The sequence below is a fragment of the Micromonospora sp. NPDC049175 genome, from assembly GCF_043197345.1.
Taxonomy (GTDB): domain Bacteria; phylum Actinomycetota; class Actinomycetes; order Mycobacteriales; family Micromonosporaceae; genus Micromonospora.
In genome coordinates, this window is the sequence record NZ_JBICSY010000016.1 from 334 (window position 1) to 57,760 (window position 57,427).

Sequence of the window (57,427 nt, forward strand, 5' to 3'; positions counted from 1 at the left end):
CGCCGGTCGCGCGGCTTCGCCGGTCGCGCGGCTTCGCCGGTCGCGCGGCTTCGCCGGTCGCGCGGCTTCGCCGGTCGCGCGGCTTCGCCGGTCGCGCGGCTTCGCCGGTCGCACGGCTTCCTCGGCCGCACGGCTTCCTCGGCCGCACGGCTTCGCCGGCCGCGATCGGTGGGCGGGGGTCGGTGCCGACAGCAGTGCGGCTTCGTCCGCGGTTCTACAGGCACTCGCCGCACCGGGCCACCGCCGTACGGCGCGGGACCTGACCTGCTCCGGTTGGTCGACCCGCCACCGGTGTGCCCGCCCCGGCGACTAGCGTGGATCACGCCCGTGGCGTTGCCACGGGGTGGGGAAACAGCGGAGGTACACGTGCTGCGGTTCGGATTGTTCGGCACCGGTCACTGGGCGATCGAGACGCACGGGAAGGCGTTGCACGCCCATCCGGACGCCGAGTTGGTCGGGGTGTGGGGGCGTAACCCGGAGCGTGCCTCCGCGCTCGCCGAGCGGTACGGGGTGCCGGCGTACGGCGACGTCGACGCCCTGATCGAGCAGTGCGAAGCGGTCGCCGTCGCGCTGCCACCGGACGTCCAGGCCGACATCGCGGTCCGGGCTGCCTCCGCCGGGCGGCACCTGCTGCTGGACAAGCCGCTGGCGCTGAGCGTGGCCGACGCCGACCGGGTCGTGGCCGCCGCCGAGGAGTCCGGGGTCGCCTCGGTCGTCTTCTTCACCCAGCGGTTCCAGCCGAACGTGACAGCCTTCCTCGCCGCCACCGCCGCCGTCGGGGGTTGGCAGCACGGTCGGACGACCGCGTTCGCCTCGATCTTCCAGGACGGCAGCCCGTACGGCGGTTCGTTGTGGCGCCGCGAGCACGGTGCGCTCTGGGACATCGCCCCGCACGCGCTGTCCATCCTCCTGCCGGTGCTGGGCCGGGTGACCCAGGTGGCGGCGATGGACGGGCCGAGCGGGATGGTGCACCTGCTGCTCACCCACGAGGGCGGTGCCACGAGCAGCGCGTCGCTCTCCCTGGACGCCCCGACGGAGTCGATGGCTCGGGAGTTCGTCTTCTACGGCGAGAACGGCATCGAGAACGTCCCGTTCGGCGAGAACGACGCCGCCACGGCGTTCGGCGTCGCGATCGACCAGCTCGTCGAGCAGGTGCGGACCGGCACCCGCGACCACCGCTGCGACGTGCGCTTCGGCCGCGAGGTCGTCGGCATCCTCGCCGCCGCCGAAACCGCCCGCACCGAATCCCGCACAGTCCTGCTCCCCTAAACCCCCACCCCACCCCACGACCCCACCCCACCCCACCCTCGACCCCACCCCACCTCGACCCCACCCCACCTCGACCCCACCCCACCTCGACCCCACCCCACCCCACCCGTCAGACCCGGTGATCATGAGGTTATTGCCACGACACGCCGCGCCGGACGGCAATAACCTCATGATCACCGGGTCTGACGGGGCCGGCGGGTCTGACGGGGCCGGCGGGTCTGACGGGGCCGGCGGGTCTGACGGGGCCGGCGGGTCTGACGGGGCCGGCGGGTCTGACGGGGCCGGCGGGGCCGGCGGGGCCGGCGGGCTGGGTGGGCGCGTGGCCGGTAGGCGGGTGGTGGGCGGTGGGCGGGCGGTGGGCGGGCGGTGGGGCGAAAGGGGGGTGGGTGGTTAGGAGAGTGTGGTTAGGGCGGCGGCTAGCTCGTCGGGTGAGGCGAACTGTTCGGGTGGCAACGCCTGCAACATCTGCAACATTGCCGTACTGGCCCCGTTCTCCTGTCCCCAGCGGACCAGGTCCTCCCGGGAGACCGGGTAGTCGAGTCCGGCCAGGTACTCCTGCAACTGCACGCCGGTGACGGTCATGTCGGCCGGCTACCCGCTCGCGGTGGGCGTACACCGTCGGGGTTGGCACGCACGGCGGCCCGGCCGGCGGTCGGCGTGTCGGCCCTCGACGCGCCCACGGTTTGTCCCATCGGCCGCCGGGTAGCCGCTGGCATGCTGGTTCAGCGGCTCGGCGCGCCGAGCGACTTCGACCCGTTGCTGGAACGCGTGCGAGACGCCCGGGTGGTGATGATCGGCGAGTCCACCCACGGCACCTACGACTACTACCGGTTGCGGGAGCAGCTCACCCGTCGGTTGATCGCGGAGTGCGGCTTCTCCTTCGTCGCCGTGGAGGGCGACTGGCCGGACTGTGACCGGGTGCACCGCTCGGTGACCGTCGCGCCGGGTGGCGCCCTCGAACCGCAGCTCGCCCTGGAGCAGTTCGAGCGGTGGCCGACCTGGATGTGGGCCAACGCCGAGGTGGCCCGGTTCGCCACCTGGTTGCGGGCCTGGAACGTGGAGCGGCCGGAGGATCGACGCGCCGGGTTCCACGGGCTCGACGTGTACAGCCTCTGGGAGTCGATGCAGGCGATCTTCGACTACCTGGGGGAGGAGGACCCGACGTCGCTGGAGGCGGCGCAGGACGCGTACCGCTGCTTCGAGCCGTACGGCAAGCGGGTCGAGGAGTACGGCGCGGCCAGCCGGTTCGTCTCCGCCCGCTGTGAGGAGGAGGTGGTCCGGCTGCTGGCCCGTACCCGTGAGCATGCCCTCTCCGACGGCCCGGACCGCTTCTCGGCCTGGCAGAACGCGGAGGTGGTGGCCGGTGCGGAGCGGTACTACCGGGCGATGGTGGCCGGCGGGCCGGACTCGTGGAACATCCGAGACACCCACATGCAGGACACCCTGGACCGGCTGCTGGACCGGTACGGCCCGGACGCCCGGGGCATCGTCTGGGCGCACAACACGCACGTCGGGGATGCGCGGGCCACCGACATGGCTGCCGACGGGATGGTCAACATTGGTCAGTTGGCCCGGGAACGGCACGGCGACGATGCCGTGGCGCTGGTCGGCTTCGGCAGCTACCGGGGCACGGTGATCGCCGCTCCCCGGTGGGGTTCGCCCCCGGAGCCGATGGTGGTGCCGCCGGCCCGGGAGGGGTCGGTCGAGCGGCGGCTGCACGAGCTGATGCCGGACCGGGCTGTGCTGATCTTCGGCGGGGACGACCAACCGGGCTGGGTAACCGACACCGTGGACCACCGGGCGATCGGCGTCGTCTACGACCCGTCCTTCGAGTCCTGGGGCAACTACGTGCCGACCAGGCTGGGCGACCGCTACGACGCCTTCATCTGGTGCGACGACACCACGGCCCTGCACCCGCTGCCGGTGCCGGCGGCCCCCGGCGAGATGGAGACGTACCCGGCGGGCGTCTGACTGCGGTGCCCGATCGCTTCGATCATGGAGTTGTGGTGCGGGACGAAGGCCTCGGATCGGGGCGCGACGGGCACCACAACTCCATGGTCGACCGGGTGGGGCGGGGGCGGGGTTAGACCCGGGCTGGGGTTTGCTCTTCCAGGTGGGTCCGGAGGCCTTCGCCTTCTATGTCGACGTTCGGGAGGGCGCGGTTGAGCCACTTCGGCAGCCACCAGGCGCGGTCACCGAGGAGCGACATCACCGCGGGGACGATTGTCATCCGGACCACGAACGCGTCGATGGCGACGCCGACCGCGAGCGCGAAGCCCATCGACTTGATCACCGGGTCCTCCAGGAAGACGAAGCCCCCGAAGACCGACATCATGATCAGCGCGGCGGCGGTGACCACCCGGGCGCCGTGCCCCATGCCGCTGATGGTGGCCTGTCGGGCGGACTTGCCGTGGACGAAGTCCTCCCGCATCCGGGACACCAGGAACACCTCGTAGTCCATGGCGAGCCCGAACAGGATGCCGATGAGCAGGATCGGCAGGAAGCTGATCAGCGGGCCGGGCGTGTCCAGTCCGACGAGGTCGGCGAGGTGCCCCTGCTGGAAGACCGCCACCGTGATGCCGAACGTGGCGGCCACGGTGAGCAGGAAGCCCAGCGCCGCCTTGATCGGCACCAGCATCGAGCGGAACACGAGCATCAGCAGCAGCACCGAGAGCCCGACCACGAGCAGCAGGTAGATCGGTAGCGCGTCGGAGAGCTTCTCGGAGACGTCGATGCCGATGGCGGTGACGCCGGTGAGCAGAACGTCCGCGTCCCGGATCCCGCTCACCGAGCGGCGGATGTCGTGCACCAGGGTTTCGGTGGCCTCGTCGGTCGGGCCGGTCTTCGGCACCACGCCGAGCAGCGCGGTCCGGCCGTCCGGGCTGAGCTGGGGCGGCGCCACCGCGAGGACGTTCTCGGTGCGCTGCAACAGGGCGGTCACCTGCGGCACGGCGGCCGAGGTGGCCTGCGGGCTGTCACCGGCGATCACCACCGCGAGGCGGCCGGTGAAACCCGCGCCGAAACCCTCGACGGTCAGGTCGTTCGCCACCCGGGCGGGTGAGCCGACGGCGGCCGTCGCGGCGCCCGGCAGGGCCAGCCGCATGTCCGGCGTGGGCAGCGCGAGCAGCCCCAGGCCGAGCAGACCGACCAGGATGACAGGTACGCGGAACCGCGTGATCAGTCGCGCCCAGCGGAACCCGAACCGGGACTCGTCCTCGGCGGGGGCGGTCTGGGCGGCCGGCCGGTCGAGGTGGCCCGAGTGGTCGACGGCCGCGCCGGGGTCAGCGGTCGTGTCGTCGGTGACCGCTGCCCGCAGCCGGCGGGGGAGTACCCGGCGACCGGCGAAGCCGAGCAGCGCCGGCTGGAGGGTGATCGCGACGAGCACCGCGACGGTGACCGTGCCGGCGGCGGCGAGACCCATCACGGTGAGGAAGGGGATGTTCACCACGGCCAGTCCGGCCAGCGCGATGACCACCGTCGCGCCCGCGAAGACCACCGCGGACCCGGCGGTGCCGACCGCTCGGCCGACCGCCTCCTCCGGGGACAGGCCGTCGAGCAGGTTCTGCCGGTGCCGCGAGGTGATGAACAGCGAGTAGTCGATGCCGACGGCGAGGCCGAGCATCAGCGCCAGGATCGGCGCGGTGCTCGTCAACTCGATGACGCCGCTGAGCGCGAACAGGCCGGCCATGCCGACGCCCACGCCGATCAGCGCGTTGAGCATCGTCATTCCGGCGGCGACCAGGGAGCCGAACGTGATGATCAGGACGATCGCGGCGACCAGGACGCCGAGCGCCTCGGTGGAGCCGATCTCCGGCTCACCACCCAGCACCTCGCCGCCCGGGGCCACCTGCCAACCCTTTGCCTCGGCGGCGGCGCCGACCTCCTCGTACGCGGTGCGCTGCTCGTCGGTCACGTCGTCGCCGCCGCTGGCGAACTGGACCTGGACCAGCGCGTACCGGCCGTTGGGCGAGACCGCGCCGACCTGGAGCGGGTTGACCGCGCCGACCACGCCGGGCAGGGCCGAGGCCTCCTGGACCAGTTCCTGCACCACGGCCTGGCCCTCGGGGGTGGCCAGTTGGCCGTCGGCGGGCGCCTTGACCGCGATGGCGCCGGTCGCGCCACTGGCCGCGGGGAACTGCTCCGCGAGCAGGTCGAGCGCGCGCTGGCTCTCGGTGCCGGGCATCGTGAAGTTGCTCGCCGTCGGGCCGCGCAGGGTCGCCGCGGCCAGGCCGGCGACGACGAGTACGACGAGCCAGAGCGCGACGACGAGCCGTCGCCGGCGCAACGCGCCCCGGCCGAGCCGGTAGAGCAGGGTGGCCATCAGGAGTCCTTGTCCTCGGTCGTGGGTGGTTGGGGCAGGGGTGCGTCGACGGGTTCGACGGCCCGCCGGACGAGGGTGAGCAGGGCGGAGCGCAGGTCGTCGTCGGGGATGTCGCTGAACTCGCCGCACGCCTCGGAGATGCCGGCGAGCAGCACCAGCGCGGCGATCCGGGCGCCCGGCTTGTCGGAGTGGCCGGCCAACGCGTCACGCAGCCGGTCGGAGATCTGCTGGATGTGCGCGAAGGCGGGCTGGCACAGCAGTTCCGGGAACTCGCCGCGCAGCACCGCGATCTCCCGCCGGAACCGGACCGCGAGGTCGACGAAGCCCTTCGCGGCGACCTCCTGCGCGGCCGAACCGGTCTGGCCGGTGAGTCGGTCGTCGAGGTCGCGCAGCACGCCGATCGCCGGGGCCATCAGCTCGGCGAGCAGGGCTTCCTTGTTGGCGAAGTGATAGAGCACAGTGGCCTTGGAGCAGCCGACCTCGCGGGCGATGTCCTGCAGGGAAGTGCCCCGGTAGCCGCTCACCGTGAACTGCCGAGCCGCCGCGGCGAGGATCTCGCCGTGCGTGTCGGACACCGCTCTGATCATGGTCGGTCCACCTCCCGCAAACCAGCATGCCTGACCGATCGGTCAGACCCTGACCGATCGGTCAGAGGAAGGCGGTGGCGTTCACCACACCTCGGCCGGGTTTCATCAGGCGTGTTCGGCGTCGTACCTGGTCCGCGCCTCGGCGATGGCGCGGCGGTGCCGTTCGGCCCAGGCGGTCAGTGCCACGAGCGACTCGTACAGCTCCAGGGCCATCGGGGTGGCGGTGTACTCGACCTTTGGCGGAACTGTCGGATAGACCGTGCGGCGCAGCAGGCCGTCACGTTCCAGGTTGCGCAGCGTCAGGGTGAGCATCCGGCGGCTGATCCCCTCGATGTGCCGCTCCAGCTCGGTGAAGCGCACCGGCCCGTTCGAGGCGGCCACCAGGATGCCGATGCTCCACTTGCCGCCGACCCGGTCGAGCACCTGGCGGACGGTGCACGCCCGAGCCTGCCCCGGTGCGAACGGCACGTTCTCGGCCGTGCAGGTCAGCTCGGTGACCAGCGCGGACACATCGCTGTTCCTCTGGGACATCAGAGTGCCTCCTTCCGCTCCGGTTCATGGTCACAGACGATGACCTCGGTAACAAACCGTGCACCAAGGAGGAGTTTTCATGGACCGCGTCGTTCCGTCGCGCTGGCCGGCGCTGCTCGTGCTCTGCGCCGGCAGCCTGATGATCATCCTGGACGGCACGGTCGTGGCGGTGGCGTTGCCCGCCGTACAACGCGATCTGGGCTTCACCGCCGCAGGCCTGGCGTGGGTGGTCAACGCGTACCTGGTCGCGTTCGGCGGGCTGCTGCTGCTCGCCGGCCGACTCGGCGACCTGCTCGGCCGGCGGGGGATCTTCCTGGCCGGTGTCGCGCTGTTCACCCTGGCCTCGCTGGCCTGCGCGGTCGCCACCGGCCCGACGCTGCTGGTCGCCGCGCGCTTCGGCCAGGGCGTCGGCGGGGCGTTGGCCATGGCGGTCAGCCTCGGCATGATCGTCCGGCTCTATCCCGAACCCGCCGAACGGGCCCGCGCGATCGCCGTGTTCAGCTTCACCGGCGCGGCCGGCGCGTCGGTCGGCACCGTCGCCGGTGGCGTGCTCACCGAGGTGGCCGGGTGGCGGGCGATCTTCCTGGTCAACCTGCCGATCGGGGCGGCCATCCTGCTCACGGCCGTCCGCCGGCTCCCCGCCGAACGGGGCATCGGCCTGCGGGCTGGCCTGGACCTGCCCGGCGCGCTGCTCGTCACCGCCGGGCTGATGGCCGCCGTGCTGGGCATCGTGGGGACCGGCGAACACGGCTGGACCAGCCCGCGGACCCTCGGCGCGGTCGCCCTCGCGGCGCTGCTGCTCGGCGCGTTCGTGCTCCGCCAACGGGCGGCGGCGACCCCGCTGGTGCCGGGCCGGGTGCTGCGCGTTCCGGGTCTGGTGGCGGCGAACGCCGTGCAGTTCCTCATGGTCTGCGCGTACTTCGGCTTCCAGTTCCTGCTCGCCGTGGAGCTGCAACTGGTGCTCGGACTGGACGCCGCCGCGACCGGTTGGGCCTTCCTGCCCACCCCGGTGGTGATCGCGGTGGTGTCACTCGGGCTGGCCGGTCGGTTGATCGCCCGCTGGGGCGCACGGACCGTGCTGGTGGCCGGGCTCGGCCTGGCCACCGTCGGCTTCCTGCTGCTCGCCCGGCTGCCCGCCGACGGGGCCTACGTCGTCGACGCACTCCCGGCGATGCTGATCTTCGGAGTGGCCGGCGGTCTGACCCTGCCGGCCGTCACGACCCTGGCCATGGCCGGCGCGACCGACGCGGACGCCGGGCTCGCGTCCGGCCTGGCCAACACCACCCAGCAGGTCGGTGGGGCGGTCGGCCTGGCCGCGCTTGCCACCCTGGCCGCCGCCCGCGCCGACGGACTACGGGCCGCCGGCTGGGCCGAGACGGCCGCGTTGGCCGCCGGCTACCGGACCGCGTTCGCCGTGGCCGCCGCCCTGGTGGTCGCCGCGCTGCTGGTAGCGGTGACGACACTGCCCCGACGCCCCGCCGGGCTCGGACCGGACGCCGATCCGTCGGGGCCGGCCACGCTGGGGGCCGGAACCGATCCGTTCCCGAGCGCCGCGTCCGGTTGACCGACGGCACCCGGGCCGCGAAGGTGGTCGGGTGAGCGAGGCTGACGAGACCCGGGACGGCGTGGCCCTGACAAACCTGGACCAGCCGCTGTCCGACCGCGACGACGCGACAAAGCGAGACCTGGTCGACTACCTCGACGCCGTCAGTGGGCGGATCCTTCCGCAGCTCCGGGACCGCCCGCTGTCAGTGATCCGGGTCCGCCCCGGCCAGCCGCCCTTCATGCAGAAGAACCTGCCCCGCTACACCCCGGACTGGGTCCGCCGGGTACCGGTCTGGGCGGAGGCGTCACACCGGGAGATCTCGTACGCCCTCTGCGACGACCGCCGCACCCTGCTCTGGTTCGCCAACCAGCGGGCGGTGGAGTACCACCCGACACTTGCCACCACGGCGGATCCGCACCGCCCGACGCACCTGGTGCTCGACCTCGACCCGCCGGAGGGCGACGGCTTCCGGGCGGCCGTCGCCGCGGCCCTGCTGGTCCGGCAGGCGCTCGCCGACGCCGGCCTGGCCGGTGCGGTCAAGACCAGCGGCGCCAAGGGCGTGCACGTGTTCGTCCCGGTGGCCGGCGACCCCACGGCGGAGGAGTTGGCCGCGGCCACCCGGGCGCTCGCCGTCCGCGCCGAGCGGCTCGACCCGGCGCTGGCCACCACCGCGTACATCAAGGAGGACCGGGGCGGTCGGGTCTTCGTGGACGCGACCCGCGCGGGCGGCGCGACGGTGGTGGCCACGTACAGCCCCCGACTGCGCCCCGGGATGCCGGTCTCCTTCCCGGTCGACTGGGCCGACCTGACCGAGGTGACCCCCGCCGACTTCACCATCCGGACCGCGCCGGCACTGCTCGGCGACGGTGATCCGTGGGCCGCGCTGATGCCGGCCCCGCAGGCGCTCCCCGCCGACCTGGTCGCCGAGGGCCGGATGATCCCGGTGGCCCGGGTGCAGGCCATGCACGAGGGAAAGCGTCGGGCTCGCGTCCGCCGCGAGGCCGGCTGACCAGGATCGCCGGCCCCCACCCGCGCCCGGCGGACGGCCCGTTGTCGGTGGGTTGTGGCACGATTTCCCAGGTGAGCAGCAAACCCGACGCGACCCAGCGACTGGGCGACCTCGCGCGGCTGCGCCGGGTCCGCGACCGGATCGACAGGGAGTACGCGCAGCCCCTCGACGTCGAGGCGCTCGCCCGTGGGGCGCACATGTCGGCGGGGCACCTCAGCCGCGAGTTCCGGCTCGCCTACGGCGAATCTCCGTACAGCTATCTCATGACGCGGCGCATCGAGCGCGCGATGGCGTTGCTGCGTCGTGGCGACCTCAGCGTCACCGATGTCTGTTTCGCGGTCGGCTGTTCGTCGTTGGGCACCTTCAGCACCCGCTTCACCGAGCTGGTCGGTGTGCCGCCGAGCGTCTACCGGCGGCAGGCGGCACAGGCGACGGCGGGGCTGCCGTCGTGCGTGGTGAAGCAGGTGACCAGACCGGTCAGGAATCGAGAAGCGCGGGTCACCGTGCCGCAACTAGCGTGACCAGCATGGACATCACCATTCACTCGAGCTTCCTGCCGCACACCGACCCGGACGCCTCCCTGGCCTTCTACCGCGACATCCTCGGTTTCGAGGTCCGCCTCGACGTCGGCTACGAGGGGATGCGCTGGATCACCGTCGGCCCCCCCGGCCAGCCCAGCACGGCCATCGTCCTGCACCCGCCGGCCGCCAACCCGGGCATCACCGACGACGAGCGGCAGACCATCCTCGAACTTGTGGCGAAGGGCAGCTACTTCGGCGTCAACCTGGCCACCACCGACCTCGACGCCACCTTCGCCAAGTTGGAGGCCACCGACGCCGAGGTCGTCCAGGAGCCCACCGAGCAGCCGTACGGCGTGCGGGACTGCGCCTTCCGCGATCCCGCCGGCAATCTGATCCGCATCCAGGAAGCGCGCTGACCCGTCCGACCTCGGACAGATGGAGACCTGATGAGCACGGCCACCCCGCCGTCCACGCCGCACGTCGCGGACAGCCACGATCTGATCCGTGTGCAGGGCGCGCGCGTCAACAATCTCCGGGACGTCAGCGTCGAGATCCCGAAGCGCCGGCTGACCGTGTTCACAGGTGTCTCCGGCTCCGGCAAGAGCTCGTTGGTGTTCGGCACCATCGCCGCCGAGTCGCAGCGGATGATCAACGAGACCTACAGCGCGTTCCTGCAGGGCTTCATGCCGACGCTGGCGCGGCCCGAGGTCGACCTGCTGGACGGCCTGACCACGGCGATCATCGTGGACCAGGAGCGGATGGGCGCCAACTCCCGGTCCACCGTCGGCACCGCCACCGACGCCAACGCGATGCTGCGCATCCTGTTCAGCCGCCTCGGGCAGCCGCACATCGGCTCGCCAAACGCGTACTCCTTCAACGTCCCCTCGGTGAAGGCCAGCGGTGCGATCACCGTCGACCGTGGCGTGGGCAAGACGAAGACCGAGAAGGCGACCTTCACCCGGCTCGGCGGGATGTGCCCGCGCTGCGAGGGCATGGGGTCGATCAACGACATCGACCTGTCGGCGCTGTACGACGACACCCTCTCGCTCAACGAGGGCGCGATCACGATCCCGGGCTACAGCATGGAGGGCTGGTACGGCCGGATCTTCCGCGGCTGCGGCTACTTCGACCCGGACAAGCCGATCGGCAAGTTCACCAAGCGGGAGCAGCACGACCTGCTCCACCGGGAGCCCACCAAGATCAAGATCGACGGGATCAACCTGACGTACTCGGGTCTGATCCCGTCGATCCAGAAGTCCTTCCTGGCCAAGGACATCGACGCCTTGCAGCCGCACATCCGCGCCTTCGTGGAGCGGGCGGTGACCTTCACGACCTGTCCCGAGTGCGCCGGCACCCGCCTCAGCAAGGAGGCCCGGTCGTCGAAGATCAGGGGAAAGAACATCGCCGACGCCTGCGCGATGCAGATCAGTGACCTCGCCGCCTGGGTCCGGGGGATCGAGGAGCCGTCGGTGGCCCCGTTGCTGGCGGGGCTGCAACACCTCCTCGACTCGTTCGAGGAGATCGGCCTGGGTTACCTCTCGCTCGACCGGCCGTCGGGCACCCTCTCCGGCGGCGAGGCCCAGCGCACCAAGATGATCCGCCACCTCGGCTCGTCGCTCACCGACGTCACGTACGTCTTCGACGAGCCGACGATCGGGCTGCACCCGCACGACATCCAGCGGATGAACAAGCTGCTGCTCCAACTGCGCGACAAGGGCAACACCGTCCTGGTCGTGGAGCACAAGCCGGAGGCCATCGCCATCGCCGACCACGTCGTCGACCTCGGTCCCGGCGCCGGCACGGACGGCGGCACCGTCTGCTACGAGGGCACCCTGGACGGCCTGCGCGCCAGCGGCACCAGCACCGGCCGCCACCTCGACGACCGGGCCGCCGTCAAGGAGACGGTACGCACGCCCACCGGCACACTGGAGATCCGCGGCGCGACGGCCAACAACCTCCAGGACGTCGACGTCGACGTGCCGCTCGGGGTGCTCGTCGTCGTCACCGGCGTCGCCGGCTCCGGCAAGAGTTCGCTCGTGCGTTCCTCGATCCCCGCCGGCGCCGGCGTGGTCTCGATCGACCAGGGCGCGATCCGTGGCTCGCGGCGCAGCAACCCGGCCACGTACACCGGGTTGCTCGACCCGATCCGCAAGGCGTTCGCGAAGGCCAACGGCGTGAAGCCGGCGCTGTTCAGCGCCAACTCCGAGGGCGCCTGCCCGAGCTGCAACGGCGCCGGCGTCATCTACACCGACCTGGGGATGATGGCCGGTGTCGCCGCACCCTGCGAGGACTGCGAGGGCAAGCGGTTCCAGGCCTCGGTGCTGGAATACCGCTTCGGCGGACGCGACATCAGCGAGGTGCTCGCGATGTCGGTGACCGAGGCCGAGAAGTTCTTCGGCACCGGCGAGGCACGTACGCCTGCCGCGCACGCCATCCTCGACCGGCTCGCCGACGTCGGGCTCGGCTACCTCAGCCTGGGCCAGCCGCTCACCACGCTGTCCGGCGGCGAGCGGCAGCGCCTCAAGCTGGCCACCCACATGGCTGAGAAGGGCGGTGTCTACGTCCTCGACGAGCCGACCACCGGCCTGCACCTGGCCGACGTCGAGCAACTGCTCGGCCTGCTCGACCGCCTCGTCGACGCCGGCAAGTCGGTGATCGTCATCGAGCACCACCAGGCGGTCATGGCGCACGCCGACTGGATCATCGACCTCGGTCCCGGGGCCGGCCACGACGGTGGTCGGATCGTCTTCGAGGGCACCCCCGCCGACCTCGTCGCCGGTCGCGCCACCCTCACCGGTGAGCACCTGGCGGCGTACGTCGCCGGCTGACCGAGGCCTGCCTGTCGATCGTTACGCCACCGGCGGTCGGACCCGCTGTGCCGTCGTGCTGGCGAGGATTCCGCAGGTGGCGGTGAGCAGGCCGAGGACGACCGTGCCCGGGTTGACGTACCCGGGCACGGTCGAGGTGACATAGGCGCCCCCACCGCTCAGGTGGCACTCGAAGCGCAGCGGTAGGTAGCTGACGTCGTACCCGTCGACCTGGCTTGCCCGCTGCGGCCCGGCCTCGCGGCAGGGTGCGATCGGGAACGAGCCGGCTCCACCGTCCTCTGCCTGCAGCACCGCGTAGCCGAGGTGGAGCAGGCCCCAGGCGTACACGCCGACCGTGGCCGCACCGGCGAGGAGCGCCGCCGCCCGGAGCCGTTCGTTGTTCCGGAACACCGCGCGGAGCCCGCGAACGGTGAGGACCGTCGCGATGGCGGCCCCGGCCAGCGCGGCGAGCAGCAACCCGAGAAACAGCATGACGCCATTGTTGATCATTTACGTCCGCAGGGCGTCGCTGGGTGCGGGTGGCGGCGGCGCACCCGGGCTTGACCTCCGTAAGCTAATGCTGATAGCTTTTGGCTAACGCGGTTAGCCAACGCGCTAACGGGCCACCTGGAGGTAGTCATGACTGAGTTCTTGAACGTCGACGGCGGGACCATCGCCTACGAGGTGACCGGCGCCACCGGCCCGCTGGTGGTGCTTGCCCACGGCATGGGTGACAGCCGCGAGGCCTACCGGTTCCTCGCCCCCGCCCTGGTGCAGGCCGGCTACCGGGTCGCCGCGATGGACCTGCGCGGCCACGGGGAGTCCAGCGTCGGGTGGGCCTCCTACACCCGCACCGCCCTCGCCGGTGACCTGATCGCCCTGGTCAAGCACCTCGGCGGGCCGGCCGTGCTCATCGGGCACTCCATCGCCGGCGGCGCGGCCACGATCGCCGGGGCGTTGGCCCCGGAGCTGATCACCGCGCTTGTCGAACTCGCGCCCTTCACCCGCAAGCAGCAGGTCAAGCTCGGCGACATGCGCGTGGCGGCCTACCGTCGCGGCGCGACCGCCCTGATGGGAACGACGATCCTCGGCAGCACCAAGCAGTGGTCCAGGTACCTCGACCTCGCCTACCCCGGCACCAAGCCCGTGGACTGGGACTCCCGCCTGGGGCAGATCATCTCGATGCTGCGGGAGCCGGGCCGGATGAAGGTCCTGCAGAAGATGGGCACCATCTCTCCCGTCGACGCCGGCGAGCAGCTCGGCAACGTCACCTGCCCGACGCTGATCGTGCAGGGCGCCCTCGACCCCGACTGGGTCTCACCGCGGGCCGAGGGCGAGGCGATCGTCGCCGACCTGCCGAGCGGACTGGGTCGGTTGGCGATGATCGACGGCGCCGGTCACTACCCGCACGTCCAGTACCCCGAGCAGACCCTCGCCGTGGTCCTGCCCTTCCTGGCCGGCGTCCGTGCCTAGGGCGGGCCTGGACCCGGCCACGGTCGTCGCGGCCGGCGCCGCGCTCGCCGACGAGGTCGGTTTCGCCGAGCTGACCATGGCCCGGCTGGCCGAACGGGTCGGGGTGCGCACCCCGTCGCTGTACAAGCACATCGCCAGCCAGGACGACCTCAACCGACGCATCGCCGCCCTCGCCATCGCCGAGGCCGCCGACGCGATCGGCGCGGCCACCCAGGGCCGCTCCGGGCGGGACGCGCTGGCCGCCGCCGCCCGTGCGCTCCGCGACTTCGTGGTCGCACACCCAGGCCGGTACGCGGCCACCATCGGCATCGCCCCCACCGGTCCGGACGACCCCATCGTGATCGCGGAAAGGCGAGGGCTCGGACCCTTCGAGGCGGTCCTACGGGGATACGACATCGCCCCGCAGGACATGACCCACGCCCTGCGGGCGTTGCGCAGCATCTTCCACGGCTTCGCCACCCTGCAGGCCACCAACGGATTCCAGTGGTCCACGGACATCGACGAAAGCTTCGAGTGGCTCATCGCCTTCGTCGACCGCGGGCTGCGCCCCACCTCGGCCGCCGGTCCCACGCCGGCGCCCGGCCTTCCCGATCAGCGGTAGGTCGTTGTCCGGCCGTTCGCCGGTCACGTCGCAGTGGTGCACAGACGGCACACCGTCTGCGTGATCGCCGCCTCCACCATGTCGGCCGAGCCCGGAAACGTGAGCTGGTGGAAGATGAGACCGTCCAGGTAGTCGAGGATCGCCGCGCATTCGCTCTCCGGGTCGGCGGAGCCAATCGCGCGCAGCCACTCCGTGCCCCACGTCCGGATGGAGAGGGCCGCCTCGGCAAGTCGCCCCTGTAGTTCCGGGCGCAGCGCCGCCTCGACGAACAGGCCATATCGGGCGATGGTCAGGGCGCGCTCCGGGCCGAGCGCACGGTGCACGTACGCGGCGAGCGCAGCCGCCAACTCGACCGCGGTGGTGGGGCGGACGAAGCCCGCGATCGCCTGCCAGGTGGCGCGGTCACGGTCGGCGAATCGATCGGCCACGGCGCTGATCAGCATGTCGCGGGTCTTGAAGTAGTTCGCCGTGGAACCGGTGGGCACCGCGGCGGCCGCGTCGACCGCGCGATGTGTCAACGCCCGTACGCCGTGGCGTCCGAGGATGCCGATGGCGGCATCGAGCAGGGTTTCTTCGCGGGATGGCACGCCCTCACCCTATTCGATCCACAACATCCGTAGTCTGAAAACAACAGGTGTTGTAGCGTGGTGAGAATGGAGAGACGTGCGGTGATCATCGGCGGGGGCATCGGTGGGCTGACGGCGGCGATCGCGCTGCGACGCGCGGGCTGGACGATCACCGTCCGGGAGCGGGACAGGGAGTTGCCGAGCACGGGCACGGCGCTCGGCATGTGGCCCGTGGCGCTGCGCGCGCTGGACGCGATCGGCGTCGGCGACCCGGTCCGCCAGGCCGGGCGACGACAGCAGGCCGGCGTCTTCCTGCGTCCGGACGGCTCCCGCATCGCGACGATCGACGTCGAACGGCTGCACCGGCGCACCGGCGACCATGTCTACCTGTTGTCCCGGCCGGGACTGCTCGCCATCCTGCACGACACGGCGATGGAAGCGGGGGTGGAGCTGCGGACCGGCGATCCGGTGGACGACGTCACCGAGGTGGGCGATGTCGAGCTGGTCGTGGTGGCCGACGGCGTGTTCAGCCAGGCCCGCGAGAAGGTGTTCGGCCCGGCGTACCGAGCACGGTTTTCCGGCAGCACGGCGTGGCGCGGCGTGGTGGAGGACATGCCCACCGACATGTTCGTGGAAGTGTGGGGCCGGGGCCTCAAGTTCGGCGTGACCCCGCAGGAGGGCGGTCGCACCAACTGGTACGCGTCCGCGGCGGCACCGGAGGGCCGGTTCCGCCCGGGCGAGGAGCTCGCCGAACTGCGGGGCATGTTCGGCCGTTGGGCGCCGCCGGTCCGTACCGTCCTGGACGCGATCGACGAACCCGCGGTGCTGCGCCACGACGTGTACGTGACGCCGCCGCTGCCGTCCTTCACGCGCGGCACGGTGGCTTTCCTCGGCGACGCCGCCCACGCCATGACACCCGACCTGGGGCGCGGCGCGTGCGAGGCGATGATCGACGCGGTGGCGCTGGCCTCCCACCTGCGCGAGACGCCCACTGTCGAGCAGGCCCTGCACGAATACGATCGCCGGCGTCGGCCGGCCACCCAGAGGCTGGCCCGCATGGCTGGCCTGGCCGCACGGATGACCCACCTGCGGTACGCGATACCGGTCCGCGACCAACTCCTGCGCGCGAGCATGGTGGCCGGCCCGCCCGGCGCGTAGGCGCCAACGACAACCGGTGCTCGGCAGCCGCGGTCGCCACGGGCCGGACACATAGCTAAGGCCTCTGACCGGGATTTACCTGGTCAGAGGCCTTTTGGTGCAATCAGAGATTTCTTGGCAAGTGTGCCCCCGGCAGGATTCGAACCTGCGCCCCCGCCTCCGGAGGGCGGTGCTCTATCCCCTGAGCTACGGGGGCTCAGCGACTGGAGAAGACTAGCAAACCTCCTCCGCGTACGCCGAATCGGTATCGGGCGAGCCGATCGTGTCGGCGACCGACCCGCCCGGTGCTCAGGCGGCCGCGACGGCCCGCCCGCAGCTCGGCAGCGGGTGCAGGACGATTCGCCGGGGGAGCCGGCGTGGCCACTCGTTGCGCGGCCAGGAGCCGTCCACGATCAGGTGCACGGTGCGCTGCTCCTCGCCGCTGAGTCGCAGCACGAAGTCTCGGGGGAGCGGCGGGTCGACCGTCGGCGTGGTGATCATGAAGCGCACCCGGCCTCGGGACGAGACGGCGGAGATCACGTCCGCTGCCGGCATGGTGCCGCGCAGTCGGATCCGACCGATCCAGTAGACCTCCGCCAGGTGCTCCTGGGCGGCCCTGGTGATCGTCGGGTAGTCGCTGCGGACCCAGCGCTCGACCGCGCTGACGCAGAGCCCGCAGGCCCGCTCGCGCGGCTCGCGCGGACCCAACCCCCAGGCCCGCAGGTACGCCCCGACCGCCCCGACGTCCAACGGCATGTCGAATCGGCGCTGGATGAGCGTGGTGAGGCTCTGCCGCGTCCACAGCTCCTCGTCCAGGCCGAACTCGTCCGGGTGGACGCCCCGCAGTGTGTCGATCAGTTCGAGTTCCTGTTCGCGGCTGAGCATTCCCGGCTCGCCCTGCCGCTGTCCGCGACGGACGGCTGCCACCGCCCCGTCACCGCCGATGGTGTGGCGTCGGCACCAACTGGTGACCGAACGCCGTGCGTCTCTGAGTGCAACCCCCACGTCTTGGGCAACGAGCACGAATCGCAACTGGTCACGATATGTGGGGAGAAAAGTCTCGAAGCTACGTAATCGCCTGTGCCTCGCTAACCGGGCATAGGCCCCAAACCGGTACACAGGCGGCGCAAGCGGGCAGGTCGCAGCGTTGATCGACTCGGATTCCGTGCGGCGGGGGGTGTCCTGGTCGCGCAACAGCCCGACTTCCTTGAACCCAAGTCGATGAAAGCGGGCAGGCCCGCGTTCCGCCGGTGTGCGGCGGGACGCGGGCCCGATGTGCCCGGCGGGTCGGTCAGCCCTTGGCCGCCTGCGCCTGGAGCTGCCGGAGGTTGTTGAGTTCGGTCTGCTGGGTGTTCTTCATGGTCTGTGCCACCCGCACGACCTCGGCGTTGTCGGTCTCGTCGAGCGCCGCGTCGATCATGTGGATGCCGCCCAGGTGGTGGTCGTACATCAAGGTCAGGAACTGCCTGTCGACCTCGATGCCCTTGGCGTCGCGCAGGGCGGTCATCTGCTGCGGCGTGGCCATGCCCGGCATCAGGCCGTCCTTGACGGTGGCCCCGTCGGACATCCACGACATCGGTGGCTTCGACCCGGTGGGGCTGAGGTCCCACTCGCGCAGCCAGGTCTGCATGGCGCCGATCTCACCCTGCTGCCCGGTGGCGATGTCGACGGCGATCTGCCGCACCTCGGGGAGGGTCGCCGACCGGTACGCGATCAGGCTCATCTCCACCGCCTGCGCGTGGTGGGTCGTCATGTCCCGGGCGAAGCCCGCCTCGACGGAGGCGTCACCGGGTCGGGTGAGCCGCGGGGTGAGCAGGCCGCCCGCATAGCCGAGGAGCAACCCCACCACCACCATGACGGCGAGCGCCAGCACGCCGTAACGCGACGCCGGAGCCCGGCCGTCCTCGTCCGGGGCGGCCGGGGTGTCGTCGTACTCGCTGTCGGTGGTGGTGGGGGCGGTCATCGGCGTCCTTACTGCTGGGGCTGCTGCTGCTGCGGAAGCTCACGCGGCGTGGTGCCGGTGGCGGTGATGCCGGTGTTGCAGAGCGCCGTCGGGCCCTCGGCGGAGGCGTTCACCCGCAGGTCCTTGATGAACTCGTCGATCCGCGAGTCGTCGGCGTTGTCGAGCTTGAGCTGGTAGCCCCAGGCCTGCAGCGAGATCGGCTTGTCCAGGCCCTCGTAGGGGCTCATCAGCATCTTCTCCTTGCCGCGCACCTTGCCGGCGAGCTTGTCGACCTGGTCCTTGGGCAGGTCGGGGCGGTAGGTGATCCACACCGCGCCGTGCTCCAGGCTGTGCACCGCGTGCTCGTTGGCGATCGGGGCGTCGTAGACGTCGCCCATGCAGTTCTGCCAGGCGGCGTTGTGCACGCCACCCACCGGCGGCGAGTATTTCCAGGTCAGCGGGCCCGACTTGTGCGACTCGTACTTCAGGCTCTCGCCGTCGCTCTTGCGGATGTTGGCGATGCCGTCGATGGCGTTGGCCCGCTTGTCCCACGGCTTGGAGCCCTGGAACGAGGCGTAGGCGCCCCAACCGATGATGCCGACGGCGAGCACGCCCACGGCCACGAAGAGCGCGATCGGGCCCCAGGCGCGACCCTGGCTCACCTTGACCGGCGTGACCGGCTTGCGCGGGCCCTTGCCGCCGGCCCGCGGGGTGCCCGCCGGCTTACCGGAACCGGCCTTGGCGCCGGACGCCGGCCGGCCGGCCGCCGGCTTCTTGCCGGTGCTGACCACGGTCGGGCGGCGCTCAGGGCCACCGGGGGTGCTGATGCTCATCGTGCCTCGTCAAGTCGGTCGGGCAGGGGAGTGGCGGGCCGGATGACGCGCAGGGTAGCCGCCGAGTGCCCGAGTCTACCCCCGATAACATGGCTGGGTGACTCCTGCAGAACTCGCCTCGGTCGTCCTTGCCGCCGCCCACGCCGTCTTCGTCGAGCGTGGGCTGGACCGCGCCGCCCTGCCGGAGCACACGGTGGTGGAGCGACCGCGCAATCCCGAGCACGGCGACTACGCCTCGACCCTGGCCCTGCAGTTGAGCAAGAAGGTGGGTGTTCCGCCCCGGGAGTTGGCCGCTGCCCTGGCCGACGCGCTGGGCCGGTCAGCCGGCATCAAATCGGTCGAGATCGCCGGTCCGGGCTTCCTGAACATCCGGCTCGACGCGGCCGCCGCGGGTCAGCTCGCCCGGGTGATCGTCGAGGCCGGCGCGGAGTACGGCCGCAGCGACCGGCTCGCCGGTGAGCGGATCAACCTGGAGTTCGTCTCGGCCAACCCGACCGGGCCGGTGCACATCGGTGGGGTCCGCTGGGCGGCCGTCGGCGACGCGTTGAGCCGGCTGCTGCGGGCCACCGGCGCCGACGTCGGCACGGAGTACTACTTCAACGACGCGGGTTCGCAGATCGACAGGTTCGCCCGTTCGCTGCTGGCCGCCGCCAAGGGCGAGCCGGCCCCGGAGGACGGCTACGGCGGGGCGTACATCGCCGAGATCGCCGCCGAGGTGCAGTCCCGCCGGCCGGAGGTGCGCTCGCTCGACGACGACGCCGCCCAGGAGGTCTTCCGGGTCGAGGGCGTCGCGCTGATGTTCGACGAGATCCGCTCCTCGCTGCGCGACTTCGGGGTGGAGTTCGACACCTACTTCAACGAGAAGGACCTGCACGACCGGGGCGAGTTGGACCTCGCGTTGAACCGGCTGCGTGAGCAGGGGCACCTCTACGAGTCCGAGGGCGCGACCTGGTTGCGCACCACCGACTTCGGTGACGACAAGGACCGGGTGCTGCGCAAGTCCAACGGCGAGTGGACGTACTTCGCCGCGGACTGCGCCTACTACCTGGACAAGCGCGAGCGCGGCTTCGAGCGGGTCGTGATCATGTTGGGTGCCGACCACCACGGCTACATCGGCCGGATGAAGGCGATGGCTGCCTGCTTCGGCGACGACCCGGAGCGCAACCTGGAGATCCTCATCGGGCAGCTGGTAAACCTGCTGCGCGACGGTGCCCCGATGCGGATGAGCAAGCGGGCCGGCACCGTGATCACCCTGGAGGACCTGGTCGAGGCGATCGGCGTGGACGCCTCCCGGTACGCGCTGGCCCGCTACTCCAGCGACTCCCCGATCGACATCGACATCGAGCTGTGGACCCGGGCCAAGAACGACAACCCGGTCTACAAGGTGCAGTACGTGGCGGCCCGGACGGCGGGCGTGGGCCGCAACGCCGCCGAGGTGGGGCTGGTCGCGGGTGCCGCCGACGCGTTCCGCCCCGAACTGCTCGATCACGAGAAGGAGAACGAGCTGCTCAAGGCGCTCGCCGAGTTCCCGGCGGTGGTCGCCACCGCCGCCGAGCGGCGCGAGCCGCACCGGTTGGCCCACTACCTGGAGGAGGACGTCGCGCAGTCCTACCACCGGTTCTACGACAACTGCCGGATCCTGCCGCGCGGCGACGAGGAGATCACCGACCTGCACCGGGCCCGGCTCTGGCTCAACGACGCCACCCGCACGGTGGTCGCCAACGGCCTGTACCTGCTTGGCGTCTCCGCACCCGAGAGGATGTGACATGAGGGCTCATGAGGCTGGTGCGCTGCACGCGGACATCAGCGACCGGGGGCCGGCCTGGCTGCGTGCCCCGGCCGACGTCAACGCCCTCGTGCCGGCGCTGTGGCCGCGCAGCGTGACGCGTGGCGCGGACGGCGCGGTCGCCGTCGCGGGCCTGAGCGTCCGCGACATCGCGGCCGAGTTCGGCACCCCGGTGTACGTCCTGGACGAGGCCGACCTGCGCTCGCGCTGCCGCGACTTCCGGGCGGCCTTCCCCACCGAGGACGTGTTCTACGCGGGCAAGGCGTTCCTCTGCCGGGCGGTGGTCCGGATGATCGCCGAGGAGGGGCTGCACCTGGACGTCTGCACCGGGGGTGAGCTGGCCACCGCGTTGTCGGCCGGGATGCCGCCGGAGCGGATCGGCTTCCACGGCAACAACAAGTCGGTGGCCGAGCTGGGCCGGGCGCTGGACGCCGGGATCGGCCGGATCATCGTCGACTCGTTCACCGAGATCGACCGGCTCACCGCGCTGGCCCGCGAGCGCGGGGTCCGGCCCCGGGTGCTGGTCCGGGTGACCGTCGGCGTGGAGGCGCACACCCACGAGTTCATCGCCACCGCCCACGAGGACCAGAAGTTCGGCTTCTCGCTGGCCGGCGGCGCCGCCGCGAACGCCGCCTTCAAGATCCTCGACGAGGGCGTGCTGGAGCTGCGCGGGCTGCACTCGCACATCGGCTCGCAGATCTTCGACGCCAGCGGCTTCGAGGTCTCGGCCCGCCGGGTGCTCGCCCTCCAGGCGCAGATCCGCGACGCGCGCGGGGTGGAGTTGCCCGAGCTGGACCTGGGTGGCGGCTTCGGCATCGCGTACACCACCCAGGACGACCCGGCCACCCCCCAGGACCTGGCCAAGCGGCTGCGCAAGATCGTCGACTCGGAGTGCGCGGCGGAGAACCTGGCCGTGCCGCACCTGTCGATCGAGCCGGGCCGGGCCATCGTCGGGCCGGCCGTGTTCACCCTCTACGAGGTCGGCACCGTCAAGGCGCTCGACGGCCTGCGGACGTACGTCAGCGTCGACGGCGGGATGAGCGACAACATCCGCACCGCCCTCTACGACGCGTCCTACTCGGCGACGCTGGCCTCGCGGGCCTCGACCGCGCAGCCGTTGCTCGCCCGCGTGGTGGGAAAGCACTGTGAGTCCGGGGACATCGTGGTGAAGGATGAATTCCTGCCCGCCGACGTGCAGCCCGGAGATCTTGTCGCGGTGCCCGGCACCGGTGCGTACTGCCGGAGCATGGCCAGCAACTACAACCACGTGCCGCGGCCACCTGTGGTGGCGGTGCGCGACGGCCAGGCGCGCCTGATCGTCCGGCGGGAAACCGAAGAGGACCTGCTCGCTTTGGATGTGGGATGACGTCACCTGTGCGCTTGGCACTGCTCGGCTGCGGCACGGTCGGCCAGGAGGTGGTCCGGCTGCTGCACGAGCAGTCGGCCGACCTGGCCGCGCGGATCGGCGCTCCGCTGGAGATCGCCGGCATCGCCGTCCGTCGGCTCGGCCGCGACCGGGGAGACCTGCCTGTCGACGAGGCGCTGTTCACCACCGACGCGCTCGGCCTGATCAAGCGCGACGACGTGGACGTCGTGATCGAGGTCGTCGGCGGCATCGAACCGGCCCGGGGCTGGTTGGTCGAGGCGCTGCGGGCCGGCAAGAGCGTGGTCACCGCCAACAAGGCGCTGCTCGCCGAGGACGGGGTGGCCCTGCACGAGGCGGCGGCCGAGGGCGGTGGCGACCTCTACTACGAGGCGTCCGTGGCCGGGGCGATCCCGCTGCTGCGCCCGCTGCGCGAGTCGCTGCACGGCGACCGGATCAACCGGGTCACCGGCATCGTCAACGGCACCACGAACTTCATCCTCTCCGCGATGGACGCGACCGGTGCCGGGTTCGCCGAGGCCCTGGAGGAGGCCACCGCCCTGGGCTACGCGGAGGCCGACCCGACCGCCGACGTCGAGGGCTTCGACGCGGCGGCGAAGGCGGCGATCCTCGCCTCGCTGGCGTTCCACACCCGGGTCGGCGCGGCCGACGTGCACCGGGAGGGCATCACCGAGGTGACCGCCGCGGACATGGCCAGCGCCCAGGCGATGGGCTGCACGATCAAGCTGCTCTGCATCGCGGCCCGGGGCGTCGACGCGAGCGGCCGGGAGACGGTAAGTGTCCGGGTGCACCCGGCGATGATCCCGCGCAGCCACCCGCTGGCCAGCGTCGGCGACGCGTTCAACGCGGTCTTCGTGGAGGCGGACGCGGCCGGTCAGCTGATGTTCTACGGTCGGGGCGCCGGGGGCGCGCCGACCGCCAGCGCCGTGCTCGGTGACGTGGTCGCGGTGTCCCGCAACCGGCTCGCCGGGGTGCGCGCGGCCAGCGAGAGCGCGTACGCGGACCTGGCGGTCCGGCCGATGGGCGAGGCGCTGACCCGCTACCACGTCAGCCTCGACGTGGCCGACCGCCCGGGTGTGCTGGCCGCCGTGGCGGGTGTGTTCGCCCGGCACGACGTGTCGATCGCGACGGTGCGGCAGGGCTCGGCGAGTGGGTCGCCCGGCCGCGACGGCGACGCCGAGTTGGTCATCGTCACCCATGTGGCACCGGACGCCGCGCTCGCCGCCACCGTCGGCGAGCTGCGCGGTCTGGACATTGTCCGGTCCGTGACCAGTGTGCTGCGGGTCGAGGGCGGCGCCTGACTCGTTGTCACCTTCGACGGGGCGGCTCGCGCGTCCCGTCAGGTGGGTAAGCCGGGGTGTGCCATCGACAGCTCCGGCAGGCTGGTCCAAGGTGACCCTGATGCTCGGGTCAGCGCGACGGTAGAAGCGAGGAGAACGACATGTGGCGGGGTCTGATCGAGGCGTACCGGGATCGGCTGCCGGTCACCGCGGCCACGCCGGTCGTCACGCTGCACGAGGGGAACACCCCGCTGTTGCCGGCGCCGGTGCTGTCCGCCCGGCTCGGTTGCGACGTGCACCTCAAGGTGGAGGGTGCCAACCCGACCGGCTCGTTCAAGGACCGGGGGATGACCCTCGCGGTGTCGAAGGCGGTCGAGGCCGGCAACAAGGCCATCATCTGCGCCTCCACCGGCAATACCAGCGCCTCCGCGGCGGCGTACGCGGCGCGGGCCGGGCTCACCTGCGCGGTGCTGGTGCCGCAGGGCAAGATCGCGTTGGGCAAGCTGGCCCAGGCGCTTGTGCACGGCGCGAAGCTGCTCCAGGTCAGTGGCAACTTCGACGACTGCCTGTCGCTCGCCGCGAAGCTGGCCCAGGACCACCCGGTCGCGTTGGTCAACTCGGTGAACATCGACCGGTTGCACGGCCAGAAGACCGCCGCCTTCGAGATCGTCGAGGCGCTCGGTGACGCGCCCGACATCCACTGCCTGCCGGTCGGCAACGCTGGCAACATCTCCGCGTACTGGATGGGCTACGCGGAGGAGCGGGACGCCGGCACCACCACCCGCACGCCGAAGATGTACGGCTTCCAGGCCTCCGGCGCCGCCCCGATCGTGACCGGCCGGGTGGTGCCGGAGCCGTCGACGATCGCCACGGCGATCCGGATCGGCAACCCGGCGAGCTGGACCAAGGCGATGGACGCCCGGGACGCCTCCGGTGGCCTGATCGCCGCGGTGACCGACCGGGAGATCCTCTCCGCATACCGGCTCCTCGCCCGCGAGGTGGGGGTCTTCGTCGAGTTGGGCAGCGCGGCAAGCGTGGCCGGCCTGCTCCAGCAGGCCGCGGCGGGCGCGGTGCCGCCCGGGTCGACAGTGGTCTGCACGGTGACCGGCCACGGTCTGAAAGACCCGGAGTGGGCGATCTCCACCGCGCCGGCGCCGCTGACCATCGGCAACGATCCGATGGCCGCTGCCCGCGCCCTCGACCTCGCCTGAGGCGGGCCGCCGGCGTCCACGCGGACGCGACGGCGGTCGGACGGTGGGACTGCGCCGGGGGCGGCGGGGGTTGCGGTGATCGAATCCGGCACACTTTCACGTATCCCCCCGCCCGCAGACTCGTTCAGGAGTGAACCAGGCCGATGTCGCTGCTCGCCAGATTCAGCCTCGCCAACCGAGGGCTGATCGCCCTCATCGCGGTGGTGACCACGGTGTTCGGAGTGTTCGCCGTGCCGTCGCTGAAGCAGCAACTGCTGCCGTCGCTCGAGTTCCCGGCCGCGTTCATCGTGGCTCCCTTCCCCGGTGCCGGCCCCGAGATCGTCGAGTCGCAGGTCACCGAGCCGATCGAGAACGCCCTCCAGGGCATCCCGGGGCTGGACAAGGTCACCTCCACGTCCCGTGAGGGCTCGGCCACCGTCCAGGTGACGTACGAGTTCGGCACCGACCTGGACGACGTGGTCAACAAGATGCAGACCGCGCTGAGCCGGATCGACGCCCAGTTGCCGGACAGCGTCGACCCCCAGGTCATCGCGGGCAGCACCGATGACCTGCCGGCGGTCGTGCTGGCCGCGGCCGGTGCGGCGGACGAGCGGGCGCTCGCCGAGAAGCTCCGGGCGACGGTGGTGCCGGAGCTGGAGGGCATCGAGGGCGTCCGCACGGTCGAGGTGACCGGCACCCGCGACGACGTCGTGGTGGTCACCCCGGACCCGGCGAAGCTGGCCGCTGCCCAGGTGCAACCGACGGCGATCGGCGCGGCGCTGAAGACGAACGGCGTGGCCGTTCCGGCCGGCACCGTCACCGACGGCGGACTGGCCCTCCCGGTGCAGGTCGGTACGCCGATCGCCAGCCTGGAGGACCTGCGCGGCATCGTGATCAGCCCGGGCGCGACGCCGGTCCGCCTCGGTGACGTGGCAACTGTCGAGCAGCAGCTCGCGCCGGCCACCGCGATCACCCGGACCAACGGCAAGGACAGTCTCGGCATCGCGGTCACCGCCGCGCCGGACGGCAACGCCGTGCAGATCTCGCACGAGATCCGTGACCGGCTCGCCGACCTGAAGGACGCCTCCGGTGCGGAGCTGACAGTCGTCTTCGACCAGGCGCCGTTCGTCGAGAAGTCGATCGAGTCGTTGACCACCGAAGGCCTGCTCGGCCTGGTGATGGCCGTCATCGTCATCCTCGTCTTCCTGCTGTCGGTGCGCTCGACGGTGGTCACCGCGGTCTCCATCCCGCTCTCCGTGCTGGTGGCGTTGATCGCCCTGTGGATCGGTGACTACTCGCTCAACCTGCTCACCCTCGGCGCGTTGACAATCGCGGTCGGCCGGGTGGTGGACGACTCGATCGTGGTGTTGGAGAACATCAAACGACATCTGGAGTACGGCGAGGAGAAGCGGCACGCCATCGTCACCGGCGTCCGCGAGGTGGCCGGTGCGGTGACCGCGTCCACCCTCACCACGGTGGCGGTGTTCGCGCCGATCGCGTTGGTCGGCGGGTTCGTGGGCCAGCTCTTCGCACCGTTCGCGATCACTGTGACGGTGGCGCTGCTCGCCTCGCTGCTGGTGTCGCTGACCGTGATCCCGGTGCTCGCGTACTGGTTCCTGAAGCCGCGTGGCGGCACCGCGGACGACGAGGCGGTACGGCGCGCCGCGGAGGAGAAGGAGCTGCGCAGCCCGTTGCAGCGGGCGTACCTGCCGGTGGTCGGGTTCGCCACCCGCAAGCGGTCGACCCGGTGGATCACCGTGGGCCTCGGCCTGCTGGTGCTCTTCGGCACCTTCGGTCTGGCCCAGAAGTTGGAGACCAACTTCCTGGACGACTCCGGCCAGGACACCCTCAACATGAGCCAGGAGCTGCCGGCCGGGAGTGGCCTGGCGGCCACCGACGCGGCGGCCAAGCAGGTCGAGTCGGTGCTGTCGGCCACCAAGGGCGTCGAGACGTACCAGGTGACCGCCGGCGCGGGGGACAACCCGTGGGCGGGTGGAGGCGGCAACAACGTCGCCAGCTGGTCGTTGGCGCTCGATGGTGACACCGACGCGAAGCAGATGCGTGAGGTGTTGCGCAAGGAGTTCGACAAGCTCGGCAGCGGCGTGGGTGAGATCAGCTTCGGTGGCGGGCAGGAGGCGTCCACCAGCCAGCTTGAGGTGGTCGTCCAGGCCAGCGACCAGGAGGTGCTGACCCGGGCCGCCGAGGAGGCGCGGGCGGCGATGGCCGGCGTCCCGGACGTCGAGGACGTCTCCACGAGCCTGGCCGAGCGGGTGCCGCGGGTCGACGTGACAGTCGACCGGGTCGCCGCCGGTCGGGCCGGGCTCACCGAGGCCGCCGTGGGGCAGTTGGTGTCGCAGGCGTTCCGGGGGGCGCCGCTGGGTCAGGTCGCCCTCGACGGTCAGCAGCAGAACGTGGTGTTGCGGCTGGGCACGCGGCCGCCGGCGACGGCGGAGGAGCTGCGGGCGCTGCCGGTGGGGTCGGCCAAGCTCGACGACATCGCGGACGTCACGCAGGGCGAGGGGCCGCAGCAGGTCGCTCGGATCGACGGTGAGCGCAGCGTGTCGGTGACCGGCACGGCGACCGGCTCGAACCTGGGCGCGACGAGCAAGGAGCTGCAGAAGCGGCTGGACGCCATCAACGTGCCGGGCGCGAGCTTCACGATCGGTGGCGTCAGCGCGGACCAGGCGGACGCCTTCGGTGATCTGGGCCTGGCGGTGCTGGTGGCGATCGCGATCGTCTTCCTGATCATGGTGGCCACGTTCCGCAGCCTCACCCAGGCGCTGATCCTGCTGATCTCCATCCCGTTCGCGTCGACGGGTGCGATCGGTCTGCTGCTGATCACCGGGACGCCGCTCGGCGTGCCGGCGCTGATCGGTGTGCTGATGCTCGTCGGCATCGTGGTGACGAACGCGATCGTGTTGCTCGACCTGATCAACCAGTACCGGGCGAAGGGCATGGGCGTTCGGGAGGCGGTGGTCGAGGGCGGCCGGCGCCGGCTGCGTCCGATCCTGATGACCGCGGTGGCGACCATCTTCGCGCTGCTGCCGATGGCGTTCGGGCTGACCGGTGAGGGCGGCTTCATCTCGCAGCCGCTGGCGGTGGTGGTGATCGGCGGTCTGCTCAGCTCCACGCTGCTCACCCTGATCCTGGTGCCGACGCTCTACGCGATGGTGGAGCACACCAAGGAGTCCCTGCGGGGTCGACGTGACCGGCGGCGCGCCGGCAGGTCGGCGGAGACGGCGGACACCGACGAGGTGTCCGCTCCGAACCAGGTGTCGGTGCCCAGTGGCGCGCCCGCCCCGGCTCCCGCCGAGGGCGCGCAGCCGGCCGGGCGGTCCGCGCCGTCGGCCGCGCTGGTGGAGGGTACGGACCAGTTCGAGGTGCTGCGTCTGCCTCGGAGCCGTACCTCGCCGCTGCCCCCGTCCGAGCCGACCGAGTAGGTCGGACCGCACCTCGGAACGCCCCCGGCAGGGTCCTGCCGGGGGCGTTCCCGCATCTACCTGCCGAAACACTCCGATCCGACCGGACTCACGCTTTGTGTAACTTCTTGCATACTCCTCGTAGGTAGATGGGGTGCGGGTGACGCGAGGGTGGGCGGATGGCCGAGGGCACGCGAGGGTGGGTGCGGCGTGATCTGTTGCGCCGTGGCCTGCTGGTCGTCGGCGGGGTGGCCATCGGCGCCGGGGCGTCCGAGGGGTGGCGGCGCACCCACCACCGGCTGCCGATCGCCGGCGGCGCCGCCAGCGCCACCGTCGGAAACGGCCAGCAGGAGGTCGGAGTCGGCGCGCTGGAGGTCGTCTGGTCGGGAAGGACCAGTCAACGTCTGGTGGCCCTCACCTTCGACGACGGCCCCGCACCACAGTGGACTCCGATGGTGCTCGACACCCTGGCCCGGCACCAGGTTCCGGCCACCTTCTTCATGGTCGGAACGCAGGTACGCCGGCACGCCGACGTCGTCCGCGACCGGCTCGCCGAGCACGAGGTGGGCAACCACAGCTGGGAGCACCGGGACCTGGCCGAGTTGGACGCCACCGAGGCGTACGACGACCTGCGCCGTAGCCACGACGCGATCGCCGACCTGACCGGGACGCAGCCCACGCTGCTTCGCCCGCCGTACGGTCACCTGGGTGGGTCGGTGCTGCACGCGGCGGCCCGGCTGGACTACCGGCTGGTGCTCTGGTCGCTGCAGATGGTCGAGCGGGACTTTCCCGATGATCCGGCCGGCCACGCCCGGCGGATCGTGACCGAGGTCCGACCGGGAACGATCGTTCTCGGCCACGACGTGGGGGCGCATCGGCGGCTCGTCGCGCTGCGCGGCCTGACCGACATGATCAGCGGGCTACGGTCGCGGGGTTACACCTTCGTCACGGTTTCGGCGCTGCTGAGAGCGAGTGTGGCCCCGACACCGACCAGGTAAGGTGCCGCTCCGTGGCGTCCACCCTCTCGGTCCTGACCGGCAATCGGAGCTTCCGCAACCTCTTCCTGGCCGAACTGGTGGTCTTTGGCGCCGACTGGTTCGTCATGGTGCCGCTACTTGTGCTGTTGCCGCACCTGACCGGCAGCGGGGTCTGGGGCGCGCTGGTCCTGGCGGTGGACACCGGCATCGTGGCGCTGCTGCTGCCGTACACCGGCACGATCGCCGACCGCTTCGACCGCCGGAAGATCATGATCGCGGCCAACGTGGCCGCGCTGGCCGGCGTGTTGCTGCTGCTCGGCGTGCGGGGCGCCGGAACGGCGTGGCTGGCGCTCGTCGCGATCGGGGTGGTCGCGGTGGCCAAGGCGTTCTACTCGCCGGCCGCGCAGGCCGCGCTGCCGAACGTGCTGGAGCCACACGAGCTGGCCGCCGGCAACGCGGTCGCCGGCTCGGCCTGGGGCACCATGACGGTTGTCGGCGCCTCGCTCGGTGGCGTGCTCAGCACCGCTGCCGGCCCGTACGCCTGCTTCTGGGTGGCGGCGGTGGCCCTGGCGCTGGCCGCGGGCCTCGCCACCCGCATCCGCCGCCCGTTGCAGGCGCCACGGGACACCGACCGGCCGGCCCAGCGGACCTGGGCCGCCGTCCGCGAGGCGCTCGGCTACATCGGGCACCGCCCCCGGGTGCTCGCGCTCGTCACGGTGAAGTCGGCGGTGGGCCTGGGCAACGGAGTGCTGACCGTGTTCCCGTTGCTGGCCAGCGTGTACGGCGTCGGCCCGCTCGGCGCCGGCCTGCTCTTCGCGGTGCGCGGGGCCGGCGCGTTGGTGGGGCCGATCCTGATGCGCCGGGTGCTCACGAATCGGGCCTGGCTGCTGCCCGGGCTCGCGCTGTCGATGTCGCTCTACGGGCTGTCCTATCTGGGCGCGTCGGTGGTGCGCTGGTTCCCGCTGGTGCTGCTGCTGGTCTTCGTCGCGCACTTCGCCGGCGGCAGCAACTGGGTGATGTCGAACTTCGCCCTGCAGGGCGAAGTGCCGGACCGGTTGCGGGGGCGTGTCTTCGCCACCGACATGATGCTCGCGACGCTGGCGATCTCGGTGAGTCAGCTGGCGGTCGCCCTGGTCGTGGACGTGGTGGACGAACGGGTCGTGCTCGCCGGCTGCGGGCTGATCACCCTCGTGTACGCGGTCGGCTGGCGGATCGCCACCCGCCGGCTCACGCTCAGCGACCCGGTCCCGGAGCCGGTGCCGAACCCGGCCGGCTGAGTCTGTCGATCCGGGGCAGCGGGCAGCGGGCGGGATCGTCGGCACCGAGCCCCAGGGTGTGTGTCAACGCCCCTGGCCGAGGACTTTGACACACGCCCTAGCATGAGCGCGTGGCGACGAACTTCACCGCCGGGCCGGTCCGTGTCCGGGTCCCCGCGACCAGCGCCAACCTGGGCCCGGGCTTCGACGCGCTGGGTCTCGCCCTCGGGCTCTACGACGACGTGTCCGCCGAGGTCGCGCCGGGCGGGGTCCGCGTGACGGTGAGCGGCCAGGGTGCCGGTGAGCTGCCGGACGACGACCGGCACCTGGTGGTGCGGGCCATGCGGGCAGCGTTCGACGTGCTCGGCGCCCACCCCGAGGGCCTGGGCGTGGAGTGCGTCAACCGGATCCCGCAGGCGCGCGGGCTGGGCTCCTCGTCCGCCGCCATCGTCGCCGGGGTGCTGCTGGCCCGCGCCCTGGTCACCGACGGGGAGCACCTGCTGGACGACTCGGCAGCGCTCCGGCTGGCCGCCGAGATCGAGGGCCATCCCGACAACGTCGCGCCGTGTCTGCTCGGCGGCTTCACGGTGGCCTGGACCGAGTCGACGGGTGCACGGGCGGTGTCCCTGCCGGTCGCGGACGGGGTACGGCCCACGGTTTTCGTCCCGGCGGAGCGCGGATTGACGGCTGCCGCACGGGCCGCGTTGCCGGCCACCGTGCCGCACGGCGACGCTGCGTTGACCGCAGGACGGGCGGCCCTGCTGGTGCACGCGCTCACCGCCGACCCGGGTCTGCTGCTGCCGGCGACCGTCGACCGTCTCCACCAGGACTATCGGGCAGCCGGGATGCCAGGCACATCGGCCCTGGTCAGAGCGTTGCGAGCGGCTGGTGTGGCGGCCGTGGTCAGTGGGGCCGGCCCGACCGTGCTGGCGTTCGGCGAGCCTCCGGCAGGCTTCGGAACGGGAACAGACTGGGAGATCTGGCAGTTACCGATAGACGTCAGCGGCGCGCGGGTTGCTCGGGGTAGACTTGGACACGCCGAGCGGGACCCTGTTGCCGCAGGTCGGAAGAGTTGATTACGCTCTAGACCTAGCACAGCCGCGAAGCACGCGATCTCCTGCGAGGCGGCGCACCCCCGAAGCTCTCGGCGGTCAGCCCGTCACACCCCTGCCAAAGGCCTACGCCGCACCGCAGATTCCACAGGTCGCCGCAGACGGCGAGACCTGCTCACCGACGTTGGTGAGTCGGGATACCGACCGGCTGCTGTGTCACAGACTCCCGCGACGCGTCCTTGCGAGGCGGGTGCACCGAGGCCGCCCGGCCACCTGAGTTCCGACTCCGGGCAGTCCCGGCCTTTATCGAGGGAAGGATTCCATTGAGCGACACCACCGACGTGACGTCGGATGTTTCCAACGTCGCTGGCGATGCCACCGCCGCCGCTCCCGCCCGTCGTCGGCGTAGCGGCACCGGTCTGTCGGCGATGCTGCTGCCAGAGCTGCAGAGCCTGGCTGCGTCGCTCGGCATCTCCGGCACGGCTCGCATGCGCAAGGGCGAGCTGATCGCCGCGATCTCCGAGCGGCAGGGCGGCAACGCCGCCGGGACCCCTCGACCGCGGGCCGAGGTCGCCGCCGCGGCCGCCCCGACCCGGGAGGGGGTGCGCGCCGAGGTGCGGGAGACCGCCGAGCGGCCGGCCGCCGAAGGGCGTGGCGCCGAGCCGGCGTCGGCCGAGCCAGCCACCGAGACCGAGGGCCGTGGTCGCACCCGGCGGAGCCGGGCCGCAGCGGCGGAGACGCGTCCGTCCGAGGCGCGTTCGACCGAGACGGCACGTCCGACCGAGACGCGTACCGACGAGGCGGAAGCCGGCGAGCGGGCCGACCGTGGCGAGAACCGCCGCGAGCGGGCCGAACGTCCGGAACGTGCCGAGCGGGCCGAGCGTCCGGAGCGGGCCGAGCGGGCCGAGCGGGCCGAGCGGGCCGAACGTCCGGAACGTGCCGAGCGCACCGAGCGTCCGGAGCGGACCGAGCGGACCGAGCGGACCGACCGTCCGGAGCGCACCGAGCGTGCGGACCGGGGCGAGCGTGCCGAGCGCACCGAGCGCACCGACCGCACCGACCGCACCGACCGGGGCGAGCGTAACGACCGGGGCGATCGTGCCGAGCGCGGCGAGCGCAACGAGCGCACGGAGCGCACGGAGCGCTCCGACCGGGGCGAGCGCAACGACCGCAACGACCGCAACGACCGGGGCGATCGCAACGATCGTGGTCAGCGCGCCGAGCGGGACAACGACGACGATGACGGTGAGGGCGGCGGCCGGCGTGGCCGGCGCAGCCGCTTCCGGGACCGTCGCCGCGGGCGCGGCGAGCGCACCGAGACCGGCACCGACACCGGTGGGCGTGAGCCGCAGGTCAGCGAGGACGACGTGCTCGTCCCGGTGGCCGGCATCATCGACGTGCTCGACAACTACGCCTTCGTGCGGACCACCGGTTACCTGGCCGGCCCGAACGACGTGTACGTCTCGATGTCCCAGATCAAGAAGTACGGCCTGCGCCGCGGTGACGCGATCACCGGCGCGGTGCGGGCGGCCCGCGAGGGCGGCAACAGCGGTGACCAGCGGCGCGACAAGTACAACCCGCTGATGCGGCTGGACACGATCAACGGGATGGAGCCGGAGGAGGCCCGGCGTCGTCCGGAGTTCTACAAGCTCACCCCGCTCTACCCGCAGGAGCGCCTGCGCCTGGAGACCGAGCCGCACATCCTGACCACCCGGGTCATCGACCTGGTCATGCCGATCGGCAAGGGCCAGCGGGCACTCATCCAGTCGCCGCCGAAGGCGGGTAAGACGATGGTGCTGCAGGCGATCGCGAACGCGATCACCCGCAACAACCCGGAGTGCCACCTGATGGTGGTGCTTGTGGACGAGCGGCCCGAAGAGGTCACCGACATGCAGCGGTCGATCAAGGGCGAGGTCATCGCGGCCACGTTCGACCGTCCGCCGCAGGACCACACCACCGTGGCCGAGCTGGCCATCGAGCGGGCCAAGCGTCTGGTCGAGCTTGGACACGACGTGGTCGTGCTGCTCGACTCGGTGACCCGGCTCGGTCGGTCGTACAACCTGGCGGCTCCGGCCAGCGGCCGGATCATGTCGGGTGGTATCGACTCCACGGCGCTCTACCCGCCGAAGCGCTTCCTCGGCGCGGCCCGCAACATCGAGAACGGCGGGTCGTTGACCATCATCGCCACCGCGCTCGTGGAGACCGGGTCCATGGCGGACACGGTCATCTTCGAGGAGTTCAAGGGCACCGGCAACGCGGAGCTGAAGCTGGACCGGAAGATCGCCGACAAGCGGACCTTCCCGGCCATCGACATCAACCCGTCCGGTACGCGTAAGGAAGAGGTCCTGCTCGCACCCGAGGAGCTGGCCATCATCCACAAGCTCCGGAAGGTGCTGCACTCGCTGGACTCGCAGGCGGCGATGGATCTCCTGCTGGACCGGCTCAAGCAGTCCCGTACCAACATCGAGTTCCTGATGCAGATCGCGAAGTCGACGCCGGGGGAGTAACAGGTCCCGGTTGACCGACGACGAAGGGGCACGGCCGCGATGGCCGTGCCCCTTCGTCGTGTCCCGCCGGTCGCCCGCCCTCGCCGTGGCCCGGCTCAGAAGTCGCCGTCGGCCACCTGGAAGACGGTGAGGCCGAGCGCTCGCCACATCCGCACCACCTGGACGCGGTCGTCGAAGACGCCGGCCACCCGGTAACGGTCCCGGATCTCCCGGTCGTAGATCTCCCGCTTCACGATCGAGTCCTTCCGGGAGTCGCCGACCGCACGCAGGTGCAGACCGAGGTACGGGACCCGGACGTGCCGGGCCAGCCATTCCTCGGTGGCCGCGCGGGCGGAGGCGTCCCGGCCGGAGCAGAAGACCACCCCGTACCCGGCGGCGTGCATCGCCCGGACCGCCGCGATCACCGCCGTGTTCGGCTGGTCCTCACCCACCCTGGTCATGTCGTACGGGCTGCGGGACACGGCCAACGCGACGGTGCCGTCGATGTCCACCAGGACGATCTCGGGTGGCGCGGCCGACGGTGCGTGCACGGCGGCGGGGCGTCCGGTGCGGGCCTGTGGCACCGGCAACGGCAGTGTCCGCCCCTCGAGGTACCGCTCGTGCAGCCGACGGATCGCCTCCGCGCCGACCTGGTCGGCGGGCGGGCGCGCGGCGTCGCGGCGCAGGCACTCGTCGAGCGGCACGTCGGTGAAGTCGTGCACCTCGAACTCCGCGCCGTGCCGGGCGGCCAGCTCAGCCCAGTCGCGCAGGGTCCGCGAGCGCAGGTTCGTGTCGTCCACGCAGACGTCCGCCCGGGCCCGCAGCAACGCCTCGACCTGGGCCCGCTGGACGACCGTCACCTGGGCCTCGGCCCACTGGGTGAAGAGCCGCTCGCCGTGCAGCATCCGGCGCAGGTCGTCCCGGTTGACCCGGACCACGGACGGCTGGAGCGTACGGGCGAATGTCGTCTTGCCCGAGGCGGGCAGTCCCCGGGTGGCGATCAGGCGGGTCATCGGCGTCCCCGCGGCGTCGTGGACGTACCCCCGGCGGGGTACGCGGCGGCGGCCCGCCGGGTGGGCGAATGCCCCGTCGGGCAGCGGGAATGCGGATGGGGGAGCACGTGTTGACGATGCCGGACGAGGTGTGCGGCCCGATTACCGGGTCGGCTCCGGCCCATGGCACACTTGTCAATCGGCCACCGGTTCCGGTTCACGCCCGAGCCCGTCGTGTACGGCGCGACGAGTGATGACGGCGACCCGGCGACCACCAACGAGAGGACCGAGGCGAGATGAAGGCAAACATCCACCCGGAGTACGTGACCACCGAGGTCAGCTGCTCCTGTGGCAACACGTTCACGACCCGCAGCACCGCCAAGGGCGGGGCGATCCACGTCGAGACCTGCAGCGCCTGCCACCCGTTCTACACCGGTAAGCAGCGCGTTCTCGACACCGCCGGCCGGGTCGCGAAGTTCCAGCAGAAGTACGCCAAGGTTCAGGCCAAGAAGGCCAAGTAACTCCTCGTTCGGCGCCCGCGTCCGGTTTCCCACCGGACGCGGGCGCCGTACGCGTTGTGCCCTGTTACGCACCCGGCGGCCGGCCTTCGGCCCGGCCCGGCCGGCGTCGCACCGTCGAAGGAGCATCCGCAGCATGAGCAGCGAGCGTCTGGCCGGCCTCCTCGACGAGTACGCGGAGCTGGAGAAGCGGTTGGCCGATCCGGCCATCCACGCCGACCAGGCCACCGCGCGCAGGGTGGGTCGCCGCTACGCGGAGCTGGTGCCGCTGCACAAGGCCGCCGGTGAGCTGGAGCAGGCCCGCGCCGACCTGGCCGCGGCTCGTGAGTTGGCTGCCGAGGACCCGTCGTTCGCGGGCGAGGCGGAGTCGATCGCCGGGTCCGTGCCCGCGCTCGAGGAGCGCCTCGCCGAGCTGCTCATCCCACGCGACCCGCACGACGCCAAGGACGTGATCGTCGAGATCAAGGCCGGTGAGGGGGGCGAGGAGTCGGCGCTCTTCGCCGCTGACCTGCTGCGGATGTACACCCGCTACGCCGAGCGGCACGGCTGGATCACCGAGGTGATCGACGCGCAGGATTCCGACCTCGGCGGGGTCAAGGACGTCTCCCTGTCGATCAAGACCAAGGGTGTGCCGGAGGGCGGCAACGGCGTCTGGTCGCGACTCAAGTGGGAGGGCGGCGTGCACCGGGTGCAGCGGGTTCCCGTCACCGAGTCGCAGGGCCGCATCCACACCAGCGCCGCCGGGGTGCTGGTGCTGCCCGAGGCCGAGGACGTCGACGTCACCATCGACCAGAACGATCTGCGCATCGACGTGTTCCGTTCGTCCGGCCCGGGTGGCCAGTCGGTGAACACCACCGACTCGGCGGTGCGGATCACCCACCTGCCGACGGGCATCGTCGTCTCCTGCCAGAACGAGAAGTCCCAGTTGCAGAACCGGGAGCAGGCCCTGCGGATCCTGCGGGCCCGGCTGCTCGCCGCCGCCCAGGAGCAGGCCGACGCCGCCGCCTCGGACGCCCGCAAGGCGCAGGTGCGTACGGTGGACCGCTCGGAGCGGATCCGCACCTACAACTACCCGCAGAACCGGATCAGCGACCACCGGATCGGCTACACGGCGTACAACCTGGACCTGGCGCTCGCCGGCGACCTGGACGGGGTGCTGGACGCGCTCGCCGAGGCCGACCGCGCAGCCCGACTGGCCGGCGACACCGAACTGACCCGCCGCTGACCGCACCCGGCGGCCGTCCGGCCGGACGCGCCGCCGCGGGTGCGCGGGCGGTCAGCTTGCGCGGGGGCGGGACTTGGCGCGGAGCATTTCCCGGTCGGCCTGCTCGAAGGCGACGCTGAGCGCGTCTCGCAACCCGCCGCCGCCGGAGACCTCCGCGAAGCCGATGCTCACCCCGACCGGGGTCCCCGGCACCAGTGACTCCCAGTCTTCGAGTCGGACGGCGGCCTCGATCCGGCGGGCCACCTCGGTGGCCTCGTGCATGCCGGTGTCCGGCAGCACCACCACGAACTCGTCGCCGCCGTAGCGGGCCACGAAGTCACCCCGGCGCATCACCCGGTTGATGACTCCGGCGACGCGTTGGAGCACCAGGTCGCCGGAGTGGTGCCCGTGGCGGGTGTTGACCGCCTTGAAGCCGTCCAGGTCGCAGACACCGATCACCACCCGGTCGCCTCGGGTGACCACCGCCGTGATGTAGCGCTCCAACCGGCGTCGGTTGGGCAGCCCGGTGAGTGGGTCGGTCAACGCCTCGCCCTCGAACCGCGCCGCTTCGCGACGCATCTCCTCGTGGTCGATCCGTGCGGCGATGCCGTCGATGTAGACGTCGCGCAGCCGATCGTTGCGCTGGGCGGCGAGCCGGAACGCCAGTCGGTCGGCCCGGTGCGCCGCCGCGTGGTCGCCGGCACGGGCCAGCGCGATGCTGCGCAGTCGGGCCGGCTCGGCCGCCCCGAGTGTCTCGTTGGACACGTGGATGGTGTCCAACCGGGTGACCGCCTCGATCGGCCGTCCGGCCGCGACGGCGAGGCACACCTGCCCGAGCTGACGCATGTCGCGGGCACGGGAGCTGTCCCCACCGTGGCTCATCAGGCGGGCCGGCTCGGACTTCCCGCCCGTCTCCACCTCGTCACCGAGCGCGGCTTGGCGGGCCGCCGCGTAGCCGTACGCGGCGAGGCTGCTCGGGCGCAGCCGGCCGGCCCGCCCGGAGCGTACGAAGCGGGCCAGGTCGGCGGCCACGTCCCGGAGCACCCGCAGGCAGCCGTCACTGTCGCCGTTGTGGTCCAGGGCGACGGCGTTGCGCAGCCGGATGCCCGGCGCGGCGAACGTCTCCTCGGGGATCCCGGCGACGAGCCCGAGCTGCCGGGCCCGTTCGATGGCGCCCAGGGCGTACCCGTGGAAGCTGAGGTAGCTGTACGCCATGGCGAGGTCGTGCCAGCCCCAGGCGGTGTCCCGGTCCGGGTCCTCGACGGCGCCCAGCGCGCGGGCGGCTCGGACGAGGTGCGTGACGCAGCGGTCAAGTGCGCCCTGGTGGTGTGCGGCGAGGGCGGCGAGCGCGTTGAGGTGGCCGTGCAGGTACGGCTCGGCGAGATCGCGGACGGCCGCCGACGCCTCCTCGATGGCCCGGGTGAACTCCGCCGTCCGACCGAGATTGATCAGTGCGGAGAGGCGCTGCACCATCGCGTCCGCCCGCGCCGCCGGGTCGGTGGTGGTGCGGATCACACGTTCCAGCAGGACGTACGACTCCGCGGAGCGGCTGGCCTCCTGCAGTGCCCGGGCGCGCATGAGGGCGTCAACCTGGTCATCGACCCGGTCGAGCCAGCCCACCCGCCAACCTCCTGTCGTGTGCGCCGTCCGCGCACCCGTTGGTCGCGCCGCCCGCGACGCATCATGATTATCGCGTGACCACTCTGCCGCAACACCCCCCCGAAGGGACAGGCCCCGTCCGCCCGTCCGCAGCGGTGGCTCGGGTGGCCCGCGCACTCGCCGCCGCCGGGGTCGGCTCGGCCCGGGTGGAGGCCGAGGTGCTGGCCGCGTACGTGCTGGGGGTGCCCCGTGGTCGGCTGGCGCTCGCCGACGACCTCAGCGGCGAGCAGGTGGCGCGGCTGGACGGTCTGACGCGTCGGCGTGCCGCGCGGGAGCCGTTGCAGCACCTGACCGGCCGGGCCGGGTTCCGGCACCTCGACCTGTCGGTCGGCCCGGGTGTCTTCGTGCCTCGGCCGGAGACGGAGCTGCTGGCCGGCTGGGGTGTCGAGCAGGCCCGGGGCCGGACCGACCCGGTGGTGGTCGACCTCTGCAGCGGCTCGGGCGCGGTCGCCCTCGCGGTGGCTCAGGAGCTGCCCGGGGCGCGGGTGATCGCGGTGGAGCGGTCCCCGGAGGCGCTGGCCTGGTTGCGGCGCAACGCGGCGGAGCGGGCCGGGGCGGGGGACCGGCCGATCGAGGTGGTCGAGGCGGACGTGACCGCGCCGGACCTGCTGGCGGAGCTGGTCGGCTCGGTGGACGTGTTGCTCTGCAACCCGCCGTACGTGCCGGACGACGTGGTGGTGCCGCCGGAGGTGGCCGGGCACGATCCGGCGGAGGCGGTCTTCGGCGGCGCAGACGGTCTGGCGGTGATCCGTCCCGTCGTCAGCCGGGCGGCGGTGCTGCTGCGCGCGGGCGGTGTTCTCGGGGTGGAGCACGACGACACCCACGGCGCGGCGGTCCCCGCGCTGCTGGCCGAGGACGGCGGGTTCACGGCTGTCACGGCGCATCTGGACCTCACCGGACGTCCCCGTTACGCCACCGCGTCCCGACGGGCGGACGGCCAGCACGCCCCGATCGGGGTGGCGTGGCAGACTGACTCCTCGTGATGCTCTACGACTGCCGGTCGCCCGCCGATCGGGACCGCGGCATCGCTGCGGCCATCGAGGCGGTCAAGAACGGCGAGCTTGTCGTCCTACCCACGGACACCGTCTACGGGATCGGCGCGGACGCGTTCACCCCGTACGCGGTCAAGGCACTGCTGGATGCCAAGGGCCGGGGTCGGCAGATGCCGCCGCCGGTGCTGATCGGCTCGCGGCACACCCTGGACGGGTTGGTCTTCTCGCTGCCCACTGCCGCCCGGGACCTGGTGGAGGCGTTCTGGCCGGGTGCGCTGACGATCGTGGTCGAGCACTCGCCGAGCCTCCAGTGGGACCTGGGCGACAAGACGGGCACGGTGGCGGTGCGGATGCCGCTGCACCCGGTGGCCCTGGAGGTGCTGCGGGAGACCGGCCCGATGGCGGTCTCGTCGGCCAACAAGACGGGCCAGCCCGCCGCGGTGACCGCCGAGGAGGCACGCGACCAGCTCAGTTACTCGGTGCGGGCCTACCTGGAGGCCGGGCCCTGCCCGGACCCGGTGCCCAGCACGATCGTGGATCTGACCGGCGAGGTGCCGCAACTGCTGCGGGCCGGGGCGATCCCGTTGGAGAAGCTGCGCGACGTGGTGCCGGACCTCATCGACGGCCGGGCGGTCTGAGTGCCCCCGTTCACGGTCCTGCACGTCTGCATGGGCAACATCTGCCGTTCCCCGATGGCCGAGCGGCTGCTCGCTCTCGCGGTGCGGGAGCGGCTGACGCGGCGCGCGCAGGACCCGGCCCAGGCCGACGGGTTGGTGCACAGCCACAGCGCCGGCACGGGTGGCTGGCACGCGGGCGAGGAGATGAATCCGCCGGCGGCCCGGCAGGTCGCCGCCCGTGGTGGGGAGGTCGAGGGGTTCACGGCGCGCAAGCTGCGGTCGGATCACATCGACGCCGCCGACCTGGTGCTGACCGCCACCGCCGACCAGCAGGACTACGTGGTGGCGTTGCGGCCGGACGCGGCGGCCCGCACGTTCGTGCTCGGCGAGTTCGGTCGGCTGCTGGCCGCGGTGGACGCGGCCGCGTTGCCGCCGGGTGACGCGACCCCGGAGGCCGTGTACGCCCGGGGGGTGGCCCTGGTGGCGGCGGCCCACGACGCCCGGTTGGGCGCGTCGGCGCTGGCCACGGACGATCTGGACGACCCGTGGGGCCGTGGGGACCAGTGCTTCAGCCGGGTCGCCGACGAGATCGAGGAGGCGGTTCACCCGCTGGCCGGGGCACTGCTGCCCTGAGCGCGGTGCGAGTTTCCTCCGGGTTTGGGGAAAACCCGGGGCGAAAGCGGCGTTCCGGGTCATTCTGAACGGGTCCTAGCGTGACCGGCTCCTGCGGGGAGAGCTGATGATCCGGGCCCATCTCGACAAACTGCTGACCGTGGTGATCGCCGGAGTGCTGGCCGGGCTCGTGCTGGCCGCAGCCGCCCTACCGGTGGCCCTGGTGTTCGGGATCGGCTTCAGCGCCCTGTCGACGCCGTACGCGGAGCTGCCGAACACACTGCGGACGCCGCCCACCGCGCAGCGCTCCAACCTCTACGCCAACGACGGCACCACCCTGATCACCTCCTTCTACCAGGAGGACCGGGTGGACGTGCCGCTGCGCGAGGTGGCCCAGGTGATGCGCCAGGCCATCGTGGCCGCCGAGGACGTCCGGTTCTACAAGCACAGCGGCGTCGACCTGCGGGGCGTGGTGCGCGCGTTCACCGTCAACAAGCGGGACGGGCAGACCCGGCAGGGCGCCTCCACGCTGACCATGCAGTACGTCCGCAACGTGCTCAGCAGCGATCCCCGGCTGACCGAGGCGCAGCGGGTGGCCGCCACCGAGGTCACCACCGCCCGAAAGCTCCAGGAGATGCGGTACGCGCTCGCGCTGGAACGCGAACTCGACAAGGAGGAGATCCTCACCCGCTACCTCAACATCGCCTACTTCGGCGCCGGGGCGTACGGCATCGCGGCGGCCAGCAAGCGCTACTTCTCCCGGTCACCGGCCAAGCTGACCCTGGCCCAGGCGGCGCTGCTGGCCGGTCTGGTCCAGTCGCCGGACAGCGACGACCCGATCAACGGCGACGCCGACAGCGCGTTGGCGCGGCGGTCGTACGTGCTGGAGCGGCTTGTGGAGTCGGGGCAGGTGTCGGCGGACGCGGCGGCGGCGGCGCGGGCCGAGCCACTGCAGCTACGGCCGAGCGCGACCCCGAACGACTGCACGGCGGTGCCCGAGGCGCTCAACGACTGGGGATTCTTCTGCGACTGGTTCACCCGTTGGTGGAGCAGCCAGTCCGCGTTCGGGGCGACCGCCGACGAGCGGCAGCGCGCGCTGCGTCGGGGCGGGTTCTCGATCGTGTCGTCGCTGGACCCGGGTGTGCAGCGGGCCACCACCGAGCAGGTACGCAAGATCTACCAGCCGTCGGCGGCCGAGGCGGTGCCGACCGCTGTGGTGCAACCGGGCACCGGGCGGGTGCTCGCGATGTCGGTGAACCGCACCTACAGCGTGCGGGACAACCCCGTCGGGCAGAAGAACCGCCCGAACACGGTCAACCAGTTGATCGGCGGCGGCGGTGCGATCGAGGGATACCAGGGCGGTTCGACGTTCAAGCTCTTCACGATGCTGGCCGCGCTCGAGGCGGGCCTGCCGCTGTCGACCGACTTCGTGGCGCCCACCCAGTTGCTCACCCGCTTCCCGGTGACCGGGGAGGCGAGCTGTGACGGCCACTGGTGCCCCTCGAACGCCAGCCCGTCCTCGATGGATGGCCCGCGCACCATGTGGAGCGCGTTCGGCCGGTCGGTGAACACGTACTTCGCCTGGTTGACCGAGAAGGTCGGCGCCGACCGGGTGGTGGAGATGGCCGAGCGACTCGGCATCGTGCTGCGGGCCGACGCCGACGCCCGACTGGCCCGGTACGGCGCGAAGGACTGGGGCGCGTTCACCCTGGGCGTCGCCGCGACCACGCCGCTGGACCTGGCCACCGCGTACGCCACGGTGGCGGCCGAGGGGACCTGGTGCGCGCCGCTGCCGGTGGTGTCGATCACCGACGCGGGCGGCCGGCCGGTCGACGCCGCCAAACCGGACTGCCGCCAGGTGCTCGACGTCGACGTCGCTCGGGCGGCCACCGACGCGGCTCGCTGCCCGGTCGGCGACCAGTCGATGTACGGGCGCTGCGACGGTGCCACCGCACCCGGGCTGCGGGCGCGGCTCGGCCGGCCGGTGGCGGGCAAGACCGGCAGTTCGGAACGGTACGAGACGGAGACTGTCGTCGCGTTCACGCCGCAGCTCGCGATCGCCTCGATGGCGGCGAACCCGGACGACCCCCGCGACGCGGTCGGTCAGGCCGTGCAGGCCCGGATGGTGGACGCGGTCGGCGAGGTGCTCTCCACAGCCCTGCGCGGCCAACCGGTGCGCGACTTCGTCCCGCCGAGCGAACGAACCGCCCTCCAACTGACCGGAGCCCGCACCGGCAACTAACCATCCACCCCACCCCACCCCACCCCACCCCACCCACCCCACCCCACCCCACCCCGCCCCACCCCGGCCCGCCCCGCCCGGCCCGGCCCGCCCCGCGCCGATCTTGCACTTTGTGTTGCTGATTGGTTCGCATATGCAGCTTTTGTCGCGACAGAAAGTGCAAGATCGCGGGGGCGCGGGGGCGCGGGGTGTGGGGGTGCCGGGGTGCGGGGTGTGGGGCGCCGGGCGTGCCGGGGTGCGGGGTGCGGGGCGCCGGGCGTGCCGGGGTGCGGGGTGCGGGGCGCCGGGCGTGCCGGGGCGCGGGGTGCGGGGACGGGCTTTCGGGGCGCGGGAGGGTGGGGGCGGCGAGCAGGGGCGGGGAGCCGGGGCGGGGAGGTGGGGCGGGGAGGTGGCGCGGGGAGGTGGCGCGTTAGGGGGCTTGTTCGGCGTTGCGGGCTATGTTGCGGGCCATGCCGCCGAAGACCACCGCGTGGAAGGGGGCGACCGACCCCCAGTAGGCGTGGCCACTCAGCCCGCGGGGCAGGAAGACCGCGCGTTGCTGGTAGCGGCTGCGCCCGCCGTCGGTGGGCAGCACCCGCATCTCCAGCCAGGCCCGGCCGGGAAGCCGCATCTCGGCGCGCAGTCGCAGGAGCTCACCGGGGACGATCTCCTCGACCCGCCAGAAGTCCAGCGCCTCACCGACCTGGAGGCGGTGCGGGTCGCGTCGGCCCCGACGGAGCCCGACCCCGCCGACCAGACGGTCCAGCCAGCCGCGGACCGACCAGGCGAGCGGGAACGAGTACCAGCCGTGCTCGCCGCCGACCCCCTCGATGACCCGCCAGAGCGCCGCCGGTGGGGCGTCCACCGCCCGTTCGCGCACGTCGGTGTAGACGCTGCCGCCGGACCACTCCGGGTCGCTGGGCAGCGGCTCGGCGGGCGCGTCCGGGCCGCTCGCGGTCGACCAGCGGGTCTCCACCTGGGCGTCCCGGACCTTGGCGAGCGCGAGCGCCACCGCGTCGTCGAAGCCGGTCAGCCCGCCGGGCGGGTCGGGTAGGTACCTGGCGATGTCGTGCTCGTGCGCGACCGCCTCGTGGATCAGGCTCTCCACCAGGGGGCGGGCGATCGCGTTCGGCACCGGGGTGATCAGGCCGACCCAGTGCGAGGAGAGCGACGGGGTGAGCGGGCGGACCGGCACGATGATCCGCCGGCGCAGCCCGGCCACCAGGGCGTAGCGCTGCATCATCTCGCGGAAGGTGAGCACGTCCGGTCCGCCGATGTCGAAGCCCCGGTTGACCTCCGGCGGCAGCGCGACGCAGCCGGCCAGGTAGCGCAGCACGTCGCGGACCGCGATGGGTTGGATCCGGTTGCGGACCCAGCGCGGGGTGATCATGGCGGGCAGCCGCTCGGTCAGGTATCGCAGCATCTCGAACGACGCCGAGCCGGACCCGATGATCACCGCGGCCCGCAGCACGGCGGTGGGCACCCCGCTGCCCAGCAGGATCCGGCCCACCTCGGCTCGGGACCGCAGGTGCGGGGAGGGGACCTCGGCCTCGGACGCCGGCTCCGGCCCGCCCAGGTAGACGATCCGGCGTACGCCGGCCGCGCGCGCCGCCGCCGCGAAGTTCGTCGCCGCCGTCCGGTCGGCCGCCTCGAAGTCGGGCCGGCCGAGGGAGTGCACAAGGAAGTAGGCGACGTCCACGTCGGCGAAGGCGGCGGGCAACGTGTCCGGTCGGCTCAGGTCCCCCTCGACGATCTCGGCCGCCGAGGCCCAGGGCACGTCGCGCAGCCGGACCGCCTTCCGGGCCAGGCACCGCACGGTGTAACCCTCGGCGAGCAGCAGCGGCGTCAGCCGCCCGCCGATGTATCCGGTGGCTCCGGTCACGAGGCATCTCACGAGGTCCAGTCTGCGGCCCCTTAGACTCGTTCGCTGTGGAGACCGAGACGAGCACCTTCTGGGGGCCGGATTTCGCCCAGCTCAGGGCCACCGACCCGGAGATCGCCGGGGTGGTCCTCGGCGAGCTGGACCGGTTGCGGGGTGGCCTGCAGCTCATCGCCAGCGAAAACCTGACCTCGCCGGCGGTGCTTGCCGCGCTCGGTTCGACGCTCACCAACAAGTACGCCGAGGGCTACCCGGGCCGGCGCTACTACGGCGGTTGCGCCGAGGTGGACCGGGCGGAGGAGATCGGCATCGCCCGGGCCAAGGAGCTCTTCGGTGCCGAGCACGCCAACCTCCAACCGCACTCCGGGGCGAGCGCCAACCTGGCCGCGTACGCCGCGTTGGTGCAGCCGGGGGACACGGTGCTGGCGATGGACCTGCCGCACGGTGGGCACCTCACCCACGGCAGCCGGGTGAACTTCTCCGGCAAGTGGTTCCATGCGGTCGGTTACCCGGTCCGGCCGGACACCGAGTTGATCGACTACGACGAGGTACGCGATCTGGCGCGGACGCACCGACCCAAGCTGATCATCTGTGGCGCCACCGCGTACCCCCGGCTGATCGACTTCGCCCGGTTCCGGGAGATCGCCGACGAGGTCGGGGCGTACCTGATGGTGGACGCCGCGCACTTCATCGGCCTGGTGGCCGGCCGGGCGATCCCGTCCCCGGTGCCGTACGCGGACGTCGTCTGCGCCACCACCCACAAGGTGCTGCGCGGCCCACGCGGCGGCATGATCCTCTGCCGGGAGTCGCTCGCGCAGCGGATCGACAAGGCCGTCTTCCCGTTCACCCAGGGCGGTCCGCTGATGCACGCGGTCGCGGCCAAGGCGGTCGCCCTGCGCGAGGCCGCCCAACCGGAGTTCCAGACGTACGCCCGGCAGGTGGTCAGCAACGCCCAGGCGCTCGCGGCCGGGCTCGCCGACGAGGGGATGCGTCAGGTGTCCGGCGGCACCGACACCCACCTCGCCCTGATCGACCTGCGCGAGGTGGGGGTGACCGGCGCGGAGGCCGAGCGACGCTGCGACGCCGCGTCGATCACCCTCAACAAGAACGCCATCCCGTACGACCCGCAGCCCCCGATGGTGGCCTCCGGTCTGCGGGTGGGCACCCCGAGCGTCACCACCCAGGGCATGCGGGAGGGGGAGCTTCGGCAGGTGGCCACCCTGATCGCCCGCGCGGTGCGCACCGATCCCGGGGCGCCGGGCGGCGCCGACGAGCTGACCCGACTCGGTGCCGAGGTGGCCGAGCTGGTCGCGGCGTTTCCGGCGTACCCCCGTGGCTGAGCCCGGGGTGGTCGAGCCGGACACCGACCGGCGGTGGCGGCTGCGGCACCTGCCGGTGCTGTTGGCCGCGTCGGCGGCGCTCGCCGCGGTCGCCGCGGTGGTGGGCGGGTTGACCGGCGGTGTGACGGCCGCGCTCGGCGCGGCGGCCGGCGTGGGCGTCACGGTGTTCAGCTACACGCTCACCACCGTGGTGCTGGCCCGGGCCGACCAGATCAACCCGCAGTTGGTGCTGCCGCTCGGCCTGGGCCTGTACGTGTTGAAGTTCAGCCTGTTGGGTGCGGTGCTGGTGGCGGTGGCGTCGACCGGGTGGCCCGGTTTGATCCCTCTTTGCCTTGGCATCGTCGTCGGGGTGGCAGTGTGGACAGCAGTGCACCTCTGGTGGCTGACCACGGTGCACGCTCGCCGACCGCGCGGCTGACCCGGCGGTCGTCCCAACCAGCGGACTCGCCGCAATGTGTCGGCCTCCGGTCATTTTCCGACGGGCGGAAGGGGAGTAGCGTGCCCACAGACGACGGCGCCCACGAGAAGCCCACACAACGATGGTTGTGCGGGGGGTGAGGCACAGCCTCGTCTTCCCGGCTGATATCGTTCGCCCCGTCATGGCTGATGACCAAACCCCCCGTCCCCCCGGTCAACCGGACGATTATCCGTCCGGTGCCGGTCAGGGCTGGACCGCACTCAGCTACCTCATCGGAGGCATGCTCGTGTGGGGTTTCATCGGCTGGCTGGTCGACCAGTGGCTCGACACCGGTGGCGTCGCCACCGGGATCGGCTTCGTGCTCGGCATGGCCGGGGGAGTCATCCTGGTCATCCGCCGACTCGGCACGCCTACTTAGGAAGGGACGCGGTGTTCGGACAGGCGAACGTCCTGGCAGCGGGCCAGGCAGAATTCCCACCTAGCAAGGAGGACTTCTACCTGCCCAGCATCCTGCCCTGGGGTGCGCACGACTCCTACTGGTTCACCAAGTTCACGTTGATGGTCTGGATCGCGGTCGGCGTTCTGATCATCTTCTTCCTGGCGACCTATCGGAACCCGAAGCTGGTGCCGACCAAGAAGCAGTGGTTCGCCGAGTCGATCTACGGCTTCGTGCGCAACAACATCTCGGTCGACATGATCGGTCACCAGGGCGTGCGGTTCGCTCCGTACTTCACGACGCTGTTCTGCTTCGTGCTGGTGACCAACGCGTTCGCGATCATCCCGTTCTTCCAGATCTCGCCGAACTCGCACATCGCCTTCCCGGCGATCCTCGCGGTGATCAGCTACGTGCTGTTCAACTACATCGGCATCCGGCACCACGGCTTCGTCAAATACTTCAAGCACGCCCTGATCCCACCGGCACCGTGGTACATCCTGCCGCTGCTGATCCCGATCGAGGCGTTCTCGACCTTCATCATCCGGCCGTTCTCGCTGGCCGTTCGTCTCTTCGCGAACATGTTCGCCGGCCACATGCTCCTGCTGGTCTTCACGCTCGGCGGCTTCGCGATGCTCAGCTCCAACGCCTGGCTGGCACCGATCTCGGTGGTGTCCTGGGTGATGACCGTGGCGCTGACCCTTCTCGAAGCGCTTGTCATCGTCCTGCAGGCCTACGTCTTCACGGTGCTGAGCGCCAGCTACATCCAGGGCGCGCTCGCCGAAGAGCACTGATCCACGCACCATCCGTTGTCGTCCCGCGTGAGAGACACGCGTGATAACCAGGAGGAACCACTAATGGATTACGTCGCCGCCGCAGAAGGTGTCGTTGGCAGCACCGCCGCCATCGGCTACGGCCTCGCGGCCATCGGCCCGGGCATCGGCGTTGGTCTGGTGTTCGCCGCCTACATCCAGTCGACCGCCCGCCAGCCCGAGTCGTCGCGGATGACCCTGCCGTACGTCTGGATCGGCTTCGCCGTCATCGAGGCGCTCGCGCTGTTCGGCATCGCCTTCGGCTTCATCTGGCAGGGAGAGCTCTAATCCGCTCGTCGACCGGGAGGTCACCCATGTACTTCCTCGCCGCTGAGGGTGGTGAGTCAGACCACAACCCGATCATCCCCATTCCCGAGGAGATCGTGGTCGGCGTTGTCGCCTTCGCCGTGCTCTGCTTCGTACTGATCAAGTTCGTCTTCCCCCGCATGGAGCAGACGTTCCAGGCCCGGGTCGACGCGATCGAGGGCGGCATCAAGCGCGCCGAGGCCGCTCAGGCCGAGGCGAACCAGCTGCTCGAGCAGTACCGTGCCCAGCTCGCTGAGGCCCGCACCGACGCCGCCAAGATCCGTGACGACGCGCGGGCCGACGCCGAGGGGATCCGACAGGACATCCTCGCCAAGGCGCGGGAAGAGTCCGACCGGGTCATCCAGGCCGGTAAGGACGCGCTCGCCGCCGAGCGGGCCACCATCGTGCGTGAGCTGCGTGCCGAGGTCGGCACCATCGCGGTGGACCTGGCCAGCAAGATCGTTGGCGAGTCGCTGGCCGACGAGGCGCGACGCAAGGGCACCGTCGACCGGTTCCTGAGCGGCCTCGAGAGCACGGGGGCCCGCTGATGCAGGCCGCCAGCCGGGAGTCGTACAAGGTCGCGGCCGAGCGCCTCGACGCGTACGTCCGCGGCGCGGAGCCGTCGGCGGTGACCTCCACCGCCGACGCCATCCTCTCCGTGGCGACCCTGCTGCGGCGTGAGCCGCGGCTGCGCCGGGCCCTGTCCGAGCCGGCTCGTTCCGGCGAGGACCGCGGTGCCCTGCTCGGCGACATGCTGGGTGGCCGGATCGGCGCCGACGCGCTCGACCTGCTCGTGGCGTTGGTGTCCGGCCGCTGGTCGGCACCGTCGGAGTTGCTCGAGGGCGCCGAGCGCCTCGGTGTGGAAGCGCTGCTGGCCAGCGCCGACAAAGCCGGCGAGCTGGGTGAGGTCGAGGACGAGCTGTTCCGCTTCGGCCAGGTCGTCTCGGGTCAGTCGGCACTGAGCAACACGCTGGCCGACCCGGTCGCCCCGGTCGAGCAGCGGGCCACCCTGGCCCGCGAGCTGCTCGCCGACAAGGCCCGTCCGGTCACCGTCCGCCTCGTCGAGGTGGCCCTCGGCGGGTTCGGGGGGCGCTCCTTCACCGGCGCGCTGACCCGGCTTGTCGAACTCGCCGCCGAGCGACGCGACCGGCAGGTGGCGTACGTGATCGTGGCGGCCCCGTTGAGTGACGAGGACGAGCGCCGACTGGGTGCGAGCCTCACCGCGATATACGGTCGAGAGGTCTCCGTCAAGCAGACGGTCGACCCGCAGGTCCTGGGTGGCGTGAGCGTGCGGGTCGGTTCCGACCTGTACGACGGCACCATCCTGCGCCGCCTCAACGAGACCCGCAACGCGCTCGCGAAGCGCTGAGCGGCTTCGCCGTCCAGCAATGCGGTGGCTTCGCCGCCCAAGCAATGCGGTGGCTCCGCCGCCTCAGCGTTTGGGGCGGGCTTCGCCGCCGCAGCGCCCGGATTGACAGACGCCATTCGGACCGGTTGGTACTTGGTATCCCGGGCCCCTGAATTTTAAGGAAGCAGAGGATGGCCGAGCTGACCATCTCGACGGAGGAGATCCGCGGCGCCCTGGAGCGCTACGTCTCCTCCTACTCGTCCGACGTCTCCCGCGAGGAGGTCGGCACCGTCGCCGACACCGGCGACGGTATCGCCCACGTCGAGGGCCTGCCCTCGACCATGACCAACGAGCTCCTGGAGTTCGAGGACGGCACGCTCGGCGTGGCGTTGAACCTCGACGTCCGGGAGATCGGTGTCGTCGTTCTCGGTGACTCCGCCAAGTTGGAGGAGGGGCAGCGCGTCAAGCGCACCGAGCGGGTTCTCTCCGTTCCGGTCGGCGACGCCTTCCTCGGCCGCGTGGTCGACGCGCTCGGCCAGCCGATCGACGGACTCGGTGACATCGCCAACGAGGGCTTCCGCGAGCTGGAGCTGCAGGCTCCGAACGTGATGTCCCGCCAGTCGGTGTTCGAGCCGCTGCAGACCGGCATCAAGGCCATCGACGCGATGACCCCGATCGGTCGGGGCCAGCGACAGCTGATCATCGGTGACCGCAAGACCGGTAAGACCACCGTCGCCCTGGACGCGATCCTCAACCAGCGGGACAACTGGCGCACCGGCGACCCGAAGAAGCAGGTCCGCTGCATCTACGTCGCCATCGGTCAGAAGGCCTCCACGATCGCCTCGATCAAGGGCCAGCTCGAAGAGGCCGGCGCGATGGAGTACACGACGATCGTGGCCTCCCCGGCGTCCGACCCGGCCGGCTTCAAGTACCTGGCCCCGTACACCGGCTCGTCCATCGGGCAGCACTGGATGTACGGCGGCAAGCACGTCCTGATCGTCTTCGACGACCTGAGCAAGCAGGCCGAGGCGTACCGGGCCGTGTCGCTGCTGCTGCGTCGCCCGCCGGGCCGTGAGGCGTACCCGGGTGACGTCTTCTACCTGCACTCCCGTCTGCTGGAGCGCTGCGCGAAGCTCTCCGACGAGCTGGGTGGCGGCTCGATGACCGGTCTGCCGATCATCGAGACGAAGGCCAACGACATCTCGGCCTTCATCCCGACGAACGTCATCTCGATCACCGACGGCCAGATCTTCCTGGAGACGGACCTGTTCAACCAGGGCGTCCGCCCGGCGATCAACGTCGGCACCTCGGTCTCCCGGGTCGGTGGCGCCGCGCAGGTTAAGCCGATGCGCAAGGTCGCCGGTTCGCTGCGACTCAACCTCGCGCAGTACCGCGAGCTGGAGGCGTTCGCCGCCTTCGCCTCCGACCTGGACCGGGCCTCCCGGGCCCAGCTCGACCGCGGTGTACGCCTCGTCGAGCTGCTCAAGCAGCCGAACTACTCGCCGTTCCCGGTCGAGCAGGAGGTCGTCTCGGTCTGGGCCGGTGTCGAGGGCAAGCTCGACGACATCCCGGTGGGCGAGGTTCGTCGCTTCGAGGCGGAGTTCCTCCAGTACCTGCGGCACAAGCACGAGGGTGTGCTGGCCGGTATCGCCGACAACCAGTGGGGCGACGACATCGTCGGCTCCCTGGACGCGGCGATCACCGAGTTCAAGCAGGTCTTCCTCAACAAGGACGACGAGCGCAAGGTCAACGACGCGCCGGCCGCACCGCTTGAGGGCGACGAGAACCGCGAGACGGTGACCCGCTTCCGCGACGGCGCGACCGACCGCCCGGCCGAGAGCTGATCCCGTGGCGGCCCAGGTACGCGTTCTTCGTCAACGAATCCGCTCGGCGAAGTCGATGAAGAAGATCACCAAGGCGATGGAGCTCGTGGCGACGAGCCGGATCGCCAAGGCTCAGGCCCGGGTGCAGGCGTCCCTGCCGTACGCCCAGGCCATCACCGGTGTGCTCACGGCGCTGGCGTCCAACGCGCGGATCGACCACCCGCTGCTCACCCCGCGCGAGCGGGTGCGGCGGGCCGGCGTCCTGTTGGTCACCAGCGACCGTGGTCTGGCCGGCGGCTACAGCTCCAACGCGATCAGGATGGCCGAGTCGCTCGTCGCGCGGCTCAAGGCGGACGGCAAGGAGCCGGTGCTCTACGTCATCGGGCGTAAGGGTGTCGGGTTCTACCGGTTCCGCAACCGGCCGATCGAGGCGAACTGGACCGGGTTCAGCGAGCAGCCGTCGTTCGAGGACGCCCGTACCGTCGGTGAGACGCTGATCAAGGCGTTCACGGCCGGTGCGGACGACACCGACGGCAATGCCGGGGCGGACGGGGTGCTCGGCGTCGACGAGTTGCACATCGTCTACACCGAGTTCCACTCGCTGATGACGCAGAACCCGGTCACCAAGGTCATCGGTCCGATGCAGGTGGAGGACCGGCCGCGCTCCGAGGGGCTGCTGCCGGCGTACGAGTTCGAGCCGGAGGCGGAGGCGCTGCTCGACGCGCTCCTGCCGAGGTACATCAACACGCGGATCTACGCGGCGTTGATCGAGTCGGCGGCGAGTGAGTCGGCGGCACGGCGGCGGGCGATGAAGAGCGCCACCGACAACGCCGAAGACATGATCGAGAAGTACACGCGCGAGATGAACTCGGCTCGCCAGGCCGGGATCACCCAGGAGATCAGCGAGATCGTCGGCGGCGCGAACGCGCTGGCCGCGTCGGGAAGTGAAGTGTGATGACTGCACCAGTAGAGACCAAGACGGCCACGGGTCGCGTGGTCCGGGTCATCGGCCCGGTCGTCGACGCCGAGTTCCCGCGCGACGCCATGCCGCCCCTGTTCAACGCGCTCAACGTGACGGTGAACCTGTCCGGCGGTGAGAAGACGCTGACCCTGGAGGTCGCCCAGCACCTGGGTGACAACCTGGTCCGTGCCATCTCGATGCAGCCGACGGACGGCCTGGTTCGTGGCGCTGAGGTGCGTGACCGCGGCGAGCCGATCACCGTGCCGGTGGGCGACGCCGTCAAGGGCCACGTGTTCAACGCGATCGGCGAGGTGCTCAACCTCAAAGAGGGCGAGACCCTGACCCCGGACGACCACTGGGGTATCCACCGCAAGGCCCCGGCCTTCGCGGACCTGGAGCCGAAGACCGAGATGCTGGAGACCGGCATCAAGGTCATCGACCTGCTCGCCCCGTACGTCAAGGGCGGCAAGATCGGCCTGTTCGGCGGCGCGGGCGTGGGCAAGACGGTGCTCATCCAGGAGATGATCACCCGAGTGGCCCGTAACTTCGGTGGTACGTCGGTGTTCGCCGGCGTGGGTGAGCGCACCCGTGAGGGCAACGACCTCATCGCCGAGATGACCGAGTCCGGCGTCATCGACAAGACCGCGCTGGTCTACGGCCAGATGGACGAGCCGCCGGGCACCCGGCTGCGGGTGGCGCTCTCCGCGCTGACCATGGCGGAGTACTTCCGGGACGTGAAGAAGCAGGAGGTGCTGCTCTTCATCGACAACATCTTCCGCTTCACGCAGGCCGGTTCGGAGGTGTCCACCCTGCTCGGCCGTATGCCGAGCGCCGTGGGTTACCAGCCGACCCTGGCCGACGAGATGGGCGAGCTCCAGGAGCGGATCACCTCCGTCCGGGGCCAGGCCATCACCTCGATGCAGGCGATCTACGTGCCGGCGGACGACTACACCGACCCCGCCCCGGCCACCACGTTCGCCCACCTGGACGCGACCACCAACCTGGAGCGGTCGATCTCCGACAAGGGCATCTACCCGGCCGTGGACCCGCTGGCGTCCTCGTCCCGGATCCTCGCCCCGGAGTTCGTCGGCGCCGAGCACTTCCAGGTGGCCACCGAGGTGAAGCGGATCCTGCAGCGCTACCGCGACCTGCAGGACATCATCGCCATCCTCGGTATCGAGGAGCTCTCCGAGGAAGACAAGATCACCGTGGCCCGGGCCCGGCGGATCGAGCGCTTCCTCTCGCAGAACACCTACGCGGCGGAGCAGTTCACCGGCGTACCGGGCTCGACGGTCCCGATCAAGGAGACCATCGAGGCGTTCCGGAAGATCAGCGAGGGTGAGTACGATCACTTCCCCGAGCAGGCGTTCTTCATGTGCGGCGGTCTTGAGGACCTGGAGCGCAAGGCTGAGGAGCTGATGAAGGGCTGACAAGCCCGATTCGTCCCGCAACCAAAAAGACTGCCCCGGCCACGCCGGGGCAGTCTTTTGTTCATCTTCGCGTCTTACCATCGTCGCGGTCCGTTACTCGGGGTCGTCCGTACCCAAAACCCGAGATACGTTCTATCCGCACGCTCACCCGAACGAGCGTTGATCTTCGCAACCTTTCGACGACGTGCGCCCGTCTTCCCTCGCGTGGGCGTAACGAACGGAGCTGCTCGTGGGTAAGGCCGGCAAGCGTGGCCGCAAGTCATCCGTCTGGCGCGGCGTGCCGCGCTGGGCGAGGATCTGCACGGTGTTCGGCACCGTGCTGGTCGTGCTCAGCGGAGCGGTGCTGGTCGGCACGGAGGCCCTGATGGCCCGCTACGAGGGCGCGGTCGGCAAGGCAGACCTGTTCGGTGACCAGGCGGCGGGCGCCCAGCCGAAGAAGAGCGACATCAAGGGCCCCCTCAACATCCTGCTCGTCGGCATCGACCCGCGTACGCCGACGGCCGCGCCGCTCGCCGACTCGATCATGGTGCTGCACGTGCCGGCGTCGATGGACCGGGCCTACCTCTTCTCCCTGCCGCGCGACCTCTACGTGCAGATCCCCGAGTTCAAGAAGGCCGACTTCCCCGGCGAGACCACGAAGATCAACGCTGCCATGTCGTTCGGCAGCAAGGTGCCGGGGGCCAACCCCGACGCGGCGCGGGGCTTCGAGTTGCTGGCCACCACCGTGCAGAACGTGACAGGCATCAAGCGTTTCGACGCGGGTGCCATCATCAACTTCACCGGCTTCCAGAAGATCGTCGACGCGATGGGCGGCGTCGACATGTACATCGAGCGCGAGGTCAAGTCCGAGCACAAGCAGCCGGACGGCAAGGCGCGGCCGGGCAAGACGTGGGGCGAGGGTTACGTGGGCCCGCAGGCGGTCTACAAGAAGGGCAACCAACACCTCAGCGGGTGGCAGGCGCTGGACTACGTCCGGCAGCGCTACCCGAAGAACGGTGTCCCGGACTCCGACTACGGCCGGCAGCGCCACCAGCAGCAGTTCGTCAAGGCCATGGTCGGCCAGGCGTTCAGCGCCGACGTGGTCGCCAACCCGATCAAGCTGGACAAGGTGCTCCGCGCCGCCGGCCAGTCGCTGATCTTCAACGGCCGGGGCAGCAGCGTTGTCGACTTCGGGCTCGCCCTGAAGGACATCCGCCCCAACACCATCCAGATGATCAAGCTTGCCGGTGGTGAGCTGAAGAGCAGCAGGGGTGCCTACCTCGGTGAGCAGTTCCAGCCGGATGTCCGGGACTTCTTCACCGCCCTGCACAGCGAGCAGCTCGACCCCTTCCTGCTGGAGCATCCGGACTTCCTGAACAAGACCAAGTAGTCGTGGCACGGGTTCTCCCACCCGCGTGGGGAGCGCGTGCGCGTCAGGCTAGACTTTCGGCAATCCGTCGCCGCAGCAAGGAGACAGCGTGGCAAAGCAGCTTCACGTCGAGCTCGTCGCCGTCGAGGAGAAGGTCTGGTCCGGTGACGCCGAGATGGTCGTCGCCCGGACGACCGAAGGCGAGCTCGGTGTCCTGCCGGGGCACGCGCCGCTGCTCGGCCAGCTCGCGGAGCCCGGTCAGGTCCGCATCAAGCTCGCCGGCGGTGAGCAGGTCTCCTACGAGGTCGCCGGCGGCTTCCTCTCGGTGAGCGCCGACGGCGTCACCGTGCTGGCCGAGAGCGCAACCCCGGTCTCCGCGCAGAGCCGCTGAGCCACACCGGGGATGGACATCGTCGAAGGAATCGGGATCGGCGTTGTCGTCATCCTCGGCGCGCTGCTGACCCTCTTCGTCCGGCGAGCCCTGGTCACCCGCAGCGGTGGCATCATCCGGCTCAGCGTCCGAGTCACCACAATGCTCGACGGCCGTGGCTGGTCGCCCGGCTTCGGCCGGTTCGCCGGTGACGAGCTGCGGTGGTACCGAATGTTCAGCTTCGCGATCCGACCCAAGCGGGTGCTCTCCCGCAAGGGATTGGCCGTGGAGCGCCGCCGGTTGCCGGAAGGTCAGGAACGGCTCTCCATGCCGGCCGACTGGGTGATCCTCCGCTGTACCAGTCACCACGCACCGGTGGAGATCGCCATGGCGCGGTCCACGGTTACCGGTTTCCTCTCTTGGCTCGAGGCCGCTCCTCCGGGGGCGGTCTCGCCGCGTATGGCCTCCCAGGATTGGCCTGCTGCCTGAGGGTGCTTGGGCTGCTCGGGGTGCTTGGGGTGCTCGGGGTGCTTGGGGTGCTCGGGCTGCTTGGGGTGCTCGGTGGTTGCGCTTGGGGTTTCCGGGGGAGCCCACCCGGCTCCGGGCGGTCAGGCTTGATCCCTGCGCCGGGCGGGCTCCCCCGGAAACCCGTGGTTGTTGCGGTGCGCCGGTTTGGCGCGGTTTCATCACCTGCCGTTACCGGTTTGGTTGAGTCCTGCCTCGGCAAGCCAGTGAGTCCTGCCTCGGCAAGCCAGTGAGTCCTGCCTCGGCACGCCAGTGAGTCCTGCCTCGGCAAGCCAGGCCTGAGCAGCGCCTAGATCGACTCGGTTTCCTGGATGTCGGGCCATCCCGGCCACGACAACACCCCGACATCGAGGAAACCGAGTCGATCAACCCGTCCGCCGCACTCGCCACGCAGGGCGACTCGCCACGCAGGGCGACTCGCCACGTGCGCCGAGAAGCGGTCCCGGCTACGCGTGGTGGCGGGCAGAGTGGGAATCCCTAGCTGGACGTGGTGCGGTGACCCGTCGGTCAGCGCTTGCCGCCCGGGACCCATAGCACATCTCCCGCCGGATTTGCCGTTCTTGACAGGATAAAGAGCAGATCGGAGAGCCTGTTGAGATACTTTGCCGGGAGGGTGCTGGTGCGTTCCGGATCGTGGCTGACCAGCGCCCACGCCGCGCGTTCGGCGCGCCGGGCGGTGGTCCGCGCCACGTGGAGCAGCGCCGCACCGGGGGTGCCACCGGGGAGGATGAAGGAGTCGAGCTTGCTCAGGCGTGCGTTGTACTCGTCGCACCAGCCCTCGAGGCGTTCGACGTACTCCTCGGTCACCCGCAGCGGCGGGTACTTCGGCTCCGGCTCGACGGGGGTGGACAGGTCGGCGCCGACGTCGAACAGGTCGTTCTGCACCGACCCCAGCACGCCCCGCAGTTCCTCGTCGAGCCCACCCAGGGCGAGCGCGACGCCGATCGCGGCGTTGCACTCGTCGACATCCGCGTACGCGGCGATCCGTGGATCGGTCTTCGGCACCTGCTCGTTGTTGCTCAGCCTGGTCATGCCGGCGTCGCCGGCCTTGGTGTAGATGCGCGTGAGGTGGACGGCCATGACGCACAGCCTACGGATTCCCGACCTGACGATCCCGGCGCGGCCGGACAGCGCGACGAGTTGGCCGGTGGTGGTGGGCCCCGGCGACGCGGGCGACCCGGCGGTCAACGACGTCGACGTCATCCGGGTGCACGGTGACGCCCGGCTCGCCGGCACCGTGCACGTGGTGGGGGCCAAGAACTCGGCGTTGAAGCTGATGGCCGCCGCGTTGCTCGCCCCGGGCCGCAGCGTGATCACGAACGTCCCGCGGATCACCGACATCGCGATCATGGGCGAGGTGCTGCGCCGGCTGGGCTGCGGCGTCCGGTTCGACGCGGACGACCCGGTCGACCCGATGGTCGCCCGCGGCGGGGTGGCCCGGTCCCGTTCGGTGACCATCGACGTGCCGGAGCAGCCGGGCGCGGAGGCCGACTACGACCTGGTCCGACGGTTGCGCGCGTCGATCTGTGTGCTCGGCCCGCTGTTGGCCCGCCGGGGGTACGTGCGGGTGGCCCACCCCGGCGGCGACGCCATCGGGTCACGAGGGCTGGACATGCACGTCTCGGGGCTGACCCGGATGGGCGCGG

General features: G+C 71.3%; 52 protein-coding genes and 1 tRNA gene (1 of these 53 cut by a window edge). 39 read left to right on the forward strand and 14 right to left on the reverse strand.

Annotation, left to right across the window (positions count from 1 at the left end; all coding sequences use genetic code 11):
* Positions 1-366 precede the first annotated feature (366 nt).
* Positions 367-1,269 carry a Gfo/Idh/MocA family protein gene (locus tag ACGFH8_RS34360; RefSeq protein WP_393375690.1) on the forward strand — a complete coding sequence of 301 codons (903 nt, stop codon included), beginning with the start codon at positions 367-369 and terminating at the stop codon, positions 1,267-1,269.
* A 390-nt stretch (positions 1,270-1,659) separates the two neighbouring features.
* On the opposite strand, the gene ACGFH8_RS34365 is transcribed toward ACGFH8_RS34360, so the two are convergent.
* Positions 1,660-1,851 carry a DUF2795 domain-containing protein gene (locus ACGFH8_RS34365; protein ID WP_357246473.1) on the reverse strand — a complete coding sequence of 64 codons (192 nt, stop codon included), beginning with the start codon at positions 1,849-1,851 and terminating at the stop codon, positions 1,660-1,662.
* A 132-nt stretch (positions 1,852-1,983) separates the two neighbouring features.
* Between ACGFH8_RS34365 and ACGFH8_RS34370 the strand changes: the two genes are divergently transcribed.
* Entirely contained in the window at positions 1,984-3,240 is a 1,257-nt protein-coding gene (locus ACGFH8_RS34370) for an erythromycin esterase family protein (RefSeq protein ID WP_393375693.1), read from the forward strand.
* A gap of 112 nt (positions 3,241-3,352) precedes the next feature.
* Here ACGFH8_RS34370 and ACGFH8_RS34375 read toward each other — a convergent pair whose 3' ends face one another.
* The 3 genes from ACGFH8_RS34375 to ACGFH8_RS34385 all read right to left on the reverse strand — a co-directional run bounded on the left by ACGFH8_RS34375 (position 3,353) and on the right by ACGFH8_RS34385 (position 6,711).
* Complete coding sequence (locus ACGFH8_RS34375) at positions 3,353-5,590, reverse strand: MMPL family transporter (RefSeq protein ID WP_393375695.1); 2,238 nt, start codon at positions 5,588-5,590, stop codon at positions 3,353-3,355.
* Positions 5,590-6,177 (reverse strand): TetR/AcrR family transcriptional regulator, encoded by a 588-nt coding sequence (locus ACGFH8_RS34380; protein ID WP_393375698.1) that lies wholly within the window; start codon positions 6,175-6,177, stop codon positions 5,590-5,592. The genes ACGFH8_RS34375 and ACGFH8_RS34380 overlap by 1 nt, the downstream gene beginning before the upstream one ends.
* 105 nt (positions 6,178-6,282) lie before the next feature.
* Complete coding sequence (locus ACGFH8_RS34385) at positions 6,283-6,711, reverse strand: winged helix-turn-helix transcriptional regulator (RefSeq protein ID WP_393375843.1); 429 nt, start codon at positions 6,709-6,711, stop codon at positions 6,283-6,285.
* A gap of 76 nt (positions 6,712-6,787) precedes the next feature.
* On the opposite strand from ACGFH8_RS34385, the gene ACGFH8_RS34390 reads away from it, so the two are divergent.
* The 5 genes from ACGFH8_RS34390 to ACGFH8_RS34410 all read left to right on the forward strand — a co-directional run bounded on the left by ACGFH8_RS34390 (position 6,788) and on the right by ACGFH8_RS34410 (position 12,612).
* Complete coding sequence (locus tag ACGFH8_RS34390; RefSeq protein ID WP_393375700.1) at positions 6,788-8,272, forward strand: MFS transporter; 1,485 nt, start codon at positions 6,788-6,790, stop codon at positions 8,270-8,272.
* A gap of 31 nt (positions 8,273-8,303) precedes the next feature.
* A complete protein-coding gene (locus ACGFH8_RS34395; protein WP_393375702.1) occupies positions 8,304-9,263 on the forward strand; it encodes a DNA polymerase domain-containing protein in 960 nt (319 codons plus the stop codon).
* A 71-nt stretch (positions 9,264-9,334) separates the two neighbouring features.
* Positions 9,335-9,784 (forward strand): helix-turn-helix transcriptional regulator, encoded by a 450-nt coding sequence (locus tag ACGFH8_RS34400; protein WP_393375704.1) that lies wholly within the window; start codon positions 9,335-9,337, stop codon positions 9,782-9,784.
* 5 nt (positions 9,785-9,789) lie between these two features.
* Complete coding sequence (locus ACGFH8_RS34405) at positions 9,790-10,200, forward strand: VOC family protein (RefSeq protein WP_393375706.1); 411 nt, start codon at positions 9,790-9,792, stop codon at positions 10,198-10,200.
* Between the two features lie 30 nt (positions 10,201-10,230).
* Positions 10,231-12,612 carry an ATP-binding cassette domain-containing protein gene (locus ACGFH8_RS34410; protein WP_393375709.1) on the forward strand — a complete coding sequence of 794 codons (2,382 nt, stop codon included), beginning with the start codon at positions 10,231-10,233 and terminating at the stop codon, positions 12,610-12,612.
* Between the two features lie 21 nt (positions 12,613-12,633).
* Here the strand turns inward: ACGFH8_RS34410 and ACGFH8_RS34415 are convergent, their stop codons facing one another.
* A complete protein-coding gene (locus tag ACGFH8_RS34415; protein WP_393375714.1) occupies positions 12,634-13,083 on the reverse strand; it encodes a hypothetical protein in 450 nt (149 codons plus the stop codon).
* 147 nt (positions 13,084-13,230) lie between these two features.
* On the opposite strand from ACGFH8_RS34415, the gene ACGFH8_RS34420 reads away from it, so the two are divergent.
* Positions 13,231-14,064, forward strand: coding sequence for an alpha/beta fold hydrolase (locus ACGFH8_RS34420; protein ID WP_393375717.1), 834 nt, complete (start codon positions 13,231-13,233; stop codon positions 14,062-14,064).
* The gene (locus ACGFH8_RS34425; RefSeq protein WP_393375720.1) at positions 14,057-14,665 is read left to right on the forward strand and encodes a TetR/AcrR family transcriptional regulator; all 609 of its coding nucleotides are present in this window, start codon (positions 14,057-14,059) and stop codon (positions 14,663-14,665) included. Before ACGFH8_RS34420 ends, ACGFH8_RS34425 begins: the two co-directional genes overlap by 8 nt.
* A 23-nt stretch (positions 14,666-14,688) precedes the next feature.
* Here ACGFH8_RS34425 and ACGFH8_RS34430 read toward each other — a convergent pair whose 3' ends face one another.
* The gene (locus ACGFH8_RS34430; protein WP_393375723.1) at positions 14,689-15,252 is read right to left on the reverse strand and encodes a TetR/AcrR family transcriptional regulator; all 564 of its coding nucleotides are present in this window, start codon (positions 15,250-15,252) and stop codon (positions 14,689-14,691) included.
* Positions 15,253-15,318: 66 nt separating this feature from the next.
* On the opposite strand from ACGFH8_RS34430, the gene ACGFH8_RS34435 reads away from it, so the two are divergent.
* The gene (locus ACGFH8_RS34435) at positions 15,319-16,389 is read left to right on the forward strand and encodes an FAD-dependent oxidoreductase (RefSeq protein WP_393375725.1); all 1,071 of its coding nucleotides are present in this window, start codon (positions 15,319-15,321) and stop codon (positions 16,387-16,389) included.
* A gap of 124 nt (positions 16,390-16,513) precedes the next feature.
* Here the strand turns inward: ACGFH8_RS34435 and ACGFH8_RS34440 are convergent.
* The 4 genes from ACGFH8_RS34440 to ACGFH8_RS34455 all read right to left on the reverse strand — a co-directional run bounded on the left by ACGFH8_RS34440 (position 16,514) and on the right by ACGFH8_RS34455 (position 19,143).
* Positions 16,514-16,585 (reverse strand) — tRNA-Arg (locus tag ACGFH8_RS34440).
* A 92-nt stretch (positions 16,586-16,677) separates the two neighbouring features.
* A complete protein-coding gene (locus ACGFH8_RS34445; protein WP_393375846.1) occupies positions 16,678-17,373 on the reverse strand; it encodes a winged helix-turn-helix domain-containing protein in 696 nt (231 codons plus the stop codon).
* Between the two features lie 286 nt (positions 17,374-17,659).
* Complete coding sequence (locus ACGFH8_RS34450) at positions 17,660-18,331, reverse strand: DUF305 domain-containing protein (protein WP_393375727.1); 672 nt, start codon at positions 18,329-18,331, stop codon at positions 17,660-17,662.
* Between the two features lie 8 nt (positions 18,332-18,339).
* Positions 18,340-19,143 carry a DUF3105 domain-containing protein gene (locus tag ACGFH8_RS34455; RefSeq protein ID WP_393375730.1) on the reverse strand — a complete coding sequence of 268 codons (804 nt, stop codon included), beginning with the start codon at positions 19,141-19,143 and terminating at the stop codon, positions 18,340-18,342.
* Between the two features lie 97 nt (positions 19,144-19,240).
* On the opposite strand from ACGFH8_RS34455, the gene argS reads away from it, so the two are divergent.
* From argS to rho, 9 genes are all read left to right on the forward strand, one after another.
* On the forward strand, positions 19,241-20,908 hold the full coding sequence (gene argS, locus ACGFH8_RS34460; RefSeq protein ID WP_393375733.1) for an arginine--tRNA ligase: 1,668 nt from the start codon (positions 19,241-19,243) through the stop codon (positions 20,906-20,908).
* 1 nt (position 20,909) lies between these two features.
* Positions 20,910-22,295 (forward strand): diaminopimelate decarboxylase, encoded by a 1,386-nt coding sequence (gene lysA / locus ACGFH8_RS34465; RefSeq protein ID WP_393375736.1) that lies wholly within the window; start codon positions 20,910-20,912, stop codon positions 22,293-22,295.
* Positions 22,296-22,303: 8 nt separating this feature from the next.
* Positions 22,304-23,614, forward strand: a complete 1,311-nt coding sequence (locus ACGFH8_RS34470) for a homoserine dehydrogenase (protein WP_393375849.1) — start codon at positions 22,304-22,306, stop codon at positions 23,612-23,614.
* 140 nt (positions 23,615-23,754) lie between these two features.
* Positions 23,755-24,804: a threonine synthase gene (thrC, locus tag ACGFH8_RS34475; RefSeq protein ID WP_393375738.1), complete on the forward strand. Its 1,050-nt coding sequence runs from the start codon at positions 23,755-23,757 to the stop codon at positions 24,802-24,804.
* Positions 24,805-24,947: 143 nt separating this feature from the next.
* The gene (locus ACGFH8_RS34480; RefSeq protein WP_393375741.1) at positions 24,948-28,223 is read left to right on the forward strand and encodes an efflux RND transporter permease subunit; all 3,276 of its coding nucleotides are present in this window, start codon (positions 24,948-24,950) and stop codon (positions 28,221-28,223) included.
* A gap of 158 nt (positions 28,224-28,381) precedes the next feature.
* Positions 28,382-29,200, forward strand: a complete 819-nt coding sequence (locus ACGFH8_RS34485; protein ID WP_393375742.1) for a polysaccharide deacetylase family protein — start codon at positions 28,382-28,384, stop codon at positions 29,198-29,200.
* An 11-nt stretch (positions 29,201-29,211) separates the two neighbouring features.
* Positions 29,212-30,456, forward strand: coding sequence for an MFS transporter (locus ACGFH8_RS34490; protein ID WP_393375744.1), 1,245 nt, complete (start codon positions 29,212-29,214; stop codon positions 30,454-30,456).
* A 110-nt stretch (positions 30,457-30,566) separates the two neighbouring features.
* Positions 30,567-31,511 carry a homoserine kinase gene (gene thrB / locus ACGFH8_RS34495; protein ID WP_393375746.1) on the forward strand — a complete coding sequence of 315 codons (945 nt, stop codon included), beginning with the start codon at positions 30,567-30,569 and terminating at the stop codon, positions 31,509-31,511.
* 299 nt (positions 31,512-31,810) lie between these two features.
* Positions 31,811-33,994, forward strand: a complete 2,184-nt coding sequence (gene rho, locus ACGFH8_RS34500) for a transcription termination factor Rho (protein ID WP_393375749.1) — start codon at positions 31,811-31,813, stop codon at positions 33,992-33,994.
* A 95-nt stretch (positions 33,995-34,089) separates the two neighbouring features.
* Here the strand turns inward: rho and ACGFH8_RS34505 are convergent, their stop codons facing one another.
* Positions 34,090-34,986, reverse strand: coding sequence for an AAA family ATPase (locus tag ACGFH8_RS34505; RefSeq protein WP_393375752.1), 897 nt, complete (start codon positions 34,984-34,986; stop codon positions 34,090-34,092).
* Between the two features lie 275 nt (positions 34,987-35,261).
* Here ACGFH8_RS34505 and rpmE point away from each other — a divergent pair, with 275 nt between their 5' ends.
* Complete coding sequence (gene rpmE / locus ACGFH8_RS34510; protein WP_007464546.1) at positions 35,262-35,486, forward strand: 50S ribosomal protein L31; 225 nt, start codon at positions 35,262-35,264, stop codon at positions 35,484-35,486.
* 133 nt (positions 35,487-35,619) lie between these two features.
* Positions 35,620-36,708, forward strand: a complete 1,089-nt coding sequence (gene prfA / locus ACGFH8_RS34515; protein WP_393375754.1) for a peptide chain release factor 1 — start codon at positions 35,620-35,622, stop codon at positions 36,706-36,708.
* Positions 36,709-36,759: 51 nt separating this feature from the next.
* On the opposite strand, the gene ACGFH8_RS34520 is transcribed toward prfA, so the two are convergent.
* On the reverse strand, positions 36,760-38,307 hold the full coding sequence (locus tag ACGFH8_RS34520; RefSeq protein ID WP_393375756.1) for a diguanylate cyclase domain-containing protein: 1,548 nt from the start codon (positions 38,305-38,307) through the stop codon (positions 36,760-36,762).
* Between the two features lie 74 nt (positions 38,308-38,381).
* Between ACGFH8_RS34520 and prmC the strand changes: the two genes are divergently transcribed.
* The 4 genes from prmC to ACGFH8_RS34540 all read left to right on the forward strand — a co-directional run bounded on the left by prmC (position 38,382) and on the right by ACGFH8_RS34540 (position 42,809).
* Positions 38,382-39,329 carry a peptide chain release factor N(5)-glutamine methyltransferase gene (gene prmC, locus ACGFH8_RS34525; protein ID WP_393375759.1) on the forward strand — a complete coding sequence of 316 codons (948 nt, stop codon included), beginning with the start codon at positions 38,382-38,384 and terminating at the stop codon, positions 39,327-39,329.
* Positions 39,329-39,976 (forward strand): L-threonylcarbamoyladenylate synthase, encoded by a 648-nt coding sequence (locus ACGFH8_RS34530; RefSeq protein WP_088949923.1) that lies wholly within the window; start codon positions 39,329-39,331, stop codon positions 39,974-39,976. Before prmC ends, ACGFH8_RS34530 begins: the two co-directional genes overlap by 1 nt.
* Entirely contained in the window at positions 39,977-40,588 is a 612-nt protein-coding gene (locus ACGFH8_RS34535) for a phosphotyrosine protein phosphatase (RefSeq protein WP_393375761.1), read from the forward strand.
* Positions 40,589-40,694: 106 nt separating this feature from the next.
* Positions 40,695-42,809, forward strand: coding sequence for a transglycosylase domain-containing protein (locus tag ACGFH8_RS34540; RefSeq protein WP_393375764.1), 2,115 nt, complete (start codon positions 40,695-40,697; stop codon positions 42,807-42,809).
* 409 nt (positions 42,810-43,218) lie between these two features.
* Here ACGFH8_RS34540 and ACGFH8_RS34545 read toward each other — a convergent pair whose 3' ends face one another.
* Entirely contained in the window at positions 43,219-44,682 is a 1,464-nt protein-coding gene (locus ACGFH8_RS34545) for an SDR family oxidoreductase (RefSeq protein ID WP_393375767.1), read from the reverse strand.
* Positions 44,683-44,717: 35 nt separating this feature from the next.
* Between ACGFH8_RS34545 and glyA the strand changes: the two genes are divergently transcribed.
* From glyA to ACGFH8_RS34610, 13 genes are all read left to right on the forward strand, one after another.
* Positions 44,718-46,007, forward strand: coding sequence for a serine hydroxymethyltransferase (glyA, locus tag ACGFH8_RS34550; RefSeq protein WP_393375769.1), 1,290 nt, complete (start codon positions 44,718-44,720; stop codon positions 46,005-46,007).
* A complete protein-coding gene (locus ACGFH8_RS34555) occupies positions 46,000-46,425 on the forward strand; it encodes a hypothetical protein (protein ID WP_393375770.1) in 426 nt (141 codons plus the stop codon). Before glyA ends, ACGFH8_RS34555 begins: the two co-directional genes overlap by 8 nt.
* Before the next feature lie 181 nt (positions 46,426-46,606).
* Positions 46,607-46,843 carry a hypothetical protein gene (locus tag ACGFH8_RS34560; protein WP_357246376.1) on the forward strand — a complete coding sequence of 79 codons (237 nt, stop codon included), beginning with the start codon at positions 46,607-46,609 and terminating at the stop codon, positions 46,841-46,843.
* Positions 46,844-46,854: 11 nt separating this feature from the next.
* The gene (gene atpB / locus ACGFH8_RS34565) at positions 46,855-47,652 is read left to right on the forward strand and encodes a F0F1 ATP synthase subunit A (RefSeq protein ID WP_393375773.1); all 798 of its coding nucleotides are present in this window, start codon (positions 46,855-46,857) and stop codon (positions 47,650-47,652) included.
* A 63-nt stretch (positions 47,653-47,715) separates the two neighbouring features.
* A complete protein-coding gene (locus ACGFH8_RS34570) occupies positions 47,716-47,958 on the forward strand; it encodes an ATP synthase F0 subunit C (RefSeq protein WP_357246371.1) in 243 nt (80 codons plus the stop codon).
* 26 nt (positions 47,959-47,984) lie between these two features.
* On the forward strand, positions 47,985-48,524 hold the full coding sequence (locus ACGFH8_RS34575; protein WP_357373834.1) for a F0F1 ATP synthase subunit B: 540 nt from the start codon (positions 47,985-47,987) through the stop codon (positions 48,522-48,524).
* Positions 48,524-49,345 carry a F0F1 ATP synthase subunit delta gene (locus tag ACGFH8_RS34580; protein WP_393375776.1) on the forward strand — a complete coding sequence of 274 codons (822 nt, stop codon included), beginning with the start codon at positions 48,524-48,526 and terminating at the stop codon, positions 49,343-49,345. The genes ACGFH8_RS34575 and ACGFH8_RS34580 overlap by 1 nt, the downstream gene beginning before the upstream one ends.
* A gap of 170 nt (positions 49,346-49,515) precedes the next feature.
* Complete coding sequence (atpA, locus tag ACGFH8_RS34585; protein WP_393375779.1) at positions 49,516-51,168, forward strand: F0F1 ATP synthase subunit alpha; 1,653 nt, start codon at positions 49,516-49,518, stop codon at positions 51,166-51,168.
* 4 nt (positions 51,169-51,172) lie between these two features.
* Positions 51,173-52,102, forward strand: a complete 930-nt coding sequence (locus ACGFH8_RS34590; RefSeq protein ID WP_393375781.1) for a F0F1 ATP synthase subunit gamma — start codon at positions 51,173-51,175, stop codon at positions 52,100-52,102.
* Complete coding sequence (gene atpD, locus ACGFH8_RS34595; RefSeq protein ID WP_393375783.1) at positions 52,102-53,538, forward strand: F0F1 ATP synthase subunit beta; 1,437 nt, start codon at positions 52,102-52,104, stop codon at positions 53,536-53,538. Before ACGFH8_RS34590 ends, atpD begins: the two co-directional genes overlap by 1 nt.
* Positions 53,539-53,761: 223 nt before the next feature.
* Positions 53,762-54,907, forward strand: a complete 1,146-nt coding sequence (locus ACGFH8_RS34600; RefSeq protein ID WP_393375851.1) for an LCP family protein — start codon at positions 53,762-53,764, stop codon at positions 54,905-54,907.
* A gap of 88 nt (positions 54,908-54,995) precedes the next feature.
* Positions 54,996-55,277 (forward strand): F0F1 ATP synthase subunit epsilon, encoded by a 282-nt coding sequence (locus ACGFH8_RS34605; protein WP_357412305.1) that lies wholly within the window; start codon positions 54,996-54,998, stop codon positions 55,275-55,277.
* A 12-nt stretch (positions 55,278-55,289) separates the two neighbouring features.
* The gene (locus ACGFH8_RS34610) at positions 55,290-55,745 is read left to right on the forward strand and encodes a DUF2550 domain-containing protein (RefSeq protein ID WP_357246350.1); all 456 of its coding nucleotides are present in this window, start codon (positions 55,290-55,292) and stop codon (positions 55,743-55,745) included.
* A gap of 543 nt (positions 55,746-56,288) precedes the next feature.
* Here ACGFH8_RS34610 and ACGFH8_RS34615 read toward each other — a convergent pair.
* Positions 56,289-56,861, reverse strand: a complete 573-nt coding sequence (locus tag ACGFH8_RS34615) for a cob(I)yrinic acid a,c-diamide adenosyltransferase (RefSeq protein ID WP_355030779.1) — start codon at positions 56,859-56,861, stop codon at positions 56,289-56,291.
* Here ACGFH8_RS34615 and murA point away from each other — a divergent pair.
* On the forward strand, positions 56,860-57,427 hold the start of the coding sequence (murA, locus tag ACGFH8_RS34620; protein ID WP_393375788.1) for a UDP-N-acetylglucosamine 1-carboxyvinyltransferase. It continues 875 nt past the right edge of the window; only the first 568 of its 1,443 coding nucleotides appear in the window; the start codon lies at positions 56,860-56,862; the stop codon falls past the right edge of the window. The two genes, ACGFH8_RS34615 and murA, sit on opposite strands and share 2 nt — an antisense overlap.

Excerpts from the sequence above, each read along its gene's own strand:
- ACGFH8_RS34365 (WP_357246473.1), bottom strand. The coding sequence starts at position 1,851 with ATGACCGTCACCGGCGTGCAGTTGCAGGAGTACCTGGCCGGACTCGAC.
- ACGFH8_RS34370 (WP_393375693.1), top strand. The coding sequence starts at position 1,984 with ATGCTGGTTCAGCGGCTCGGCGCGCCGAGCGACTTCGACCCGTTGCTG.
- ACGFH8_RS34375 (WP_393375695.1), bottom strand. The coding sequence starts at position 5,590 with ATGGCCACCCTGCTCTACCGGCTCGGCCGGGGCGCGTTGCGCCGGCGA.
- ACGFH8_RS34380 (WP_393375698.1), bottom strand. The coding sequence starts at position 6,177 with ATGATCAGAGCGGTGTCCGACACGCACGGCGAGATCCTCGCCGCGGCG.
- ACGFH8_RS34390 (WP_393375700.1), top strand. The coding sequence starts at position 6,788 with ATGGACCGCGTCGTTCCGTCGCGCTGGCCGGCGCTGCTCGTGCTCTGC.
- ACGFH8_RS34405 (WP_393375706.1), top strand. The coding sequence starts at position 9,790 with ATGGACATCACCATTCACTCGAGCTTCCTGCCGCACACCGACCCGGAC.
- ACGFH8_RS34410 (WP_393375709.1), top strand. The coding sequence starts at position 10,231 with ATGAGCACGGCCACCCCGCCGTCCACGCCGCACGTCGCGGACAGCCAC.
- ACGFH8_RS34415 (WP_393375714.1), bottom strand. The coding sequence starts at position 13,083 with ATGCTGTTTCTCGGGTTGCTGCTCGCCGCGCTGGCCGGGGCCGCCATC.
- ACGFH8_RS34420 (WP_393375717.1), top strand. The coding sequence starts at position 13,231 with ATGACTGAGTTCTTGAACGTCGACGGCGGGACCATCGCCTACGAGGTG.
- ACGFH8_RS34435 (WP_393375725.1), top strand. The coding sequence starts at position 15,319 with ATGGAGAGACGTGCGGTGATCATCGGCGGGGGCATCGGTGGGCTGACG.
- ACGFH8_RS34450 (WP_393375727.1), bottom strand. The coding sequence starts at position 18,331 with ATGACCGCCCCCACCACCACCGACAGCGAGTACGACGACACCCCGGCC.
- ACGFH8_RS34455 (WP_393375730.1), bottom strand. The coding sequence starts at position 19,143 with ATGAGCATCAGCACCCCCGGTGGCCCTGAGCGCCGCCCGACCGTGGTC.
- lysA (WP_393375736.1), top strand. The coding sequence starts at position 20,910 with ATGAGGGCTCATGAGGCTGGTGCGCTGCACGCGGACATCAGCGACCGG.
- thrC (WP_393375738.1), top strand. The coding sequence starts at position 23,755 with ATGTGGCGGGGTCTGATCGAGGCGTACCGGGATCGGCTGCCGGTCACC.
- ACGFH8_RS34480 (WP_393375741.1), top strand. The coding sequence starts at position 24,948 with ATGTCGCTGCTCGCCAGATTCAGCCTCGCCAACCGAGGGCTGATCGCC.
- ACGFH8_RS34485 (WP_393375742.1), top strand. The coding sequence starts at position 28,382 with ATGGCCGAGGGCACGCGAGGGTGGGTGCGGCGTGATCTGTTGCGCCGT.
- ACGFH8_RS34505 (WP_393375752.1), bottom strand. The coding sequence starts at position 34,986 with ATGACCCGCCTGATCGCCACCCGGGGACTGCCCGCCTCGGGCAAGACG.
- rpmE (WP_007464546.1), top strand. The coding sequence starts at position 35,262 with ATGAAGGCAAACATCCACCCGGAGTACGTGACCACCGAGGTCAGCTGC.
- prfA (WP_393375754.1), top strand. The coding sequence starts at position 35,620 with ATGAGCAGCGAGCGTCTGGCCGGCCTCCTCGACGAGTACGCGGAGCTG.
- ACGFH8_RS34530 (WP_088949923.1), top strand. The coding sequence starts at position 39,329 with ATGCTCTACGACTGCCGGTCGCCCGCCGATCGGGACCGCGGCATCGCT.
- ACGFH8_RS34540 (WP_393375764.1), top strand. The coding sequence starts at position 40,695 with ATGATCCGGGCCCATCTCGACAAACTGCTGACCGTGGTGATCGCCGGA.
- ACGFH8_RS34560 (WP_357246376.1), top strand. The coding sequence starts at position 46,607 with ATGGCTGATGACCAAACCCCCCGTCCCCCCGGTCAACCGGACGATTAT.
- ACGFH8_RS34570 (WP_357246371.1), top strand. The coding sequence starts at position 47,716 with ATGGATTACGTCGCCGCCGCAGAAGGTGTCGTTGGCAGCACCGCCGCC.
- ACGFH8_RS34575 (WP_357373834.1), top strand. The coding sequence starts at position 47,985 with ATGTACTTCCTCGCCGCTGAGGGTGGTGAGTCAGACCACAACCCGATC.
- ACGFH8_RS34580 (WP_393375776.1), top strand. The coding sequence starts at position 48,524 with ATGCAGGCCGCCAGCCGGGAGTCGTACAAGGTCGCGGCCGAGCGCCTC.
- atpA (WP_393375779.1), top strand. The coding sequence starts at position 49,516 with ATGGCCGAGCTGACCATCTCGACGGAGGAGATCCGCGGCGCCCTGGAG.
- atpD (WP_393375783.1), top strand. The coding sequence starts at position 52,102 with ATGACTGCACCAGTAGAGACCAAGACGGCCACGGGTCGCGTGGTCCGG.
- ACGFH8_RS34610 (WP_357246350.1), top strand. The coding sequence starts at position 55,290 with ATGGACATCGTCGAAGGAATCGGGATCGGCGTTGTCGTCATCCTCGGC.
- ACGFH8_RS34615 (WP_355030779.1), bottom strand. The coding sequence starts at position 56,861 with ATGGCCGTCCACCTCACGCGCATCTACACCAAGGCCGGCGACGCCGGC.